Genomic DNA, 49637 nt, shown 5'->3' with positions numbered 1-49637 from the left:
ACCAAGGGCTCGATCACCTCGGTGCAGGCCATCTACGTGCCGGCCGACGACTTGACCGACCCGGCGCCCGCCACCTCCTTCGCCCATCTGGACGCCACGACCGTGCTGTCGCGCTCGATCGCTGAAAAGGGCATCTATCCGGCGGTCGACCCGCTCGACTCCACCTCGCGCATGCTCTCCCCGGCCGTGGTCGGCGAGGAACACTATGCGGTGGCTCGTTCGGTCCAGCAGATCCTGCAGCGCTACAAGTCTCTGCAGGACATCATCGCCATTCTCGGCATGGACGAACTGTCCGAAGAGGACAAGCTCACCGTGGCCCGCGCCCGCAAGGTCGAGCGCTTCCTGTCGCAGCCCTTCGACGTCGCCAAGGTGTTCACCGGCTCGGACGGCGTGCAGGTTCCGATCGAGGACACCGTCAAGGGCTTCAAGGGCATCGTGGAAGGCCAGTACGACTACCTGCCGGAAGCCGCCTTCTACATGGTCGGCACCATCGAGCAGGCCGTCGAAAAGGGCAAGCGCCTCGCCGCCGAGGCTGCGTAACAAGGCTAATGGGGGCGCCGCCAGGCGCCCCTCTTCTGGAAATCAAGGACCGCATCGATGGCCAGCTTCCAATTCGAACTCGTCACGCCTGAGAAGCTGCTGTTCTCCGGCCCTGTCGAATCCGTCGTCGTGCCGGGCAGCGAAGGCGATTTCGAGGTGCTGTCCCAGCACGCTCCGGTGATGTCGACCATCCGGCCCGGCATCATCGTGGTCAAGGAAACCGCCGGCGGCTCGTCTCGTCATCTGTTCGTGCGCGGCGGCTTCGCGGATGTCAATCCGCAGGGCCTCACCATCCTTGCCGAGCAGGCCGTTCCGATCGAGGAACTGACGCCCGATAAGCTGAGCCAGGAAATCGCCGCCGCCGAGGCTGCAGTCCAGGCCGCTGTCGACGATGCCGCCAAGGCCCTGGCCGATCTCAAGCTCGGCCAGATCAAGGAATTGCAGAAGGCGCTGAGCTGAGTTCGCTCATCCTTTCGTTCTGAAAAGCGCGCTTCGGCGCGCTTTTTGTTTTTGCGAGGGCGGAAAGCCACGATCGCAGCAAAGCGAAGATCGCACCATGCCCGGCATGGTGCGACGACATTCGCGCTTCGCTCAGCCGTTCAGCTGGATCGTGGTCAGCAGGGCCTTGGCGACTTCGGTCGTGACGCGGCGCTTGTAGCGCTCGTGGACCACCTGCCCGTTATGGAAGACCTTGTGCTCGACATAGACCATATGGCCATCCCAGCGCAGGACATTATCCGTTTCCGTCGTCTCGATGACATTAAGCCCTGGTACGAGTTGGCCTTCGGTCGACTTGTCGCGCATCCGGTTGTTCCTCCCGTCTGATTCCTGGAGCAAAGCGCGCTCATGACTGAGCGCTTATGTGCTCCAGCTCCTTGTTTTCAGGCCAATCCACCGGATTGGCTAGAGCGCCTTGGCGATTTTTTGTGATTCCGCAAATCGCGAACGCTTGGGCTCGTCGCACGCCAGCATGCCGCCTTCGCAGGAAAATGGAAAGGGGATCGACGCCGGTCTCCAGTTCCGATCGCCGCCAAGAATCGGCGTCGGCATGGCGATCGGCTCTTGACTGATTGAACGTTCAAAATATTGTATTGGCCATGGCCGCTCAACTCACCTCAACCAACCAACGCCCGATCCGTCTGCGTCGCGTCGACGCCGGAGATGTGCGGCGTCGGCAGTTGATCGAAGCGACCATCGAGGCGATCGGCGAACTCGGCTTCAATGCCACGACGATTGCGGAGATTGCCCGCCGCGCGGACGTCTCCACCGGCCTGGTCTCCTTCTATTTCGGGGACAAGGACGGGCTCCTGGAAGCGACCCTGCGTCATCTCGCCCGGCAGTTGTCGCGGGGGGCCGCAGCCCGCCTGCGCGACGCCACTACGCCGCGGGCTCGTGTCCAGGCGGTGATCGAGACGATGCTCGGGGTCAGCCAGTTCGAACGGCGCATCGGCACGGTCTGGCTGGCTTTCTGGGGACAGGTGCCGCATTCGCCGCGCTTTGCCCGGGTACAGCGGGCCTATCATCGCCGCATCGCGGGCAATCTCGCCCATGCGCTGCTGCCGGTGCTGCGGCCGGAGCCGGCGCGGGCGCTGGCCGAGACCATCGCCGCGATGATCGACGGGCTTTGGCTGCGCGCCACCCTTGCCAATGATCCGGATGGCCGCATGGCCAGGAGTGTGGCGACCGGCTTCGTCGACAGTCAGTTCATGCTGCTCGGCCTCAGCCGCTGAGGTCAGGCGCCGGGAGTTGGCGCCGAGGATTGGCCGGAGGCGAGGGCGCCGGCTTGCATTTGGAAGTTGAGTTCATATCGAAAAGCGGAAAACGGCTCCGAACAAGCGGCGGCCCTTCCAGGCGGGGAGTTTGAAAAATGCGCTACGGCGTTGTGAAGAACCATATCGGCGGCGCCTTCGTCGACGCCACCTCGGGCGAGACCTTCCCCTCGGTCGATCCGGCCACCGGCGAGACCATCGCCGAGGTCGAGCAGGCCGGCGATGCCGACATCGAGCGGGCGATCGAGGCGGCCAAGGCCGGCTTCAAGGTGTGGTCGCGCATGACGGGCGCCGAGCGCGGCCGCATCCTCAAGCGCACCGCCGACATCCTGCGCGAGAAGAATGCGGCGCTGGCCGAGATCGAGACGCGCGATACCGGCAAGCCGATCCAGGAAACCATCGCCGTCGACGTGCTGTCGGGCGCCGACTGCCTCGAATATTTCGCCGGCATCGCCGCCACCCTCACCGGTGAGCATGTCGATCTCGGCCCGTCTGCCTTCGGCTATACCCGCCGCGAGCCGCTCGGTGTCGTCGCCGGTATCGGCGCCTGGAACTACCCGATCCAGATCGCCTGCTGGAAATCCGCCCCGGCGCTCGCCTGTGGGAACGCCATGATCTTCAAGCCCTCCGAGGTGACGCCGCTGACCGCGCCCTATCTCGCCGAGGCCTTCAAGGAAGCCGGCCTGCCGGATGGCGTTTTCAACGTGGTGCAGGGCGATGCCCGCGTCGGCAAGGCACTGGTCGCCCATCCTGCCATCAAGAAGATCTCGCTGACGGGCGAGGCCGGCACCGGCCGCATCATCATGGCCAATGCCGCCAAGACGCTGAAGCATGTCACGCTCGAACTCGGCGGCAAGTCGCCCCTGATCGTGTTCGAGGACGCCAAGCTCGACAATGCCGTCTCCGGCGCCCTGCTCGGCAATTTCTATTCGGCCGGTGAGGTCTGCTCGAACGGCACGCGCGTCTTCGTGCACAAATCGGTGAAGGACGCCTTCCTCGCCAAGCTCAAGGCGCGGGTCGAGAAGATGGTGATCGGCGATCCCCTCGATCCCAACACCCATGTCGGTGCGCTCGTCAGCCAGGAGCACCTGGAAAAGGTGATGTCCTATGTCGAGAAGGGCAAGGCAGAAGGGGCGAAGCTGCTCACCGGAGGCCATCGCGTCACCACCGGTGCGCTCGCCAAGGGGGCCTTCGTCGCCCCCACCATCTTCGACGGCTGCCAGGACGACATGGCCATCGTGCGCGAGGAGATCTTCGGCCCGGTGATGACGGTGCTGAGCTTCGACGACGAGGACGAGGTCGTCGCCCGCGCCAACGACACCGAATATGGCCTGGCGGCCGGCGTGTTCACCAACGACCTTTCCCGCGGTCATCGCGTCATCGCCAATCTCGAGGCCGGCACCTGCTGGATCAACCAGTACAACGTCACGCCGATCGAGCTGCCCTTCGGCGGGGTGAAGCTCTCCGGCCTCGGGCGCGAGAATTCGCGCGCGGCGGTGGAGCACTACACCCAGATCAAGAGCGTCTACGTCGCCCTGGGCGACATCGAGGCGCCGTACTGAGCTCTGGGAACGCAGACGTCACAGCGACATGCCGGCATGTCCCGGCGTCCGCACCTGGAAACGCGACGATTGCAGGATGGGACGAGCGGACGAGACGTCCGCGCACCCTGGGATTGAACCATGACCGAAACATTCGACTATGTGATCGTTGGCGCCGGCTCGGCCGGCTGCGTGATGGCCAACCGCCTCACCGAGGATGGCACGCATCGCGTCAAGCTACTCGAGTTCGGCGGCAGTGACGGCTCGGTGTTCATCCAGATGCCGAGCGCGCTCTCCATCCCGATGAACTCGCCGCGCTATGACTGGCGCTACCATGCCGAGCCTGAGCCGGCGCTGGGAGGACGCAGCCTGCACACCCCGCGTGGCAAGGTGCTGGGCGGTTCCTCCTCGATCAACGGCATGGTCTATATCCGCGGCAATGCCCTGGACTACGATGCCTGGCAGGACGCAGGCGCGCGGGGCTGGAACTACGCCGGCGTGCTGCCCTATTTCCGCCGGGCGGAAGGGCGCGAGGAGGGCGGGGACGAATATCGCGGCGCCGACGGCCCGCTCAAGACTTCCTATGGCAAGCTCGCCAACCCGCTCTACCAGGCCTTCATCGATGCGGCCGTCGAAGCCGGCTATCCGGCCACCGATGATGTGAACGGCTATCAGCAGGAAGGCTTCGGCCGCATGGACATGACGGTCCATAAGGGCCGGCGCTGGTCCACGGCCAATGCCTATCTCAAGCCGGCGATGAAACGGGCCAATCTCTCGGTAGAGACGCATGCGCTGGCAAGCCGTATCCTGTTCGAGGGCAGGAAGGCGGTCGGCGTCGAATATTGGCAGGGCTCCGTGCTCAAGCGCGTGGTGGCGCGGCGGGAGGTGATCCTGGCGGCCGGGCCGATCAACGATCCCCAGCTGCTGAAGGCCTCGGGTGTGGGGCCGCAGGCCGAACTCAAGGGCTTCGGCATCGACATCGTGCACGATCTGCCCGGCGTCGGCGAGAATCTGCAGGACCATCTCGAATTCTATTTCCAGATGGCGAGCACGCAGCCGATCACCCTCTATTCCGTCACCAACCCGATCGCCAAGGGCATGGTCGGTGTGCAGTGGCTGCTGCGCAAGGACGGCCTCGGCGCCACCAACCATTTCGAGAGCTGCGGCTTCATCCGCTCGCGCGCCGGCATTCCCTACCCCGACATCCAGTATCACTTCCTGCCGATGGCGGTGAGCTACAACGGCAATTCGCTCGCTTCCGAGCATGGTTTCCAGGCCCATGTCGGGCCGATGCGCTCCAAGAGCCGCGGCCATATCCGCCTGAAATCGCGCGATGTGCGCGAGGCGCCGCTGATCCGCTTCAACTATATGAGCCACCCCGACGACTGGACGGAGATGCGGGCCTGCGTCAGGCTGACCCGCGAGATCTTCCAGCAGAAGGCCTTCGAGCCCTATCGCGGCCGCGAGATCTCGCCCGGCGCCGACGTCACCTCGGACGAGGCGATCGATGCCTTCATCGCCCAGCATGTCGAAAGCGCCTTCCACCCGTCCGGCACCTGCAAGATGGGCGACCCGGCCGATCCGATGACGGTGGTGGATTTCGAGACGAAGGTGGTGGGTCTGGAGAATCTGCGCATCGCCGATTCCTCGATCATCCCGCTGATCACCAACGGCAACCTCAACGCGCCCTCGATCATGATCGGCGAGAAGGCGTCCGACCACATCCTCGGCAAGCCGCTGCTGGCGCCCTCCAACGCGCCGGTCTATCAGGCCAAGGATTGGCAGACGAAGCAGCGATAGGCCAGCCGGGCATCACGGCGGCTGATGCAAAGCGCGGCAAAGGGCGCCGGGTCTTCAGCTCCGCCAAAGCCCGGGCGGGGACATGGCAGTTGGAACCATGGCTACTCGGGCTGGCCTGAAGACCAGCCCGACAGGGACTCCAAGCGTCAGGCTTCCTGGATCGCCGACAGCTTCCAGTCTTCACCCTTGCGCCGCACGAAGGTCCAGATCTCGGTCGTTTCGCTGGGCTCGTCCTTGCCTTCGACGATTGCGCCCGTGGTACGGTCGCGCAGGACGTCGACCGACTGGTAGCGGAAAGCGGCGCTGACATAGTCCTCATCGCCCTCGCGCCAGGCTTCGGCAATGTCGGCCTGGAGCAGGCGTGTGTCGCGCACATCGTTGCGGACGCCGCGCTTGGCGTTGTCGGCCAGTTCTTCGGAGAAGTAGGACACGATTTCAGGTGTCGTCAGGCGACGCAGGGCGGCGTGATCCTCCTTGGCGAAGGCATCCTGGACCTCAGTCAGCCGGTGCTCGAAGGTATCGAGATCGGCCTGCGTGGTCTCCAAGGCCTCGCCACGGGCAGGGCTGGCCGCCGCCGGGGACGACAGGCCGAAGAAACCGGTGCGGCCGCTCGTGGTCGGCTGCGCGTCGCGGTTGAAGCCCTGATTGCCCAGGCCCTGATTGCCCAAGCCCTGGTTGTCAAAGCCGAATCCGCGCGACATTTGCGGCCCACCTGCTGTCGCAGCGGCCGGCGTGCGGCGCGAACGCCACCAGGAGATCGCGAAGAAGGCGATCACGGCGATCAGGGCGGCCTGCAGCAGGAAACCGAGCATGCCGGCGAGGCCGCCGAAGCCATAGCCCAGCAGCGCGCCGATCAGGCCGCCGACCAAAAGGCCGCGCATCAGGCCGCCGGCGCCGCCGAACAGGCCGGGCCGCTGCTGCGCGGCGCCTTGCGCTAGCGGCGAAGCGGGCTGCGTCGCGCTCGGGCCGGGATTGGGGGTCATCGAACGCTGGACCGGGGCAGCCTGGTCCGGCGCCGTGCGGGTGGCCGGCACGGAATCATAGGTGCGCGCGCCACGGCTGCCGATGCTGCCGCCGCGGCGGGCCTCGGACAGATCCACCGCCGCCAGCGTAAACGCCAGGGACAGGGCGGTGACCAGGGAAAAGAGACGAGTCTTGCTGAAGCGCATGATCGGCAACCTATCTTGCTGTTGCCCGCTTCGATGTCTGCGAACGGGCCCTTTTTCAGCGGTCCGACATCACGTGCGCATCAAGCGCGACGTCAGAGGGGCCCGGCCCGCGTCCGGAATGTGGGGGCGTGGCGGGGGCGATGCAAGTGTATTTCCTGTAATCATTGCCGCCGGCACGGCGGCAGACCATCAAAACCGGCGCCACCGGGGGCAGTCGCTCTCGACCGCAGGGCAGAGCGGTCTATATGAAATCCCTCGCTTTTTACCCGCAAAGGCACTATGTCAGCGCCATCAGCTAGATAGCATCGACAGTGTGGGCGTGGGCCGTTCGGCTTGCGCAGCGGGAGAATTGGCCGAGAGACCTCGTTTCGGATCTGGCTTGACCATCTTCCATGAGGACTAGAACCGAGCCATGAAGTTTCTCGATCAAGCCAAGATCTACGTCAAAGCCGGCGATGGCGGTGGGGGCGCTGTGTCCTTCCGGCGCGAAAAATTCATCGAATTCGGCGGCCCCGACGGCGGCGACGGTGGCAAGGGTGGTTCGGTCGTGGCCGAATGCGTCGACCATCTCAACACGCTGATCGACTATCGCTACCAGCAGCATTTCAAGGCGCGCGTCGGTATGCATGGCATGGGCCGCAACCGCACTGGCGCCAATTCGCCCGACGTGGTGCTGAAGGTGCCGGTCGGCACCCAGATCTACGAGGAGGACGGCGAGACCATGATCGCCGACTTCACCGAGGTCGGCCAGCGCGCCCTGATCTGCAAGGGCGGCAATGGCGGCTTCGGCAACGCCTATTTCAAGACCTCGACCAACCAGGCGCCGCGCCGCGCCAATCCCGGCCTGCCGGGCGAGGAGAAGACGATCTGGTTGCGCCTCAAGCTGATCGCCGATGCGGGCCTGGTCGGCCTGCCCAATGCCGGCAAGTCGACCTTCCTGGCCACGGTGACGGCCGCCAAGCCCAAGATCGCCGACTATCCCTTCACCACGCTCTATCCTGGCCTCGGCGTCGTCCGGGTTGACGGGCGCGAATTCGTGCTCGCCGACATTCCCGGCCTGATCGAAGGCGCCCATGAGGGGCACGGCCTCGGCGACCGCTTCCTCGGTCATGTCGAGCGCTGCCGCGTGCTGCTGCATCTGGTCGACGGCACCTGCGAGCACGCCGGCAAGGCCTACAAGATCATCCGCAACGAGCTGGCCGCCTATGGCGGGGATCTGGCCACCAAGCCGGAGATCGTAGCGCTGTCGAAGACGGATTCGCTCTCGCCCGAACTGCTGAAGGAACAGGTGGCGCGGCTGAAGCGGGCGGCGAAGAAGACGCCGATCATCCTGTCATCCATCTCCGGTGCCGGCGTGCAGGAGGCCCTGCGCCAGCTTTTCGAGGTGATCGGTGCGGCCAAGGCCGCCGACGCCATCATCGAAAAACCGGTTTTGGAAAAGAACAATACCTGGCAACCCTGACCAGATCGCTGTGAACTTTTCGGCTCTGATCGGTGTTGAGTTGTCGGATGGGGGCAGGAGTTGAAGCAATGGCCTTGAGCAAGACGACAGTGCTGTCGCGCCTGTTGGCCGGAGCCTTCCTGGCGCTTGCGGCCCTGGTCGTGGCCATGCCCGCGCTTGCCGATACGCTGACGCCGAAGGCTGCGATCCGGGTGATGACGCAGGCCGGCTATTCCGGCATCGGCGGCGTGACCCATGACCTCAATTTCTATTACGCAGCTGCCGTCGACGCCAAGCATCGGCGCGTACGCGTGACCGTCGACGACCAGAGCGGCAAGATCGTCGCCGTGGTGCCGCTGCGGGGCAGTGGTGCGGCATTGCCGGCACGACAGGCCCTGAGGCCGATGCCTCCGCTGCAGCAGACGCAAATCAAGCCGGTGCCCCGCATCGTCCCGCTTACCGTGCCGCCCCCGGCGCTGCGAACGCCCGGAAGCTACGCCTACCCGCTCAATTCGAGGGGGCAGCTGACGCCGGGTTGGTGCCGCTACCGCCAGATCGCGCCGGGGTGCTGAGGAAGCACCCAACGCAAAGGGCGCCCCGGTTTCCCGGAGCGCCCTGACTTTCCATTCTATCCTGTTGGCTTAGGCGGCCTTGGCTTCAACCTGCCGGGGAGCCGATCCATTGATCGGGATCAGCCGGGGCTTCTTGGCCTCCGGGATCTCGCGGACAAGATCGACATGGAGCAGGCCGTTCTCGAGGCTGGCACCCGTCACCTGGACGTAATCGGCGAGCTGGAAGCGGCGCTCGAAAGCGCGGGCGGCGATACCCTGATGCAGGATCTCACCCTTGCTGGCTTCCTTGCTCTCGGACTTCTCGCCGCGAATGGTGAGGGAGTTTTCCTTCACTTCGATGGCGATGTCGCTCTCGGCGAAGCCGGCGACGGCAACCGAGATGCGGTAGGTGTTATCCGAGGTGCGCTCGATATTGTAGGGCGGGTAGGTGGTGGCCGAAGCATCGACGCCGGCGACCTGATCGAGCGCCGAGAACAGGCGGTCGAAACCAACGGTGGAACGGTAAAGGGGCGAAAAATCAAACTGACGCATGGCTATCCTCCTTTGAAGCGACAAGCCGTTGAAATGCTCCGCCATCTGGCCGGAGCTGACATGTGCATCCCGTCCGGGCCTGCACAAACCATGATTTGGTGCGGGTTTCGGCGGTTTCAAGGGGTGGGGGGCGATTCTTGATCGGGCTTGTCTTGAGCGTCCGATCGCGCAAGATGGCCTGGTTCCAGGCCGTTCTCCAGGTGAGTCATGCTGAAACTGCGCCCCAATTGCGAATGCTGCGACAGGGACCTGCCTCCCGATGCGCGTGACGCGATGATCTGCACTTTCGAGTGCACCTTCTGCGCCGATTGTGCGGCGAATGCCTTCGATGGCACCTGCCCCAATTGCGGCGGCGACCTCGTGCGCCGGCCGGTCCGTCCTGCCGCCCTGCTGGCCAAATATCCGCCTTCGACGGAGCGCGTATTGCGGGACGGCGACTGTCTTGCCAGGCGCGATGCGGCTTGAGCCGCCGGCGTCATTCGCCAGCCCGGCGACGATTTCGCCCCTGCACATCGGCGCGAAGCAGTCTATATGAGGCAGTGAGACCCCTGCAGGAAACATCCATGCTTCACGCCCATTCTTTCGTGCCGGCCCGCGAGGTCGAAGCCAAGTCCATTGCCGACAGTGTCGTGCTGACCTTCGAGGATCGCTGCCAGCGCCAGGGCGTGGTGCAGACGGTGGGTGGCCTCGATATCCTGGTTGACCTCGCCGAGGTGCCAGCGCTTGCCCATGGCGATGCCTATCGGCTGGAGGACGGCCGGCTGATCGAGATCGTGGCCGAGGCCGAGCCCCTGCTCGAGATCAAGGGCCGCGACCCCCTGCACCTGATGCGTCTGGCCTGGCATCTCGGCGACCGCCACCGCGAAACCGAGATCGGGGCGAAATGGCTGCGCATCCGCCAGGATGCCGCGATCGCCGAAGTCCTCAAGGGGCTCGGCGCCAAGGTCGTGGCGATCGAAGGGCCGTTCCAGCCGGAGGGCGGGGATCACAGCCACGACGCGCATGGACACGATCATGGCCATCATCACGGCCATGATCACAAGCACGACCATCATCATCACCATGATCACGGGCATGAGCATGGTCACGACCATGACCACCATCACCATGACCATGGTGATGCTTGCGGTTGTGGGCACGACCATGAGCACGGGCATCACGGCAAGCACGGCCACGACTGAGCGGCGAGCGGGCTACGGCCGGGAGTATGGCGCCGGAAAGCGAGCGCCATTTTCGGAAAATGGGATGCGACGGCAGGATTTGCAGCACCGGATCCGCTTCCGGACCCGGTGCTTTGAGCGATCAGCCTGTCGCAGCTCGGTCTACCAGCGATGCCAGGCGTGCCTGTAATAGGGGCGATGCCAGCCGTAACCGCCGCCCCAGCCGTAATAGTAGACGGGGCGGCTCCAGCCATAGCTGTAGACCGGATATTGCGGCACGCAGCGCCCCCAGATGTTGGGACGCCAGCCAGGGCCGCAGCCCCAGGCCACCTGCTGCACCAAGGGCGCGGAGGCCGGGTTGGAGGCAGCCAGCGGCATGGCCGAGGCGCCTGTGGTCGTGGCGGCCAGGCCGGGCAGGCCGAGCGTGGCGATGGCGGCGATTTGAATGATACGCTTCATGATGGAACTCCACCGGATACTGCTTGCGGAAGGCCGGCGTGGCCTCCTGCGAGCTTGAACGCAGTCCGCAGGGAAATCCGTCGCTATTGAGCGGATTTCTTCGGCGGTGGCGGCGGCGCGTGGATATAGCGGCTCAGCCCTTCGGCCAGGATGGCGCGATCGGCCGGCGAACTCGTGGCCGCGAATTCGACGATGCGCTGTTCGAGTCCGGCCCGCATGGCGGAATCGGCGATGCGGGCGCGTTCCAGGGCCGCAAGCAGGGCCGGAGCATCCAGTGTCGGTTGCCGCAATAGGGCGGCGGCATCGCGCCGAGCCTGCTGTCCGTCGAGGATTGTCTGCCGCGCCTGATGGCGCGCCTCGCGCAGGGTCTTGTAGAAGGCATCGCGTTCCGGCGCCGGAAGCTGGTTGCCCAGGGCCTGCAGCGAGGCACGCGGGACGGATCTGCGCGCCTCGAACCAGACGATGCCGCCGGCGATCGCCCCGGCCAGGAAAATGTTGAGGGCGATCGAGACGATGAGGGGGACGCGCGCGCCGGCCATGATCACGATCCTTCCTCGCTGATCTCGGTATCAGGCCCGGCGTCTCCGAAAGCCGTGACCGTCGCGCCCAGACCGAGATGCTCTGTCCTTGTCGGCGCATCGAGCAGGGCGATTGCCAGGGTTCCCGCCAGGGCGCCGGCAAGACCGGCGCCTGCGAGGCCGAGGCCGAGCCACCAGCGGCGGGTCCGGCGGCGGGGAGCGAGGCTGGCGGTTCCGGCCGCCACGACCCGTGCATGAAGATCGGCGGTTGGGGACGGGACCGCATAGCGATCCAGCATGGCGTCGAGTTGGGCGGCAGCCTGCAGGATGGCCTGCCCCTCGGCGCTCGACGCAAAGGCCATGGCTGCAGCCCGTTCGGCTTCCGGCCAGTGCTGCAGGCGGCTGCCATGGCTGTCGGCAAGGGCGGCAAAACGCCTGGCATCCATTGGTGTGGGTCGGTCAGGCATGGGAGCCGCTCCCTGACAGCAGGGCTTCAAGCTTGTCCGAACGGGACCGGCGGACGGGTGCTGCGAGGCGCTGCGGGAGGCCGGCGGCTGTCCGGGCTTGGGGAGTGGGAGCGGCTGCATTGCCCTGTCCTGCAGCCTGGAGGCGGATGCAGCCATGTTCCTCGATGCCGCGCAGCGCCAGGTCGAGGCGGCCGGCCCGTGCGAGAATATGCCGGCCCTGCGGTGTCAGCGCGAAGGCGCGCCCGGCGCTACGCTCGGATGCGGGCCAGGTCTCCATCACCGCGCCATAGGCGGCGGCGAGGGCCGCAAAACGCTCTGCACTCATCGCGAAGGGAGCTTCAGTCATGGTCGGCCTTCCTGATCAGGAGCGATTGCAGAGAACGGCGTCCGCGGGCAAGCAGGCTCTCCAGCGCCTCGACGCTGATTTCCATGGCCGCGGCGGCCTCGATATTGGACATCGCCTGATAGTAGGTCAGGACGATGGCTTCCCGCTGCCGCGGAGCAATGGCCTGCAAGGCTCGCTCGACATGGTCGCCGGCCTCCTCGATCCCGCTGGTCGCCGGATGGTCCACAGGGGCGGCCAATTCGGGTAGATCGAGGCCTGTCCACTCCCTGCGGCGGCGCAGGCGGTCATAGCAGAGATTGAGCACGACACGATGGATCCAGGTGTCGAATCGGGCTGCGCCGGGCCGCCAGCGCGCCGCATTGCGCCAGATCCGCAGGAAGGTCTCCTGCGCGACATCCTCGGCCTCAGCGGCATCGCCCAGCATGCGGCGCGCCAAAGCGAGCAGCCGGGGCAGCTTGCGCGAGACCAGGGCCTGCATGGCGGCATCGTCGCCCGAACCGATCCGGCGCACCAACTCCTCGTCTGGATCGGACACCATGGCCAGGCGCACTCCCGGGACTCATCGAGGGCCATGGTCCAGCATCATTGCGCCGGTTTGGCAGCCGATTTGTGGCCCGGCAGTTCCTCGCGGGCGAGCGCGCCGTCCTTGTTGGCATCGAGCCGGGCAAAACGCTTGGCGAAGAAGGCGTCGAGTTCGGCCTTGTCGAGGAAGCCGTCCTTGTTGGTATCGAGGCGAACGAAGGATTTGGCCGGGTCGGTCTTGGCGTTCCGTTTGGTCTGGAAGGCGCTCCATTCCGCCAGGCTGATCTTACCGTTGCCATCGGTATCCGCCTTCATCAGGGCCTTCTCGCGGCGGGCCTGGAATTCGGCAAGGCTGAGTCCGACCTTGGCCGGTGCGTTGGATTGTGAAGGGGCCTGAGGATCGGGGGCCTGGGGAGTGGGGGCCTGGGCGGCCGGGGTCTCGGACGGCGCCGGTTGCGTCGTCTGTGCCATAGCGGCTGCGGCCGGCAAGGCCAGCATCAAGGCAAGGATCGAACGGCCGATCATGGGCATCTCCTGGGACAGATCGCGCGGATAGCAGCGCGAGGGACGCCATTTGAACGGCGGGGCCAGGAAAATCCGTCGGTCGGGCGGCAAAGAAGTTTGCGGTCCGAAACACCTTGCGATCTGACGGAGACAAGCCGTCTCGCAAGGGCGTGTTGCGACAGGTGGGCGTTCAGTGCCGGCCGTCGAGATCGCGAATGGCTGCCGCCCGCGCTGCCGGATCCCCGGCCAGGAGATGCACGTGGACTTCGCAGGCGCCGGCCCCGGCTGCTGCCGCGAGCATGGCGAGGAGATCGTCGCCGCCTTGGCCGGCCTCACCGATCCACACACAGGCACCGCCTGCATCGACCGCGATCAGGACGGCATCGACATAGTCGGGGCATTGGGCGATCGGATAGACCGAGACCAGATAGGAACGGCCTGAAATGCCGACCCAGCGGCGGAAGCGCGATGCCGCCGCCGGCGCATCGCGGCCCAAGGCGGCCAGCGTCGTGCACAGGCGGTGATCGGGCGACGATGAACGAGAACGAATCGCGATCTGTGTCATGGAACAAATCTAGAACATTGCCTGCCGTGGCGTCAAGCGATTCGGGTTTGTTCCGGCGCCAGGGGATCGCGGGCCTCGGCAAGCAGCCGGTCCGACGCCGTCTCGATGTCGTCGACCAGGCGCTCGAAGAAGACCGTCTTGTCCTGGCCGGCCGGTATGGCCGGCAGGATTTCCATCACCAGCCTGCCAGGCTGGCGGATGAACTGGCGCCGCGGCCAGAAATGCCCGGAATTGAGGGCAACCGGGACGCAGGGAACGTCGAACTCGCTGTAGAGATAGACCACGCCATATTTGTAAGCCGGCTCGGCGGCGGGCGTCCGGCGGGTCCCCTCGGGGAAGATCACGATCTGCCGGCCCCGGGCGAGTTCGCGCTCACCATCCGCCTTCATCTGCTTCATCGCCTTGGAGCGGGCGCCGCGGTTGACGGCGATCATCTGCGCCTTGGCGGCGAGCCAGCCGAAGACGGGCAGCCACATCAGTTCGCGCTTGAGCACGTAGCAGGGATCCTCGCAGACGAGGAACATGGCGAAGATGTCCCAGGTCGACTGGTGCTTGGCGGCGACCAGAACCGGCCCGGGCGGCAGGTTCTCCCGCCCGCGAATCTCGCAGGTGATGCCGGCGATGTGGCGCATCAGGAAGATATTCACCCGCGCCCAGTTCTTCACGATCCAGAGCAGTGCAGCGCGCGGCATCAGCAATGTCGGCAGCGCCAGGATCATCCACAGGACGATGTTGACATAGAAGGCCAGGTTGAACAGGAGCGAGCGCAATACGAGCATGAACTGGATCATTCGAGGGATGCTGGTGCGGCTATAGCAGAATTGACGGCGGATGCCTCCCTCTTCATTGCCGGTCGACCAGGGACTGTCATCTTCGGGGGAGGAGGAGCAAACTTTGTTGCCCGAGGCAAATGTCTCTTGTTTGGCGGAACTCTCGCGCGCGACTTTTGCGACCAGGGGAATGGCAGTTGTCGCGGTACGGCGGGCTATTTCAGTGTTGCTATGATCGTGTCGACGTCCATGCAATCCTGCGTTGATGGGTTTTGTCCGGCGCGCTCGTCGATCGCCATCGCCGCATCGTGTGCCTTCCGGACCCGGGCGACCATCGCCGGCGACTGATCCTTCATCAGCATGTCGGAGGTGAGATCCGTCACCTGCATGGCGCGCCTGTTGAGTTCAAGCTTGGTGCAGCTTCCGGCCGCCGGAGCATCCTTATCATCCTCGTCCGTGGGCAACATGTTCGCCGCCGCAGCGGCTGCCAATTGGACCGTGGAAACGGCGAGATCGCAGGCCGGAGCGAACTCGGCGGCCTTGTCCTCGCGATAGATGCACTCGAAATTGTACGCCTTGGCGTTCGCGATCGTGAACACATAGCGTTTGATTTGCGGGCGCTCCTTGCCAAAAGGCATTCGAGCGTTCTGGAAGACCATGTCGATGGCGGGCTGTCCGAGCATCTTGGTCATGGATGAGGATTTGAGCTTGATCAAAGGCAGATTCGCGATCGCCTTCGTGAAGGCATCCGTAATTTCCTGACGTGTCTTCTCGCTCACTTCCTTGAAATCTCCCAAATCACGCGGGCCGAGAAAGGTGATGATGACGTCACCGTTCGCCGGCGAAGATGCGGTCACGCCCGTCACATCGCCGGTTCCGTCGGCGAACTCGCGATCCAGCGCGAAATTCAAGGGATAGTTAAAGGTATAGGAGCCATCGACGGATTGGAAAGTCCGGGCGTCTTGTGAGGCGGCAGCGGTCGGCAAGGCCGCCGCCAGCGCCAGTAAATAGCCGGCTCGTGCAAGAAATGACATAATCTATCTTCTGTGAGTTTCTACGGGACTGTTTTGCTGCGGAAATCCCGATCAAGGATGCACTTCTACCTCTGAGCTTTGCGATGCGAGGACAGGACGGCTCTATCCTGCTCTCGCAATATCCCTCACTCGGCCCGCGCCTGCACCCTCTCCGCCGTGGCCCGTTCCATCCGGAGCTGGAAGGTGGCGCCTGCATATTTCACATATTCCGACAGCAGCAGGCGGATGCTGGCCGGATCGGACCACCAGGAATCGAGCCTAAGATTCTGCGAGATCACGGGATAGGCGATCAGCGTGGTATCCGGCAGCACCCGGCGCAATTCCAGCAGCGAACGCGGCATATGGTAGTTCGAGGTCACCACGATGATCGACTTGAACTGCTTGTCGCGCACCCAACGTGCCGTTTCCAGGGCGTTGCCGAGGGTATTGAGGGCATTGCGGTCGATATCCACGCAGCAGTCGAGCACCTCGACGCCGCCGGCACTATGTCCGGCCAGCGCCTGCTGGCTGGTGGCCTTGTTGACGCCGGTGATGAGAAGCCGCTTGGCACGGCCTTGGTTGAGCAGGTCGAAGGCCTCGCTGATGCGGTCGGCGCCGCCGGTGAGGGCAATGATGCCGTCGGCCCTCACCGCCGGGCTGGGCGTCTGGTTCTGCAGGCTCGAGACGAAATAGGCGAAATCCGTCACCACGGCCGCGGTGAAGAACAGCAGGCAGGCGCCGGTGATTTCCATGACCCAGCGCAGCCAACGGCGCGGCCGCCTCGGCGGGTGCTCCGCCTGGGAGGGGGAAGCGATGCCATCGATCGTCGAGGCCTGCCGCATCGGACGCGCCCATGTCAGCCGATCGAATCTGGCCAGCCTGCGAAAACTGGCCAATCCGCCATATCCGAAATTCTTACGGATGGTTTGGGCGAAAATGGGGTCGGCGGGGCGGGTGTGTAGCGGAATGGGCGCAGAGCCCTGCCAGACGCTCATGGATGACCCCTATATGTGGCCTCGCAGCACACGGTGAACCGTCATGCGCGATGTGACGCCGGTGATGATGGCAATGAGCACGACTGCCGCGGCAATGGCGGCATAGCCGCGCCAGTCCATGTTGAAGGAGCCGAACAGGGCTTCCATCTGGTCGCCCGCCGCCGTGGCCGTGAAGCGCGAGGCCAGCATATGGGCAAAGAGGAAGGTCAGCGCCGCCGCGCCGCCGCCGATGAGCCCGCCCTTGAGACCGAGCCAGAGGAAATGGCGCTGGAATTCGTTGGCGATGAAGCTGTCATGCGCGCCGACGAAGTGCAGCACCTCCACCACGTCCTTGTTGCCGGCCATGGCGCCGCGGGTGGCGAATACCACCGACAGTGCCGTGGCGACGACCATCAGCACGAGGATGGCCAGGCCCGCCAGCACCATGGCACGCGCCATGGCCGCCAGGCGTGCGATCCAGAAGCGGTGATCGTCGAGGCTGGCGCCGGCCACGGTTTCGGCCAGCGTCTTCTTCAGGGTGGCGAAGTCGGGCAGGCTGCCCGGCGTGATCTTCACCACGATCAGGCGCGGGATCGGCAGGTCGCCCATGTCGAGGCCCTCGCCGAGCCAGGGCACCAGCATGCGCTCGGTCTCCTCGCGCGAATAGACCTGCACGTCGCTGATCCCATCGGTGGCGCGGGCGGCGACGACGGCCTTGGCGATCTCGGCCTCGACGTCGCGCCCCTCCACCGGGCGGACTTGGATGGTGACCTCGCGCGCGATCTGCGAACCCCAATCGGCGGCCGCGCCGGCAATCAGCAGCACGCCGCCGGCCGTAAGGGCGACCAGGAAGGTCATGATGGCCACCACGGCCATCAGCGAGCGCCCTGCGATCGAACCCGACGGCACGATCGGGGCAGCCGGGCGGATCAGCGTCTCGGCGCGCCGGCCGGCAGGCTGGCTTCTGTCGTTCACGACCATGACGCGGGCTCCTGGACCGTGACATGGCCATCCTCGAGGCGCAGGCGCCGGGCGGGGAAGAGTTCCATCAGGCTTTCGTCATGGGTGGCGATCACCACCGAGGTGCCGGAACGATTGAGTTCGATGAACAGGCGCAGCAGGCGCCGCGCCAGGGCCGGATCGACATTGCCGGTCGGCTCGTCCGCCAGCAGCAATTCGGGGCGTACGATCAGGGCGCGGGCGATGGCGGCGCGCTGCTTCTCACCGCCGGACAATACGGGCGGCAGCACATGCATGCGCTCGCCCAGCCCGACCCAATGCAGCAATTCGACCACTTCGGCCCGGTAGCGCGCCTCGTCCTGGCCCTGTACGCGCAGGGGCAGGGCGATGTTCTCATAGGTGGTGAGGTGGTCGAGCAGGCGGAAATCCTGGAAGACGATGCCGATGCGCCGCCGCGTCTCGGCGAGGGCGTGCTTGGAGAGGGTCGACACCTCCTGGTCGAAGGTGTGGATGAGGCCACGGGTCGGCTTGAGGGTGAGAAAGAGCAGGCGCAGCAGCGTGGTCTTGCCTGCGCCGGAGGGACCGGTGAGGAACTGGAAGGAATTGGCGGGCAGGTCGAAACTGACGTCGCGCAGCACTTCCGGGCCCATCCCGTAGCGCAATCCCACATTCTCGAACCGAACCAAGACAGAATCTCCCCAAGACGGCCCCGACCGCCTCGGCTGCACTGTGCCGGGAGGGCGTTAACGAGGTGTTAACGTTAACGAAATGACAACGAATTTAACCTTCGGAAGATCTCCCTTTTCGCAGGCAGGAGGGAAGAGCTCTGCCCGACCGGCGATCCGGCGGCTGTGGGTTGGCGGCGGGCGGCACTGCAACGCCATTGTCGCCGATACCCTCCTGCGGCTATGGTGCCGGCAGAAATGAGGAGTTCGATGGCCACGTCGCGTAATATCAAAGTCCTGTTCGATGCCGAGACGATTGCCAAGCGCAACGCGTCGCTGGTGCAGGAGATCAAGGCCCGCAATCTCGAGAATCTGCTCGTGGTCGCGGTGCTGAAAGGTTCCTTCGTGTTTGCGGCCGACCTCCTGCGCGCCATGCACAAGGCCGGCATGGCGCCGGAAGTGGAGTTCGTGCATCTGTCGAGCTATCGGGAGGCGACCGTATCGACCGGCACGGTGAACATTCTCCATGACGTGGAGAGCGACGTGCGCGGGCGCAACATCCTCCTGGTCGACGACATTCTCGAATCGGGACGCACCCTGGCCTTCGCCAAGGACCTGCTCGCGGCGCGCGGCGCCAAGCAGGTGCTGAGCTGCGTGCTCCTCGACAAGCCGGGCAAGAGCGCCGTCAACATCAAAGCCGATTTCATCGGCTTCGAGTGCCCCGACGTCTTCGTGGTCGGCTATGGCATGGACGTCGCCCATTCCTATCGCCAGCTGCCCTTCGTCGGCGTGGTCGAGTAGAAGTGCCTTGATCCTGCCTTGCCACGCAGGCAGGAGCGTTTTGCGTTGGCAGCATCGCCAGGAGTCGCAAAGACGCGTCGAACCAAAGAGGCAGCGCAAAGCAGCGTTGCCGTCTAAACGCGCTTTGCTCTAGAAGCCGGCGGCATGCAGGCCTCGGAGGAGATATGGCTGGTATCCTGGGCGCGCACAGCGCCCGTTTCCTGTTTCGTGACGATAAGGGCAGCATCGACCGGCAGACCTGGTGGCGCGCCATGGCGGTGCTGGCCGTGGTCCTGGGGGCGCTGGTGGCGGCGGCCTACGGGCTCAATCATGTCCTGCCGCGCAATCCCGCGGCGGCCGAAGCCCTGGTCGACGAAGTTGCCCGCGAGCATACCCGGCTGATGACGGCGCCCTATTACCTGTCGCTTTTTGCGGTCGACGTCATCTATCTGGTGATGGTGCTGGTCTCGGTCTGCATCTATTTCGTCGGCGCCAAGCGCTACAACGACCTGGGACGGCCGGCGCAACTGGCGCTCATCCTGCCCGCTGCCATCTATTTCCAGATCTTCTCGCCGATCCTCAGCGACCAACTGTTGCCGGTCTATGGACGCTGGATCGTAACCCTCGCCATGCTCGCCGTGCTCGTCTGGCAAATCTATGAGCTTGGCTTCAGGAAAGGCCGCCTCTAGGCTACCCCGATGGGCCGGTCTTCCGACCGGCCATCCCTTGTCGGCCTGGCACGACTTCGGGATTGGTTGACGTTACGTCAATCTGATTGCCTAGCCTGACCTGTTCACCTTGCATTCAGATCATACTGCTAGACATTGAGTATTGAAATTGAGGGAGGGAGCTATGAAACTATCCCTGAAGCTGTTTGTTGCAGCTGGCCTGACCGCCGGAAGCATGGTGTTTGCTCCGCAGGTTGCTTCGGCAATGCCGATGGCACCATCCGCGCAATCACAGGCCGACAACGGGCTCGTCCAGCAAATTCGCCGTTTGTGCCCCTATGGGATGCACCGCTCCCCCTATGGCTGCGTCCCCGATCGCGGCTACCGGCGTGGTTGGCGCGATGACGGTGGCTGGCGCTATCGGGAACGTCCCCGCCGGTATTACCGCGATTATCGCGAATATTGAGGTGGGAATGACGCTGTGCCGAACGATCCCGGCACAGTCGGTTGCCCGGACGCGCTTGGTATCGCTCGCGTAGAAACATCGACCCCACGGTTCACCGAACCGTGGGGTTTTTGCATGGCAGATGGGGATGGCGATGCCGATGCGTCATCCGCATGGCTGTCCGGACACCGCGCTCAACGCGGCAGGAAATCCCTGATCGCCGCTGCGATCTCCGTCGCATGCGTCTCCAGCGCGAAGTGCCCCGTGTCGAAGAAACGGATGACGGCGTCTGGGATGTCGCGCTTGAAGGCTTCGGCGCCGGGCGGCAGGAAGAAGGGATCGTGCTTGCCCCATACCGCCAGCAAAGGCGGCCGGTGTGCGCGGAAATAGGCCTGGAAGGTCGGATAGAGTGCGACATTGCTCTTATAGTCGCCGAACAGATCGAGCTGGATCGCCTCTGATTCAGGGCGGGCCAGGTAGAAATTGTCCAGCGAGTAGCCGTCAGGCGAGACCGTGTGCGTATCCGGCACGCCATGGGTATATTGCCAGATCGTCGCCTCCGGCCTGAGAAGAGCCTTCAGCGCCTGCCGGTTGGCCTCCGACGCATCCTCCCAATAGGCGCGGATCGGGTTCCAGCCCTCGCTCAGCCCTTCTTCATAGGCGTTGCCGTTTTGCGTGATGATCGCCGTGATGCGTTCGGGATGCCTCAAGGCGAGGCGAAATCCCGTCGGAGCGCCATAGTCGAACACGTAGATGGCATAGCGGTCGAGGCCGACGATCTCGGTGAACCGGTCGATCACGGCGGCGATCGCTTCGAAACTATGGCCGCTCGCGGGCAGGCCCGACTGGCCGAAGCCTGGCAGATCCGGTGCAACGATATGAAAACGATCGGCCAGAAGCGGTATCAGGTCGCGAAACATATGGCTCGAACTCGGAAAGCCATGCAGCAGCAGGAGTTTGGGTGCCTGCGGTGATCCCGCCTCCCGGTAGAAGATCTTGAGCCCGTCCACGTCCGCGGTGCGGTAGGTAATGATCGTCATGGCTCTCTCCTGTCTGTTATAACCTGATGGATCGGTATTTTTGGGTTACGCCACGGTCGTGGCGGCTGGGAATGCGCGGTCCACTCGGCACCTTCGGCTCGCGCATGGCTTTGTTCGTCGGGGGCGGGTCAGGGCTTGGCTTCACGCCAAGGCCGCTTCGCGGATCGCCTCCTGAATGATGGCGAGGACCACATCCGGTGCCGTTACCATCGGCGTGTGATCGACCGGGTGAGCATGGATGCGTGCCTGCATGCGTCTCGCCATGAAGTGCTGATTGTCGGCGAAGATCATGCGGTCCTGTTCCGCGACCAGGAACCAGGCCGGTACCTGCTTCCAGGCCGGGCGACCGACCGGAGCCGTAATGCAGGCCAGCGAGATCGGCCGTTGCACGGCGGTGAGCAGCGCCAGTTCGCCGGCCGTTGCTCCTGGTGCAAACGCGGTGGAGACGGCTTCTGGCGGCAGATAGATCAAGCCGTGGCCGTCCGGGGCAAGTGTCGGCGCCTCGGGATGCGGCCGGCCGCGATAGAAGACATCTGCAACCGTCTCGCCCTCGTCCGGTGCCAGGGCGGCCACATAGACCAGCGACGCGACCTTCCTGCTTTGCATGGCGGCGATGACGGCGCCGGCATAGGCATGACCGACCAGAACGACCGGGCCAGGCATGCGCTCCAACGTGCGCTCGAGCGCTGCCACGTCGTCGGCGAAGGAGGTCAGCGGCAGCGGCGCCGCAACCGTGCCGTACCCTTCCTCGGCGAGGGGACGGATGATTTTTGCCCAACTCGTGCCATCGGCCCAGGCGCCATGGACGAGAACAACGCTGACAGGCTTGCGGGGCATCGACGTTCTCCTCTATGGCATATTTAGAGTAACTGTCTTGATGGATATAAAATGGTTACTTCAGCTTATCGTAACTTGTCAAGCCTTGTTGAACAGGTTATTTGAGGGATGGACAGATGCTTGGCGCCGGCCAGGATGCCGGCCGCAATGGGAGTATGTGATGGATGTGCGTTCCCCCGCCCTTTTCGTCGCTGACGCCGAGGGGCTGGATTTCCTCAATTCCGTGGCGACGCCGGTCGACACGCCGGTCGACTGGATCGACAACGGGGACGGCCTGCTAGATTGGCTGGAGCAGGCGCGGTTGCTGCCGCCGGACATTGCCGAGTCCGTGCGGGCGCAAGCTCTGCCCGAGGAACTCGACAGGGTGGCCGGCCAGGCCAGGGCCTTGCGTGAATGGTTCAGGGGCTTCGTGCGAAAGCATCGGGGCAGGCCGCTTGCAGCCGACGCCGTAAGCGAACTGGAGCCGCTCAATCGCCTGCTTGAGCGCAATGAAGGCTTTCATCGGATCGCGCCCAGGCGAGATGAGGGTCATGAGGGGCTGGAGTTCCAGGCCTTGCGCAAATGGCGCTCCCCCGAGGCCCTGCTTCAGCCTCTCGCCGAAGCCATGGGGCGCTTCGTCTGCACGGAGGACTTTTCAAACGTGAAGGCTTGCGAGGGCGCGTCCTGTACGCTTGTGTTCGCGGATCATACACGCGGGCATCGGCGGCGATGGTGCAGCATGGCGCTCTGCGGCAACCGGGCCAAGCAGGCCGCCCATCGGCACCGGCTCAAGGCGGAGCAGCCTTGAATCGTCGGCTACGGCGATGTGTTCCTCGCCGAGCGATCGGAAGGGCCGCAGCATAGCGGCCCTGCCCAGTAAAGCGCGTTCAGCTGTACGCACCCGTTGGTCCCGGCTCTCGAGCCGGTGTTGCCATGCCGGTCGCACCGGACCGGCATGGCAGACCCGGGATCAGAACAGACCTTCGATCTGGCCCTTGGTGTCGAGACGGATGAACTCCGCCGAGGGCACGCGGGGCAGGCCCGGCATGGTCATGATCTCGCCGCAGACCACCACCAGGAAGCCTGCGCCGGCCGACAGGCGCACTTCACGGATCGGCACGACGTGGTCGACCGGCGCGCCGCGATGGTTCGGATCGGTCGAGAAGGAATATTGCGTCTTGGCCACGCAGATCGGCAGATGGCCAAAGCCGGCAGCCTCGATGTCCCTGAACTGGTCGCGGACCTTCTGGTCGGCGATGATATCGGCGGCGCGATAGATCTCCTTGGCGATCAGCTTCATCTTGTCCCAGAGCGGCATCTCGTCCGGGTAGAGGGTGCGGAAGCCGCGGCCGTCGAGCGGATGCGGTGCCTCGGCCAGCGCGACCACGCGGCGGGCGAGTTCCTCGGTGCCCTTCGAACCCTCGGCCCAATGGCTGCAGACCACGGCGTCGACGCCGAACTGCTCCTTGCAGACCTGGGCGATGAGCTCATGCTCGGCCGGCGTGTCGGCAATGAAGTGGTTGATGCCGACGATGGCGGAGACACCGAACTTGCGCACGTTCTCGACATGGCGGCCGAGATTGGCCAGGCCCTTGCGCAAGGCTTCCAGATTCTCCTTGCCGAGCTGGTCCTTCGGCACGCCGCCATGCATCTTGAGGGCGCGCACGGTGGCGACGATCACCACGGCTGCCGGGGTGAGGCCCGCCTTGCGGCACTTGATGTCGAAGAACTTCTCGGCACCGAGGTCGGCGCCGAAGCCGGCTTCCGTCACCACGTAGTCGGCGAGCTTGAGGCCGGCGCGGGTCGCGGTCACCGAGTTGCAGCCATGGGCGATGTTGGCGAAGGGGCCGCCATGCACGAAGGCGGGGTTGCCTTCCAGCGTCTGCACCAGATTGGGCTTCAGGGCGTCCTTGAGCAGCACCGTCATGGCGCTGGAAGCCTTGATGTCGGCGGCGGTGATCGCCTTCTTGTCGCGGGTATAGCCGATGATCATCTTGCCGAGGCGTTCCTCGAGATCGGCGAGGTCCTTGGCGAGGCAGAACACGGCCATGACTTCGGAAGCCACGGTGATGTCGAAGCCGTCTTCGCGCGGGAAGCCGTTGGAGACGCCGCCGAGCGAGGAGTTGATGGCGCGCAGCGAGCGGTCGTTCATATCGAGGACGCGGCGCCAGGTGACGCGGCGGGTGTCGATGCCGAGCGCATTGCCCCAATAGATGTGGTTGTCGATCATCGCCGACAACAGGTTATGCGCCGAGGTGATGGCGTGGAAGTCGCCGGTGAAGTGCAGGTTGATCTGCTCCATCGGCACGATCTGGGCATAGCCGCCGCCGGCCGCGCCGCCCTTGACGCCGAAGCAGGGGCCGAGCGAGGGTTCGCGCAGGCAGATCATGGTCTTCTTGCCGATCGCGGCCAGGCCGTCACCGAGGCCGACGGTGGTGGTGGTCTTGCCTTCGCCGGCCGGGGTCGGGTTGATGGCGGTGACCAGGATCAGCTTGCCGTCGGGGCGATCCTGCAGGCCGGGGATCTTGTCGAGATCGATCTTGGCGATATGTTTGCCATAGGGCTCGAAAGCCTCGTCGGGAATGCCGGCTTTCTCGGCAATCGCCTCGATGCGCTGCATCTTGGCTTGACGCGCGATTTCGATGTCGCTCAGTGGCTTTTTCGGGTCTTGGGCCATGCTGGTTCCCTCTGGGGCGGTTGTTCTGCGCAGTTGAGACATATTTTCACGGAAATGAAAATATCTTTCTTGGCAGTAGGGGCTTGTATTGCGGCGATTACGGAAAAAATAAGAGAAAGACTGTTCCGAATACGACGCGGCGTCGCATGAAAGATAGGTAGCTGATTGCAATCGAATCGGCTTGTCCGAAACCGTCACAGGATGTGTCGCCTTCGCGATGATGCGCTCGGGTTGAATGTGGGCTATGCATGGTTTCGGGACCGATTGGCTGGGGAGTTGTTGGTCAAAAGGGTTGCGGGCCTCTATGCCCGACCGGCAGAAGAGTGTAAGAGGCCCAACCCCGAGGGCAGGAAACCCCGGGTTCGACCGGCGTGCCGTCACCTGCCGTCCGGCCCTGATGCGACCGGCGGCGCCTTGAGCCGCATTTTGGAGAGCGAAGATCGCATCTCGCGATCGACCGATCGAAACAATCCCAACAGGTCAGAACGGAGTTGCCCGCATGGGGCTCGCGAACGCCGTCGAGAACGGCGAAGACACCACCGAACACAAGCATAGCGGCGGGTTTGCCGCGTTGACGCTTGGCTCCATCGGCGTCGTCTATGGCGATATCGGTACCAGCCCGCTCTATGCCTTTCGCGAGGCCGCCCATGCCGCCACCGATGGCGGCAAGAACGTCACGCCCACCGCCGTGCTCGGCGTGATTTCCCTGATCCTGTGGGCGCTGATCATCATCGTCACGCTCAAATATGTGCTGCTGCTGCTTCGGGCCGACAACAAGGGCGAGGGTGGCACCCTGACCCTGATGGCGCTGGCCCAGCGGGCCCTCGGGCGCACCGGGGCACCCATCGTACTGCTCGGCATCGTCGGCGCTTCGATGTTCTATGGCGACGCCATGATCACCCCGGCTGTCTCCGTGCTGTCGGCCGTGGAAGGCCTCAAGCTGGTGGCGCCCGGCTTCGACGTCTTCGTGGTGCCGCTGACGCTGGTGATCATCGTCGCCCTCTTTCTGGTACAGAGCCACGGCACGGCGCGGGTCGGTGCCTTTTTCGGCCCGGTCATGGCGATCTGGTTCACGCTTGTCGGCGTGATCGGCTTCGTCAATTTCCTGCAGCATCCCGGCATCATCGCGGCGATCAATCCCTGGTATGCCGCCGAATTCCTGCTCACCCATGGCCATATCGGCTTCGTCACGCTGGGCGCAGTGTTCCTGGCCGTCACCGGCGGCGAGGCGCTCTATGCCGATCTCGGCCATTTCGGCCGCAAGCCGATTCAAACGGCCTGGCTCGGCCTGGTGCTGCCGGCCCTGACCCTCAATTATCTCGGCCAGGGCGCCCTGGTGCTCAATGATTTCAGTGCCCTGGAGAACCCGTTCTACCGCCTGGTGCCGGCCTCGCCCCTGTTCCTGGTACCGATGGTGATCATGGCCACCAGCGCCACCATCATCGCCAGCCAGGCGGTGATCACAGGCACCTTCTCGCTGACGCGGCAGGCCGTGCAGCTCGGCCTGGTGCCGCGCATGCGCATCTCGCACACATCGGAGCACCAGTCCGGCCAGATCTTCATCGCCCAGGTCAACGGCATGCTGCTTGCCGGCGTGGTGCTGCTGGTCTTGGTGTTCGAGAGTTCCTCGCGCCTGGCTTCGGCCTATGGCATCGCCGTGACCACCACCATGGTGGTGGATGCCATCCTCGCCTTCGTGGTGATCTGGCGGGTCTGGCTGTGGAAGCCCTGGGCCGCAGCGGCGATCATCGTGCCCTTCCTCCTCATCGATTCGATCTTCCTCGGCGCCAACCTGCTCAAGCTGTTCGACGGCGCCTGGCTGCCGATCCTGATCGCCCTCGGCCTGATCACGCTGATGGTCACCTGGCGGCGCGGCACGCGCCTGGTACTGGAGAAGTCCCGGCGCACCGAGGTGCCGCTGATGACCATCGTCAAGAGCCTGGAAAAGGGCTCGGTCGCCCGCGTGCCGGGCACGGCGATCTTCCTGACCAGCGATCCCGATTACGCGCCCACGGCCATGCTGCACAGCCTCAAGCACTACAAGGCGCTGCATGAGAAGGTGGCCATCCTGACCATCGAGACCACCGACGATCCGATCGTGCCGGGAGGCGGACGGGTCTCGATCGAGGAGATCTCGGCGTCCTTCACCAAGATGAAGGTGCAGTTCGGCTATATGGAAAGCCCGAACGTGCCGAAGGCGCTGGCGCTGTGCCGCAAGGCCGGCTGGTCCTTCGACATCATGTCGACCTCCTTCTTCCTGTCGCGCCGCCATCTGAGGGGCGGCAAGCAGCCCACCATGTGGCGCTGGCAGCGCCGGCTCTACATGATCCTCGCCCGCAACGCCGACGATGCCAGCGACTATTTCTCCATCCCCTCCAACCGCGTGGTGGAGATCGGCACGCAGGTCCTGATCTGAGACCAGGCTGATCTGAAACAGTCATGCTCCCGGGAAACGGTTCCGGCGGCCGGCTTTTGCGCATCCGCAAGCCGGCCCGGCCTCGTCGGGAGCCCTTTGCCGTGAAATCGGAAAGGTGTAAGAGAGCGGGCTTGCTGCGCTGCACAAACAGGGGACGGGCTTGCCTGGCGATGGCAGCCGCGCTTTTCATCTTCATTCTGCCCGACTTCAACATATCCAACGGAGGCCCGTATGGGGCTTACGCATAGCGCCGACACCGGCGAGGAAACCAGTGGCCATGGTGGTGGCTTCTGGGCGCTGACGCTCGGCTCCATCGGCGTCGTCTACGGCGATATCGGTACCAGCCCGCTCTACGCCTTCCGCGAGGCGCTGCATGCGGCGACCGAGGGTGGCAGGCTGATGAGCCAGGAAGCGGTGCTCGGCGTGATCTCGCTGATCCTGTGGGCGCTCATCGTCATCGTCACGCTGAAATATGTGCTGTTGCTGCTCCGGGCCGACAACAAGGGCGAGGGCGGTACCCTTACCTTGATGGCGCTGGCCCAGCGGGCCCTGGGGCGCTCGGGCACCGTGCTCCTGCTGCTCGGCACCATCGGGGCTGCCATGTTCTATGGCGACGCCATCATCACGCCGGCCGTGTCGGTGCTCTCGGCAGTGGAAGGCATGAAGCTGGTGACGCCGGCTTTCGATCCCTTCGTGGTGCCGATCACCGTGGCGATCATCGTGGCGCTGTTCGCCGTCCAGAGCCACGGCACGGCGCGGGTCGGCGCCTTCTTCGGGCCGATCATGGCACTGTGGTTCGTGGTGATGGGTCTGGCGGGCCTGTGGCACATCAAGGATGCACCGGTGGTGCTCGCGGCCTTCAATCCCTGGCACGCCGTCGCCTTCATGCTCAGCCATGGTCATATCGGCTTCGTGGCGCTCGGCGCAGTGTTCCTGGCGGTCACCGGGGCTGAGGCGCTCTATGCCGATCTCGGCCATTTCGGCCGCAAGCCGATCCAGATGGCCTGGATGACCCTGGTTCTGCCCTCGCTGGCGCTGAACTATCTCGGCCAGGGCGCGCTGGTCTTGAACAACCCGGCACCCGAAATCCTCGACAATCCTTTCTACATGCTGGTGCCCCAGAACCCGCTCTTCCTGGTGCCGATGGTGGTCCTGGCGACGGTCGCCACCATCATCGCCAGCCAGGCCGTGATTACCGGCGCCTATTCCCTGACGCGCCAGGCCATCCAGCTCGGCCTTCTGCCGCGCATGAAGGTGGCCCATACCTCCGAGCACCAGTCGGGCCAGATCTATATCGCCCAGGTCAACGGCATCCTGCTGGTCGGCGTGCTGATCCTGGTGCTGGCCTTCGAGAGTTCCTCTCGCCTGGCTTCGGCCTATGGCATCGCGGTGACCACCACCATGGTGGTGACGGCGATGATGGCCTTCCTGGTGATCTGGAAGGTCTGGCGCTGGTCGGCGCTGACGGCGGCGCTGATCATCGTGCCGTTCCTGCTGATCGACCTCGTCTTCCTCTCGGCCAACCTGCTCAAGGTGCATGATGGTGGCTGGGTGCCCCTGATGATCGCGGCTGCCCTGATGATCCTGATGATCACCTGGCGGCGTGGCACGCGGCTGGTGCTGGAGAAGACGCGGCGCACCGAGGTGCCGCTGATGACCATCGTCAAGAGCCTGGAAAAGGGCTCGGTTGCCCGCGTGCCGGGTACGGCAATCTTCCTGACCAGCGATCCCGACTATACGCCCACGGCGCTGCTGCATAGCCTCAAGCACTACAAGGCGCTGCATGAGAAGGTCGCGATCCTGACCATCGAGACCACCGACGATCCGATCGTGCCGGGAGGCGGCCGCATCACGCTCGAAGAGGTCTCGGTCTCCTTCACCAAGATGCGGGTGCAGTTCGGCTATATGGAAAGCCCGAACGTGCCGAAGGCGCTGGCGCTCAGCCGCAGGGCCGGCTGGTCCTTCGACATCATGGACACCTCCTTCTTCCTGTCGCGCCGCCACCTGCGCGGCGGGGCGCAGCCCCTGATGTGGCGCTGGCAGCGCCGGCTCTACATGATCCTCGCCCGCAATGCCGACGACGCCAGCGACTATTTCTCCATCCCCTCCAACCGGGTGGTGGAGATCGGCACGCAGGTCCTGATCTGAGGCTTTTCCTGGATCGCAGGCATCCAGCCTGCTCTTGGAAGCGCTGCGCTTGCAGACGAGGAAGGGCAGGCTGGATGCCTGCGATCCCGGGATGGATCCTCAGGCCGGCGTCGACAGTTTCATCATGGTCAGGCCGGAGACGATCAGGGCTGCGGCGATGATGCGCATGGCGTTGGCCTGTTCGCCGAGCACCAGCACGCCGACGATGAAGGCGCCCACGGCGCCGATGCCGGTCCAGATCGTATAGGCGGTGCCGAGCGGCAGGCTGCGCATCGAGATCGAGAGCAGGCCGAAGCTGATGGCCATGGTGACGAAGGTGACGATGGTCGGCACCAGCTTCGAAAAGCCTTCCGACTGTTTCATGTAGAAGGCCCACACCACTTCGAAGATGCCGGCGATAACGAGATAGATCCAGGCCATCAGGCCCTCCTCTAAAAAGGGCCCGGGCCGTCCCGGACATCAAACCCATCATGGGGGAGGGCGTGGCCTCCTCGATCGCGACATGGAGGCCGCGAACGAGTGGCATTGTGCCGGACTCTTTCCCGAAATCAAGGGGCGGATCGGCATGTCAGGGCTGCGTTCCAGCAGCCGTTGCGGCGGTCAATCGGTTCGGCTCACCCCAGCATGGCTTCGATGTCGAGCGTTGCCGTCGTGCCGATCGCGTCGAAATGCCGGGTGAGGAAGGTCTTCGCCGCCCGGCGGCCCTGGTCGCGCAGGAAGGTGAGGAAATCCCATTCGGTATTGAGCTTGGAGGTGGCGTCGAGACCCTCCTTCTGGCCCAGCGCGATGCGATGCAGGCGGATGTCGCCGAAGCGGTCGGCGCCCCGGGCGCGACGCTGCATCATGGCGAGGGCGCGCAATTCGCCGAGGAGGGAGGCGTTGAAGGTGATCTCATTGAGGCGGTTGGCGATACCGCCGGCCGTCTGCGGCACCTCCCGCACCAGCACGGGGTTGATCTGCACCAGGATGGTATCATCGGGCGTGCGCTCGTCGAGCAGCGGAAACAGGGCCGGGTTGCCGAGATAGCCGCCGTCCCAATAGGCCTGCCCGCCGATCTCGACGGCCTGGAAGATCTGGGGCAGGCAGGCAGAGGCCATCACCACATCGGCGCTCAGTTCGGCATTCTCGAAAATGCGGATGTGGCCGCTGCGCACATTGGTGGCGGAGACGAACAGCCTGATCGCCTCGCTCGCCTTGAGCTTGTCGAAGCAGATCAGTTCGGCGATGAGATCGCGTAGCGGGTTGAGATTGAGCGGATTGCTGTCATAGGGGCTGAACAGCCGGCTCCAATTCTCGAACAGGGCCATGCCGGGCGAATCTTCCAGCGACCAACCGGCCATGAAGCGTTCCAGCAACGGGCGGCGCATGGGCGACAGCCGCCCCTTGCGGCTGATCTCACGCCAGAATGTCTCGAGCTGGCGGCGGGCGCCTGGCGCCCCGCCTTCGAGGTAACCTTCGGCGAAGACCACGGCATTCATGGCCCCGGCGCTGGTGCCGGTGATCGCCTTGACCTCGAGGCGGCCGTCCTCCAGCAGGCCATCGAGCACGCCCCAGGTGAAGGCGCCATGGGCGCCGCCGCCCTGCAACGCCAGATTTACGGGTTTGGCGGCGGTGCTCATGCGGCAGTCCAGCCGCCATCCATCGACAGATTGGCGCCGGTGATGCTCGCCGCCGCATCCGAGCACAGATACACCGCGAGCGAGGCGACCTGGTCGATGGTGACGAACTCCTTGGTCGGCTGACCTCCCAGCATCACGTCATTCTTGACCTGCTCCGCCGTCATGTTGCGCGCCTTCATGGTGTCGGGGATCTGCGCCTCGACCAGCGGTGTCCAGACATAACCCGGGGAAATGGCGTTGCAGGTGATCTTCTGCTGCGCCACCTCCAGCGCTACCGTCTTGGTCAGGCCGGCAATGCCGTGCTTGGCGGCGACATAGGCGGACTTGAAGGGCGAGGCGACCAGGGAATGGGCCGAGGCGGTGTTGATGATCCGTCCCCAGCCCTTCCTCTTCATGCCGGGCAGGGCCGCCTTGATGGCATAGAAGGAAGCGAGCAGGTTGAGCCTGATGATCGCTTCCCACTTGTCGTCGGGGAATTCGTCGATCGGCGAGACGAATTGGATGCCGGCATTGTTGACCAGGATGTCGACCGCGCCGAAAGCGGTCTCGGCCTCGCCGATCAGGCCCTTCACCGCGGCCGGCTCCATCAGGTTGGCCGGCGAGAACAGGGCCTTGACGCCGAATTCGGCCTCGATGCCGGCCCGGGTCTTCTCGATCTCGGCGGCATCGCCCAGTCCGTTGAGCATGACATTGGCGCCTTCGCGGGCCAGAGCGCGCGCGATGCCGAGGCCGATGCCCGATGTCGAACCGGTGACGACGGCTGCCTTGGTCTTGAGCATGTTGGGTCCTTTGGAAGAGTTGAAGGCCGGTATGAGCTGCCTTGGTTGCTGCAGGATCTCGGATGCCTGCAGAATTTCCGGGTGCTGCCCATTCTTGCAACATCCGGAAATTCTGCTTGAGGCAAATCACTCGAATTCTCGTCGCATCCCGGATTGGGAAAGTGGCGCGACTATGACACAGAGTGTCGCCTGCACGCATCCAAGATCGGCCGGTTCCAGGTTTAATTGATTATATGTTCAATCAATAGAATGCCCATACGACAACGCCAAGAAATCGATGCAAACCGGTTCTGGCGCGGATGGGCGGCTTTGTGCCGTCGGCGTCATCCAGCGCCGGAAAATCGCGGGACAAGCACTGTCTTTCGTGCTGAATTGCCATAGGGGAAAGGGCTCCGTGGCAAGAGTTCGATCCCATCTGGGGTCGAGAGGGGTTAACAAAGACAAGACGGACTGGGTCTATCCCAGATTCGGCCTTCGGTGTTTTCCGGGAGAAATGAAATGACGGGTATTGGTAGAATGATTGCAGGCGTCGCCCTGGCCATCGGCCTCGGCACGGGCGCCGCGCTGGCGGGCGATGCGGAAGCCTGCAAGACGGTCAAGTTCTCCGATGTGGGCTGGACCGACATAACCGCGACCACGGCGATCGCCTCCCGCGTTCTCGAAGGTCTCGGCTACACCCCCAAGACCACGGTTCTGGCCGTCCCCGTCACCTATGCCTCGATGAAGAGCAAGGATATCGACGTCTTCCTCGGCAATTGGCAGCCGAGCATGGAGAATGATCGCAAGGCCTATATCGCCGACAAATCGGTGATCGAAGTGGGTGCCAATCTGCCCGAAGGTGCAAAATACACGCTGGCCGTGCCACAGGCGACCTATGACAAGGGCCTGAAGGACTTCGGCGACATCGCCAAGTTCAAGGATTCGCTCCAGGGCAAAATCTATGGTATCGAGCCCGGCAATGACGGCAACCGCCTGGTGCAGAGCCTGATCGACGGCAACAAGAACGGCCTGAAGGACTTCCAGCTCGTCGAGTCATCCGAGCAGGGCATGCTCGCCCAGGTCCAGGGTGCCGTGGCGCGCGGCGAGGACATCGTCTTCCTCGGCTGGGCGCCGCACCCGATGAACGTCAATTTCAAGATCCAGTATCTGACGGGTGGCGACGATACGTTCGGCCCGAATTTCGGTGCCGCCAAAGTCTATACCAACGAGCGCGCCGGCTGGAGCGAGGAATGCCCCAATGCGGGCAAGTTCATCGCCAACCTCAAATTCACCGTGGACCTCGAGAACAAGGTGATGCAGGCGATCACCGGCGACGGCAAGGATGGCCCGACGGCCGCCACCGAATATCTCAAGGCCAATCCGGGTGTTCTGGATGCCTGGCTTGCCGGCGTCACCACCTTCGACGGGCAGCCCGGCCTCGATGCCGTGAAGAAGAGCCTCGGCCTCTGAGCGCACGCGCCATTCCACTGAACGTATAGGATCGCCCGGCGGGGCAACTCGCTGGGTGGCTCGACGAAGCCGACACAGATCGGCCCTCAATGATGTCATGTCCTCTCTTGGGCCGGCAGTCATGACGTCGACGGGCAATGCGGATCGTCGTGGCTTCACAGCCAGGGCGCCGGACGGCCCGCGACCCGGAGCAAAGCGCGTTCGGTGTGAACACCCTTTTGCTCGTACTCTTTGGTTCGACGCGTCTTTGCGATCCCTGCCGATTCCGTCAAATCGCAAAACGCCATAGCGCGGGGGATATGATGTTCGATTGGGTGACGGATACGAAGCTGCCATTCGGCAAGTTCATGCAGCTCGTCATCGAGTTCCTGCAGAAATACTGCACCACCTGGCTGTTCGATCCGCTGCGCCTGAGCATCGAGTTCATCGTCAACGGCACCTCCGCGCTGCTGGTCTACCCGCCGCCCATCGTCGTCATCGTGCTCGTCGTTGCCCTGGCGTGGTGGCGGCACCGTTCCTGGCAATTGTGCCTGTTCATCGTGCTGGGCTGCCTGTTCATCTGGAACCAGGGCTATTGGGCCGCGACCATGAAGACGGTCTCACTGGTGTTCTGGTCGGCCGCCGTCGCCATGGCCATCGGCATCCCGCTCGGCGTGATGGCGGCGCACCGTCCCAAGCTCTATACCGTGTTGCACCCCGTCCTCGACATGATGCAGACCCTGCCCACCCTGGTCTATCTCATCCCGATGGTGGCGCTGTTCCGCCTCGGCGCCGCCCCAGGCCTGATCGCCACGCTGATCTTCGCCCTGCCTGCGCCGATCCGGTTGACCTATCTGGGCATCACCTCCACGCCGGTCGCACTCAAGGAGGCCGGCGAGTCCTTCGGTTCCACCAAGCGCCAGCTGTTGTGGAAGGTGGAACTGCCGCATGCCATGCCCACCATCATGGCCGGTGTCACCCAGTGCATCATGCTCAGCCTGTCGATGGTGGTCATCGCCGGCCTGGTCGGTGCCGAAGGCCTCGGCGTCGACGTCGTGCGCGCCATGGGCCAGTTCAACATTCCGCGTGGCTTCGAAGCGGGTGCCTGCATCGTTATCCTGGCGATCGTGCTGGATCGTCTGTGCCGAGTGAAGGGAGCGCATTGATGAGCGTCGCCGTCGATTTCAAGAATGTCGATATCATCTTCGGATCCCGTCAGGCCGAAGCCATCAAGCTGCTCGACGCCGGTGCCACCCGCGCCCAGATCCTGGAAAAGACCGGCGCGGTGCTGGGGTGCGCCGATGGCAACCTCACCGTGCAGGAAGGCGAGATCAGCGTGCTGATGGGCCTGTCGGGTTCCGGCAAATCGACCTTGATGCGCGCCGTCAACGGCCTCAACAAGGTGACACGCGGCCAGGTGCTGGTGAAGTCCGACAACAAGATGGTCGACGTGGTCAGCTGCAGCGAGCAGACCCTGCGCCATGTCCGCCAGCATTCCGTCGCCATGGTGTTCCAGCAGTTCGGCCTCCTGCCCTGGCGGACCGTGGCGGAGAATGTCGGCTTCGGTCTGGAACTGGCCGGCGTGCCCGAGGCCGAGCGCAAGGCCAAGGTCGACAAGCAGCTGGAGCTGGTCCACCTCAAGCAATGGGAAAAGAAGTTCGCCCATGAGCTGTCGGGCGGCATGCAGCAGCGCGTCGGCCTTGCCCGTGCCTTCGCCACCGAGGCGCCGATCCTTTTGATGGACGAGCCCTTCTCGGCGCTCGACCCCCTGATCCGCACGAAGCTGCAGGACGAGTTGCTGCAGCTGCAGAAGGAACTGAAGAAGACCATCATCTTCGTCAGCCACGATCTCGAGGAAGCCCTCAAGATCGGCAACACCATCACCATCCTGGAGAGTGGGCGCATCGTGCAGTCGGGCCGGCCCGAGGATATCGTGCTGCGCCCGGCCAACGACTATGTCCAGGAATTCATCGCCAATGTGAACCCGCTCAGCGTGCTCACCGCCTGGCATGTCATGCAGGACGCACGCGATCTCCATCGCGGCGAGGATGGCTGGATCTGGCTCGATACCCGCCAGACCACGCGCTTCCGGCTCGATGACGGCGGCCATGTCGTGGAAGCCGAGCGCGACGGCGTGCATGGCGCCTGGGTGCATTGCTCCGAATGCGAAAAACCGGTGGCTGACGGGGAACACCCCTGCTACTGGGCCAGCCCCGGTACCTCGCTCAAGACGGTGATGCTGGCCATGCATCGATCCAACACGGCCCCTGTCGCCCTGTTCGACGACCAAGAGCGCTTTGTCGGCGCCATCGGCGTCAAGGATGTGTTGCAAGCCGTTCTCCGGCAGCAGGACGCCTGAAGGGACGAGACCAGCCGGGAGCGCGGACCGCCTCCGTCCGTGCTCCCGGGACTATACCCGCCGAACGAGCCATCTTTCCTGCCGAAACGACGCAGCCGACCTGTCTTCCTGCCCGCATTGATCCGTTAAGGCTTTGCCGCGATACTGCGCGTCTGCCAATGCCTGCATGCCAAATCACCCGGCGGTCATTAAAATGCCCCCCTTGAGGTCGATGTGTCGCCGCCGCTGCAGCCGAAAGAGGAACTGATGGGTATTACGAATCGCGCAATCACAACCACGCTCGTGGCCGGTTTGGCCCTCGGACTCGCCGCAAGCGTTGCGCGTTCCAATCCCATGGCAAACCCCACCATCGTCGTCGATGCGGCCAGCGGCCGGGTGCTCCAGCAGCAGGATGCGACCCGGCCCTGGTATCCGGCCTCCCTCACCAAGCTGATGACGGCCTATACGGTGTTCAAGGCCATCAAGGCCGGGCGTGTCGACCTGGGCACGCCGATCGCCATCTCGCCGCTGGCCGCCAAGCAGGCGCCGTCCAAGATGGGCTATCCCGTCGGCACGATGATCACCATCGACGACGCCCTCAAAATGCTGGTGGTGCATTCGGCCAATGACATCGCGGTGGCCCTGGCCGAAGGGGTATCCGGCTCGGTGGATGCCTTCGCCGCCGAAATGAACGCCAATTCGCGGGCGCTGGGCATGGCTCAGAGCCAATGGGTCAATCCCAACGGCCTGCCCGATCCGCGCCAGATCACCTCGGCGCGCGACATGGCGGTGATGGCCGACGCCATCATCACGCAATTTCCGCAATATGCCTCGCTGTTCCAGATCCAGACCATCCAGTCCGGCAGCCGGGTCATGCGCACCCACAATGCGCTGGTCTATCGCTATCCCGGCACCGACGGCATGAAGACGGGCTTCATCTGCGCCGCCGGTTTCAATGTGGTGGCGACGGCCACCCGCAATGGCCGCAAGCTGATCACGGTGATCATGGGTGCGCCGACGCCCAAGGAGCGCACCAACCAGGCTGTGGCTCTGTTCGAGGCCAACTACACCAATTCGGGCGGCGGCTTCTTCACCAAGGCGCCGCTCGCCACCCAACTCCCGGCCTCGGCCTATCCCGGCCCGACCGACATCCGCGACATCGCCTGCTCGCGCAAGAAGGGCGGTTCGGGAGCGGCGGAGAGTGCCGACACCGCCGAAGTGCAGCCCGGCAGTCCGGCAGCGCCTGCACCCGCGCCGGAACCCAGCCCGCTGCTGGCGAGCTGGGTGACGGCACCGCCCATTGCGGTCGGCCCCTATCTCGGCCCCCGGCGCCCGATCTACAGCCTGCCCAATACGCCCATTCTCGCCGATCTGCCGCCCAAGCCTGCGAAAGCACTGCCGGCCAGCAAACTCGCCGGCAAGAAGGGCGTGGCGGCCGCCGGCTATGCCGACCCCGGCAAGTCCCTGGCGGTGCCCGATCAGCTCACCGACTCCAAGCTCAACAAGGGGCGCAAGAACCTGAAGAAGGCCGCCGACAGCAAGCCGAAGACGCTGCCCAAGACTCCTGCCAAGCCACCCAAGCGCAAGGTGCATCACGAAGGGTAGGGGCCGAGGCCTCGTGCAGCTCAATTCCGCGTCTTCGAGTTCACACGACCTTTGCCATTGCCGGGCTTGAGCCGGTAGTTCAGCCCTATACCAACGGTATTGATGATTGACCGATCAGGTACCGTCATCGCGACCGCTGATATTGGAGCAAAGTGTGTTCAAGCGTGAACGCTCATTTGCTCTAACCCCTTGTTCCGATGTGTCTTTGCGATTCTTGGTGGTTCCGCCAAATCGCAAAACGCTTCAGCCCGGTGCGGCCCCTGGATAGCCGGGTCAAGCCCGGCTATGACAAGCTGGAGCGTTTCTCGCCTGGATGAACCGAGTCGGGACGAGAACGCGCCTGTTCAGAGCTTGACCGAAAACCCGCGCTGGGCGGGTACGCGCCGGACCGCCTCTCAATGTCGAACAACACCATCCTGACCGGATTGAGCCTCGGGCTGCTTGCGGCGCTGTGCTATGGCGCCAATGTACCCTACGCCAAACTCGCCGCGGAGGCCGGTGCCAGCGGGCCGACGGTGGTGTTCTACCGGGCCTTTCTGCTGGTGGCGCTGCTTGGCGGCCTGGGCCTCGCCCAAAGCGGCACGCTGGCCGTGGCCCGGCCCTGGCGCCTGCCGGTCTTGGGTCTGGGCATCGCCACCAGTTTCGTCGGCCTTTGCTATATTTCCTCGGTCGCCTTCATCCCGGTCGGGATCGCCACCATCCTCTATTACACCTATCCCCTGCTCATCCTGGTCGCCAGCCCGCTGGTGGACGGCGAAAGGCTGACGCTGGCGCGTCTCGCCATCTTCGCCCTTGCCTTTGTCGGACTCGTCATCGCGCTCGGCGCCGATTTCGGCGTGCTGGACTGGCGGGGCCTGACGCTGGCCCTGACGGGTGCGGCGGCCGCCGCCTTGCAGTTCTTCTGCGCCGCGCGGGCGACGCGCGGCGTCAGCCCCGCCATTGCCGGGTTCTGGACGCAGCTGATCCTGATTCCGGTCGCTCTCGCCGCCTGCCTGGCCAGCGGCAGCCTCGCCTCGCCGTCCGTGCTGGTCGCGGCGGCGGTGCCGGTCGGCCTGCATATAGGCCTGTTCGTTCTAGCTTTTGTGGCCCATTTGACGGCGGCACGGTTGACGCCACCGGCAGCGCTGGGCTTGGTGTTCTGCGCCGAGCCCGTCGCCTCGATCCTGCTGGCGACACAGGTGCTCGACGAGCATCTGACGCCTCAGCAAGTCAGTGGCGGCACGCTGGTGCTCATCGCCGTGGTGGCGTCGGTGCTGATGGAAAGTCGCAGAAAGGTCGTATCGGCATGACGTCGCCCCGCATTCCCGCCTTTGTGCTCACGGGTTTTCTCGGGGCCGGCAAGACGACGCTGCTCAATCGCCTCCTGAAGGATCCGGCCTTGGCTGACACCGCCGTGGTGATCAACGAATATGGCGAGGCCGGGCTCGACCACCTGCTGGTCGAAAAATCGGGCGATGGCGTGGTGCTGCTGTCCTCCGGCTGCCTATGTTGCAGCCTGCGCGGCGATCTTCTCGACACGCTGGCCGATCTCGCTGCGCGGCGGGCATCGGGCGAGCTGCCGCCTTTCGCGCGTGTGGTGATCGAGACGACGGGGCTTGCCCATCCCACACCCGTGCTGCAGACCTTGATGGCACCGCAACTGGCGGCGGCGGGCTATGTCCTCGCCGCTGTCATCGCGGTCGCCGATGCACTGAGAGGGGAGGCGTTGCTCGACCAGCATGCCGAGGCCGTCGCCCAGCTTGCGGTTGCGGACCGGATCCTGGTCAGCAAGACCGACCTCGCCGGCGACGCCACGGCTTTCATGGCGAGGCTGCAGGCGCTCAATCCGCGTGCCGCCATCGACCTCATGCCGGATGCCGGCGCCGCGGAACTGCTCGATGAGCCCGAATTTCCGAGCGCGGGAGCCGCCGTCGGCACACGTCCCGTCTTTTCGGCCCATGATGCCTCGATCGCTTCCTTCACGCTGGAGACGGACAAGGTCCTGGCGCCGGGGCGTTTCATCGCCTTCATCGACGAGTTGCGCGAGCGTTTCGGCGAAGGCCTGTTGCGCTTCAAGGCGCTGGTGAAGCTTGCCGACGATCCCGGGCGGCCGGTGGTCCTGCATGGGGTCCAGCATTGGTTCGCGCCGCCGGAACGCCTCGATGCCTGGCCGAGCCCCGACCGGCGCACCCGCATCGTGGTGATTGGCCGCGACCTCGATCGGCGGGGTATCGAGGACCTCTTCGCGGCTTTCTGCGACGAACCGCGCCTGGATGCTCCCGATCGTGCGGCCCTGACCGACAATCCCCTGGCTTTCTAGGTCATATCGCACGCAGTACAGCACGGAGCGGTGCGCTGCGGGTGCGGGACCGTGATCGGAACGAACCGCCTTCCGGATGCGATCCCCGAACCGAACCTTCGGTTTGGTCCGACTGTGCGGCAGCGCTTCGCGCCGCAGCGCGCACGGGATGACAGTGGTCAGCTGTCCTGTTGTGACAGATCGGGCGCCCGCACGGTGCCGCGCCAGATCAACGGCACGTCGAGGCAGGTTCGCGTACCCTGGCCGATCGTGCCGCCGGAGCGGCCGCCAGCGCCGTCGCGCACCAGTTCGGCGACCTTGTCGGCGATGCGATCGATGGGTTGGGCGAAGGTGGTGAGGTCATAGGCTCGCCAGCCGGCCTGCTCGATGTCGTCGAAGCCGATGACGCATAGATCCTCGGGCACGCGCAGGCCGAATTCCTTGCGGGCGGCATCGACGAAGCCGCATGCCATCAGGTCGTTGATGCAGAAGGTAGCGTCGGGCGTGACCTGCCGCGTGAACAAGGCGCGTGCCGCTTCGGCGCCGGCTTCGTAGCTGGTACGGCCCTGGCGCCAATGGATCGGCTCGAAGCCGGCCTGGCGGGCAGCGTCGAGGAAAGCCTGCTCGCGTTCGGCGAGGCTGGGGGTGCCTGCCTGCGAGGTGACGCAGGCCAGGCGCCGGCAACCGGCGCGCTGGAAGGCCAGCACGGCCTGCCGGGCGGCGTCCTGGTTGCCGACCGTGATGGTATGGGCCTCATCGAAATCCTGGTCGCGGTTGATCAGGATCAGTTCCTGGCCATGGTCGAGGCAGGTGCGGGCGATGGCCCTGTCCGGCGTGCCCGAAAGCACCACCGTGGCGTCGGCCCGGTAGTTCAGGGTCTGGCGCACTGCGCCGGCCACGGCTTCGGGCGAACCGGAGGAATTGATCACCATGGCGACCTTGCCCGCCTGCTGCAGCCGGCCGATCAGGTTCCGGGCCAGGCGCGACTGGAAGGGCGTGTCGACGTCGGAGACGATCAGGCAGACGATGCCGCTTTGCTGGCGCATCAGCCCGCGGGCGAGATGGTTGACGTGGTAGCCCAAATTCTGGGCCGCCTCCATCACGCGCTTGCGTGTTTCGTCCGAGACGCTGGCGCCCGGCGTGAAAGCGCGGGACACGGCCGAACGGGAAACGCCGGCCAGTCTGGCGACTTCCTCGGCACTGACGAAGGAGCGGGCTGGTTTCATGACAGGAGCCGGTCGAATAGGGACGAGGAGGTTGCACGCCCTTGCAGTCACGTGCAAGCGCTGCCGTTGGCTTTTCCCGGTTCATGTGCATATGCCGGCAAATTTCGATGCTGCATTCGGGATTGACAGGGCGATCGCGCTGATGCAGCTTTTGCACACGTGTGCAAAACAAGCAGAACAGCATGCCGTCCGGAGGAAACCCATGAAGAAGACACTCGCTGCCGCCGCGATCCTTGCCGCCATGCTCCCGGCCGCTGCCCAGGCGGAGGGCTCGCTGAACCTGATCTGCGCGGCGGATGTCGCCGTTTGCGAATTGCTCAAGAACAGGTTCGAGAAGGACAGCAGCATCGGCGTCAACATGGTGCGCCTGTCCTCGGGCGAGACCTATGCCAAGATTCGGGCCGAGGCCGCCAATCCCAAGACCGATATCTGGTGGGCCGGTACCGGCGACCCGCATCTGCAGGCTGCCCAGGAAGGCCTCACCCTCGAATACAAGTCCCCGCTGCTCGATCAGCTCCAGGATTGGGCCAAGCGCCAGGCCGAGCAGTCCGGCTACCGCACCGTAGGCGTCTATGCCGGCGCACTCGGCTGGGGTTACAATTCCGACCTCCTTGCCCAGAAGAAGCTGAAGGCGCCGGGGTGCTGGGCCGATCTCGCCGATCCTTCCTTCAAGGGCGAAATCCAGATGGCCAATCCCAACTCCTCGGGCACGGCCTATACGGCGCTGGCCTCGCTGGTGCAGATCATGGGCGAGGACAAGGCCTTCGAGTACCTGACCAAGCTCAATGCCAATGTCTCGCAATACACCAAGTCGGGCTCGGCCCCGGTGAAGGCGGCGGCACGCGGCGAGACCACCGTCGGCATCGTCTTCATGCATGACGCGGTGACCATGACGGCGGAGGGCTTCCCTGTGAAGACCGTGGCGCCCTGCGAGGGCACCGGCTACGAGATCGGCTCGATGAGCATCATCAAGGGCGCGCGTAACCTCGACAATGCCAAGAAATTCTATGACTGGGCCCTCAAGCCGGAGATCCAGTCGCTGATGAAGGATGCCAAGTCCTTCCAGATTCCGTCCAACAAGAAGGCAGAGTTGCCGCCGCAGGCCCCGCGCTTCGAGGACATCAAGCTGATCGACTACGATTTCAAGAAGTTCGGCGAGCCCGCGACCCGCAAGGCGCTCCTGGAACGCTGGGACCGCGAGATCGGCGCCAACGCCAACTAGGCTTTCGTCTAAGGGGCGGCGCGAAATGACTTAAAGCGCTGCCTTTGTCATGCCCGGGCTTGACCCGGGCATCCAATGGTCCCGCTTCCCTAGAGCAAAACGCGTTCATGTGTGAACGCCTATTTACTCTAACTCTTTGTTTGGACGCGTTTTTGCGATTCTTGATGACGCCCTCAAATCGCAAAAACGCCATAGCCGGAGGGGACTGGATTGCCGGGTCAAGCCCGGCAATGACAAAGGTCGCGATGGAGTTATTTGTGCACATCGCCAGCGGTTCCAGGAATTCCCCTTCCCGAAAGGTCTCGCCATGAACAGGCGCAATCGCCGCCTCGACTGGGTGCTCGCCTTGGCCGTTCTCGGCCTGGCGATCCTGCCCTGGTACAGGCTCGAAGCCGGCCTGTTCTCGATCGCAGGCCTGAGTGACTACCCGGCCGGCGCCAAGGCGGCTCCCGGCCTGCTGCAATTGGTGCTGCACGGACGCTGGTGGCTCGCTTTGCCGCTGCTGGCGTTGGCGCCGGCCGTGCTGGCCCGTTTTACCGCCCAGCCGCTAGCGCGGGCCCGGCTGCTCGTCGCCTCTGGCCTTGCCGGTGCCGCCATCATGGTCCTGCAGGGCTTTGCCATCGCCTATTCGGGCTGGCGCTGGCCGGGTTTCGAAACCTGGTTCGGCGCGCTCGGCTCGGGGCAGGAGGCGTTCGGTGCCGGCGCGGCCACGCTGCTGACGGCCTTCCTGCTGCTGTTCAGCTTCGGCCTCGCCGAGCGCGGCGTTCTCAGGGGCGATGCCTTCGTGGTATCGGCGATCACCATCCTGATCGCTCTGGTCGCCACCTTCGTGTTCTATCCGGTCGGCATGGTGCTAGCCGGTGCCTTCCAGGGCATCGATGGCAGTTTCGATCCCGCCGGCTTCCTCAAGACGCTGACCGATCCCTCGATTTGGACCCTGCGCTGCCTGTCCGGCAGCGGGCGCTGCGGCGTCGCCTGGTCCACTTTGACGTTGGCCATCGCCACCGGCGCCGGCTCCACTTTGCTGGGCCTCGCCTTCGCCCTGGTGGCGACGCGGACCCGCTTTCCCTTCAAGCGGGCGCTGCGGCTGCTCACCATCCTGCCGATCATCACGCCGCCCTTCGTGGTGGGCCTCGCTCTGATCCTGCTGTTCGGGCGCTCGGGCGTGGTGACCCAGGGCCTCGCCTACCTCTTCGACATTCCGCCCGGCCGCTGGCTCTACGGCCTCACCGGCATCTGGATCGCGCAGGTGCTCTCCTTCACGCCGATCGCCTTCCTGGTGCTGATCGGCGTGGTTCAGGGCGTCAGCCCCGCCATGGAGGAGGCCGCCCAGACGCTCAAGGCCGACCGCTGGCGCACTTTCGTCACGGTGTCGCTGCCGCTGATGCGGCCGGGCCTCGCCAATGCCTTCCTGGTCGGCTTCATCGAGAGCCTGGCTGATTTCGGCAATCCGATGGTGCTGGGCGGCAGCCATGGCGTGCTCTCCACCGAGATCTTCTTCGCTGTGGTTGGCGCGCAGACCGATCCGGCGCGGGCGGCGGTGCTTGCGCTGATCCTGCTCTCCTTCACCCTCACCGCCTTCGTCGCCCAACGGCTCTGGCTCGGCGGCAGGAATTTCACCACCGTCACCGGCAAGGGCGATTCCGGCCAGCATGCCGGGCTCAGCCGCGGCGTCGCCACGCTTTCCATCGGCGTGGTCTGCGCCTGGGGCGCCTTCACGCTGGTGGTCTATGCCATGATCCTGTTCGGCGGCTTCGTGAAGACCTGGGGGCTCGACCACAGCCTCACGCTGGAGCACTACACCCGCGCCTTTGCGGTGACCTTCGACCAGGGCTCGATACTGTGGAGCGGCGTCGCCTGGGGCTCGTTCTGGACCACGATGGAGATCGCCCTGATCTCGGCGCCGCTGACAGCGGTGGTCGGCCTCATCACCGCCTACCTGATCGTGCGCCAGAACTTCGCCGGGCGCTCCGTGTTCGAATTCGCCCTGATGATGAGCTTCGCCATTCCCGGCACCATCATCGGCGTTTCCTATGTCTTCGCCTTCAATCTGCCGCCGGTGGAGATGACCGGCACGGCGCTGATCCTGATCGTATGCTTCGTCTTCCGCAACATGCCGGTCGGCGTGCGCGGCGGCGTGGCGGCGATGAGCCAGATCGACCGCAGCCTCGACGAGGCCTCGCTGACGCTGGGGGCGAACTCCTTCACCACGGCGCGGCGGGTGATCCTGCCGCTGCTGCGGCCGGCCATCGTCGCGGCCCTGGTCTACAGCTTCGTGCGCTCGATCACCTCGATCAGCGCCGTGATTTTCCTGGTCAGCGCCCAGTACAACATGGCGACCGCCTATATCGTTGGTCTCGTCGAGAATGGCAGCTATGGCGTAGCCATCGCCTATTCCAGCGTGCTGATCGTGGTGATGATCGCCGTGATCGGCGGCTTCCAGGCCCTGGTCGGCGAGCGCAGGCTGCGCCGCGAGGATCGTGTCGCCGGCCTGTCCACCAAATCCGCAGCCAGACCCCGGGAGAAGGCGGCATGACTATCGATATCAGGCCGGGCTCGGTCACCTTTCAGAATGTGCGCAAAAGCTTCGGTGCGGTGACCGCCATCGCCGATCTGTCGCTCACGATCGAACCGGGAACGCTGGTGACCTTGCTCGGCCCTTCGGGCTGCGGCAAGACCACCACCTTGCGTATGATCGCCGGGCTGGAACATCCCAGCGCTGGCCGCATCAGCATTGGCGGCAAGGACGTCACGGCGCTGCCGGCCAATGAGCGCGACGTCTCGATGGTGTTCCAGTCCTATGCGCTGTTCCCGCATATGAGCGTGGCCGATAATGTCGCATACGGCCTGATATCGTCCGGCCTGCGCAAGGCCGAGGCACGCGAGAAGGCGGCCGATGGCCTCGCATTGGTGGGACTGGCCGGCTATGGCGAGCGCCTGCCGAGCGAGTTGTCGGGCGGTCAGCAGCAGCGCGTTGCCGTGGCGCGTGCCCTGGTGGTCGAGCCGCAGGTGCTGCTGCTCGACGAACCGCTCTCCAATCTCGATGCCCGGCTGCGCCGGCGGGTGCGCACCGAGATCCGCGAGTTGCAGCAGCGCCTGGGTTTCACCGCCGTCTACGTTACCCATGACCAGGAAGAGGCCCTGGCCGTCTCCGATACGGTGATCGTCATGCATCAGGGCCGGATCGCCCAGGCCGGAACGCCGCGCGAGCTCTACGAGGCGCCGGCCTCCGCCTTCATCGCCGACTTCATCGGCGAGGCCAATGTGGTACCTTGCGAGGTGACGCGCGTGGCCGAGGGCCGGGCCGAGATCCGGGTCGGCGAGGGAGGGCATGCTCTGGCTGCGCGAGGTCTCACGGTCGGCCCCGCCAAACTCGCCATCCGCCCTAACGCCATGACCCTGCGCGAGGCTGCCGGAGCCATGCTGTCGGGCAAGGTGCTGCATGCGGCCTATCTCGGCGACCACGTCGAATACGAGATCGAGACCAAGGCCGGCCCGATCTTCCTGATCGACTCCGGCACCGACCGCATGCTGGAACCGGGAAGCCCGATCGGCGTCGACCTGCATGATCGGGGCCTCGCCTTGGTGCCGGAATGAGGATGGTCCACGAAGTCTCGTCATTGCGAGCGTAGCGAAACACTCCAGAAAGCCGCAGACACCTGGTCTGGATTGCTTCACCACGCTCGCAACGACGGCTGGCCCAAGCCTTCATCTGTTTCAGGAATTGCCCATGACATTGCCTACCCCCCCATCGCCTGCCCCCCCGTCGCCTGCCGCCGCCGACATCGCCGCCCGCCTCGACCTTGCCAGGGACATCATCCGGGAGGCCGGCCTGCTGGCGCTGTCCTTCTTCAACGACCGCGATACGCTCGCGGTCGAGACCAAGGCCAATGCGCAGGACGTGGTCTCGGCAGCCGACAAGGCCAGCGAAAGGCTATTGCGCGAGCGCATTGCGGCCGTTTTCCCGCATGACAGCCTGCTCGGCGAGGAATATGGCCTCACTGAAGGCATCTCCGGCTATTGCTGGGTGATGGACCCGGTCGACGGCACCAGCCCCTTCGTTTTCGGCCTGCCGTCCTGGTGCGTCTCGGTCGCGGTCACCCACGGTACAGAGACCGTGGTCGGGGTGATCTATGCGCCGGTGCGCGACGAGCTCTATGCCGCCGCTCTCGGCCAGGGCGCCAGCCTCAACGGAACCGCCCTGCGGCTTTCCGACAAGCGCAGCCTAGTCGACGGCGTGCTCGGGGTCGGGGCCAACCATCGCGTGGCGCCGGAGATCATCACCGGCTTCCTCAATGCCCTCCTGCACGAGGGCGGCATGTTCATCCGCAACGGGTCGGGCGCGTTGATGCTGGCCTATGTCGCAGCAGGTCGCCTGGTCGGCTATTACGAGCCGCATATGAATGCCTGGGACTGCCTGGCGGGCCTCTGCCTGATCAGCGAGGCGGGTGGCCGGATCGAGAACTTCCTCGTCAATGGTGATCTCGCCCGTGGCGGCCGGGTGATCGGTGCGGCCCCGGGGGCCTGGGACGGGCTGATGCGGCTGGTGGGCCAAGCCGAAAAGGGTCAAGAGGCGGACGAGACGTCCGCGGTCCCAGCCGCGATGCGTCCCGCGTGATCCCCGCAAGGTTCGCATTGGTAACGCCAGAGCTGGGACCGCGGACGTCACAGCGACATGCTTGCATGTCGCGACGTCCGCCTCCTGGTCGCCTTCACTCCTGACAAAAACTGGCAGGGCGAACCCTTAGTCTTTCCTCACCGCAACCGAGGAACCAGACGATGCCCACTTCCTTCAAGTCCAGCTATGCCCTGCTGATGGTCGACAGCCCGCTGCGCAGCGCCGCCTTCTATCGCGACCTGCTCGGCCTCGAGCCCATCGAGGCACAGACCACCTTCGCCCTGTTCGCCCTCGAAACCGGCCTGATGTTTGGCCTATGGTCAAAGCACACTGCCGAGCCCGCGCCAGGTGCGCCGGCCGGCGGCGTCGAGATCGGCTTCAAGGTCGCGGATGCTGCGGCCGTCGACACCGTCTACGACAAATGGATCGAGACGCGCGATGTGCGCGTTGCCCAAAAGCCGGTCGATCTCGATTTCGGCCGCACCTTCGTCGTGCTCGATCCCGATGGCCACAGGCTGCGCGTCTTCTCGACGCCGGAATAGGCAGCGCGCTTGACCCTCCCCCGCGGGGGGAGGGGATTGCCTCTATTGCGCCGCCACGATCTCCTCATGCGGGATCGGGCTTGGCTCCATGTCGCGGCGCCAGGGCGTGCGGCCGGCCAGAACGCCGGATTCGTGCACGATCTCCGCGACATATTCTTCCTGGCGATAGGCCATCACATGCACGCCGGCGACGCCCTTGATCTCGCGGACCTGCTGGATGATGTCGATGCAGAGCCGCTTGCCTTCCTCCTTCTGATCCTGCGCGCCTTCCAGGCGCTTGATCACGTCGTCGGGCACATGCACGCCGGGCACGTTGGAGCGCATCCACTTGGCGGTACGGGCAGAGGCGAGCGGACCGACGCCGACCAGGATGAAGCATTTCTCGTGCAGGCCCATGTCGCGGATCCGGGCCATGAAGCGCTCGAGCAGGGGAACATCGAAGCAATATTGCGTCTGGATGAACTGCGCCCCGGCCTGGATCTTCTTGGCCAGGTTGATCGGGCGGAAATCATAGGGCGGCACGAAGGGATTGGCCGCAGCGCCCATGAAGACGGCAGGCGGCGTGGTGATCTTGCGGCCCGACAGGAAGCGCTGCTCGTCGCGCATGGTGCGGATGGTGGAGAGCAAGGCGGTCGAATCGAGGTCGAAGACCGGCTTGGCCTCGGGATGGTCACCGCTCTGCACGCCGTCGCCCGACAGGCACAGCACGTTGCATACGCCCAGCGCTGCGGCGCCGAGGACATTGCCCTGGATGGCGATGCGGTTGTAGTCGCGGCAGGAGATCTGGAACACCGGCGAGTAACCGACCCGGGTCAGGAGGGCGCAGATCGCCACCGAGGACATGTGGCAATTGGCGCCGGAGCCGTCGGTGGCGTTGATGGCGTCGACCCAGCCCTCGAACGGCTTCACGCGCTCGAGCACATCGTCGGGATTGGCCGAATCAGGCGGGTTGAGTTCGGCCGTGACGGCGAATTCACCGCGGCGCAGCACGCGCTCGAGACGCCCGCGTGAACTATGGCCCGGGAGTTCGGGCAGGGGGGCGGCCGGATGCGGGCCGAAATCGTCGGGATGGGGCCGCCTGGTATCGATGCTCATGGCTTGCCTCCGCCCGTTGCCGCCGCAGTGGATTTGGCTGCAGCAGCCTTGGCTTTGGCGGCGGCCGCCGCTGCCGCCTTCTCGGCGGCGATCCGGGCATTGTAGCCCGATTTCTCGCGAGCGACGGAAAGCCAGGAAGACTGCCCCTTCAGGCGGTGATCCACCGGTCCCTGCGGCATCTCGATCGCGTTGCCGGCAGCCATGTTGCGCGAGCCCTCATAGGCCTTGACCCAGACGCAGGGCATGTCGGCATAGACTTCGCAGTTACCATTGGCCCTGACCCCACCGCAGGGGCCGTTGCGCAGGCCCTTGGGGCAGTTCATCGGGCAGGACATGCCGGTGGAGGACAGGGCGCACTGGCCGCACATCTTGCAGTCGAACAGGCTGGACTTGACCAGCTTCTCGACCTTAGCCACCGGTTTTTCCAGCCGTTCCCAGCCGATTGCCGTGAACAGGGGCGAGAGCTTGACCAGCGTCCACTCGACGCCGTCATAGATCCGCTCCATCGCGGCGGAATGGCGGATGGCCCAGAAGCGCAGGGCGAATTTCTTCGCATCGCGCGGTGGCTTTCCGGTGGCTTCGAAGGCGGCAGGCGTGCGCATGGCTCGTGAGCTCGCGTTGAACGGATCAGGCAGTTTCCTTGCCGCCATTCTTGGCAAGAGCCGCCAACCGTTCCTTGTCGTATTCCGCCTCGATCTTGGCCGCCGCCGCCGAAACTTCCGCTTCGAGGTCCTCGCCGCACTCGATCGGGGGGCTGCGATGGAATTCGGCGAGATAATCATCCGTACCGGCAGCACCGCCGCGCATCGCCGCCATGTCGACGGCCTCGCCGAAGCGCGAGCTCAGTTCGCGCTTGGCACTGGTGCGGCCCTGCTTGGCCACCACCATGGTGGGAATGTCGCGCCAATAGGTGACGATGAGCTGGGGCATGGGGGATTCCTTTCGATTTCGCTCGTCAATGACGATTCGGACGCCCGAATATTTTCGTCAAAACGGCGTCCGGCTGCGGATCGCGGCAGCCAGGGTGCCCTCGTCGAGATAGTCAAGCTCGCCTCCGACCGGCACGCCATGCGCCAGTTTCGTCACCTTGACGCCTGTTGGGGCCAGAAGGTCGGTGACGTAGTGCGCGGTGGTCTGTCCGTCGACCGTGGCGTTGAGGGCGAGAATCACCTCGGTCACGCCGCCCTCGGCAACGCGCGCGACCAGCCTGTCGATGGTGAGATCCTCGGGGCCGACACCATCCAGCGGCGAAAGCGTGCCGCCGAGCACGTGGTAGCGGGCATTGACCACACCGGCCCGCTCCAGGGCCCAGAGATCGGCGACATCTTCGACCACCACCAACAGCGTGTCTTCCCGTCGGGGGTCACCACACAAGGTGCAAGGATCCGAGGTGTCGATATTGCCGCAGTTCGAGCAGACCAACACGCGCTCGCAGGCGATCTGCAGGGCCGAGGACAGCGGCACCATCAATTGCTCGCGCTTCTTGATCAGCGTCAGCGCCGCTCGGCGGGCCGAACGCGGCCCGAGCCCGGGCAAGCGGGCGAGCAACTGGATCAGGCGTTCGATTTCAGGGCCGGTAACGGATGCCATGCAGCTCAGATAGGTGATTTG

52 protein-coding genes and 1 pseudogene are annotated in these 49637 nt (G+C 64.7%); 26 read left to right on the top strand and 27 right to left on the bottom strand.

All coding sequences use genetic code 11. The features are described 5' to 3' along the window. Both QM672_RS20635 and QM672_RS20630 read left to right on the top strand, forming a co-directional pair. Positions 1 to 540: pseudogene (locus QM672_RS20635) on the top strand (F0F1 ATP synthase subunit beta); the annotation flags it as partial. A gap of 57 nt (positions 541 to 597) precedes the next feature. Continuing rightward, the gene (locus QM672_RS20630) at positions 598 to 999 is read left to right on the top strand and encodes a F0F1 ATP synthase subunit epsilon (RefSeq protein ID WP_394311059.1); all 402 of its coding nucleotides are present in this window, start codon (positions 598 to 600) and stop codon (positions 997 to 999) included. Positions 1000 to 1131: 132 nt separating this feature from the next. Here the strand turns inward: QM672_RS20630 and QM672_RS20625 are convergent, their stop codons facing one another. Then, the gene (locus tag QM672_RS20625) at positions 1132 to 1344 is read right to left on the bottom strand and encodes a hypothetical protein (protein ID WP_322433605.1); all 213 of its coding nucleotides are present in this window, start codon (positions 1342 to 1344) and stop codon (positions 1132 to 1134) included. Positions 1345 to 1443: 99 nt separating this feature from the next. Further along, complete coding sequence (locus QM672_RS20620) at positions 1444 to 1590, bottom strand: hypothetical protein (protein ID WP_415084783.1); 147 nt, start codon at positions 1588 to 1590, stop codon at positions 1444 to 1446. A 47-nt stretch (positions 1591 to 1637) separates the two neighbouring features. Between QM672_RS20620 and betI the strand changes: the two genes are divergently transcribed. From betI to betA, 3 genes are all read left to right on the top strand, one after another. Further along, on the top strand, positions 1638 to 2270 hold the full coding sequence (betI, locus tag QM672_RS20615) for a transcriptional regulator BetI (RefSeq protein WP_311934625.1): 633 nt from the start codon (positions 1638 to 1640) through the stop codon (positions 2268 to 2270). 137 nt (positions 2271 to 2407) lie between these two features. Continuing rightward, positions 2408 to 3871, top strand: a complete 1464-nt coding sequence (gene betB, locus QM672_RS20610) for a betaine-aldehyde dehydrogenase (RefSeq protein WP_367626658.1) — start codon at positions 2408 to 2410, stop codon at positions 3869 to 3871. A 120-nt stretch (positions 3872 to 3991) separates the two neighbouring features. Beyond that, positions 3992 to 5650 carry a choline dehydrogenase gene (betA, locus tag QM672_RS20605; RefSeq protein ID WP_367626657.1) on the top strand — a complete coding sequence of 553 codons (1659 nt, stop codon included), beginning with the start codon at positions 3992 to 3994 and terminating at the stop codon, positions 5648 to 5650. A 146-nt stretch (positions 5651 to 5796) separates the two neighbouring features. Here betA and QM672_RS20600 read toward each other — a convergent pair whose 3' ends face one another. Continuing rightward, complete coding sequence (locus QM672_RS20600) at positions 5797 to 6819, bottom strand: TIM44-like domain-containing protein (RefSeq protein WP_415084780.1); 1023 nt, start codon at positions 6817 to 6819, stop codon at positions 5797 to 5799. A 412-nt stretch (positions 6820 to 7231) separates the two neighbouring features. Here QM672_RS20600 and obgE point away from each other — a divergent pair, with 412 nt between their 5' ends. Together obgE and QM672_RS20590 are read left to right on the top strand one after the other, a co-directional pair. After that, entirely contained in the window at positions 7232 to 8281 is a 1050-nt protein-coding gene (obgE, locus tag QM672_RS20595; protein ID WP_311934629.1) for a GTPase ObgE, read from the top strand. Between the two features lie 68 nt (positions 8282 to 8349). Continuing rightward, positions 8350 to 8832, top strand: coding sequence for a hypothetical protein (locus tag QM672_RS20590; protein WP_311934630.1), 483 nt, complete (start codon positions 8350 to 8352; stop codon positions 8830 to 8832). A 69-nt stretch (positions 8833 to 8901) separates the two neighbouring features. On the opposite strand, the gene QM672_RS20585 is transcribed toward QM672_RS20590, so the two are convergent. Continuing rightward, a complete protein-coding gene (locus QM672_RS20585; RefSeq protein ID WP_311934631.1) occupies positions 8902 to 9363 on the bottom strand; it encodes an Hsp20 family protein in 462 nt (153 codons plus the stop codon). Between the two features lie 207 nt (positions 9364 to 9570). Here QM672_RS20585 and QM672_RS20580 point away from each other — a divergent pair, with 207 nt between their 5' ends. After that, a complete protein-coding gene (locus QM672_RS20580) occupies positions 9571 to 9828 on the top strand; it encodes a DUF1272 domain-containing protein (protein WP_311934632.1) in 258 nt (85 codons plus the stop codon). A gap of 98 nt (positions 9829 to 9926) precedes the next feature. Continuing rightward, positions 9927 to 10544, top strand: coding sequence for an urease accessory protein UreE (locus tag QM672_RS20575; RefSeq protein ID WP_415084777.1), 618 nt, complete (start codon positions 9927 to 9929; stop codon positions 10542 to 10544). A 141-nt stretch (positions 10545 to 10685) separates the two neighbouring features. Here QM672_RS20575 and QM672_RS20570 read toward each other — a convergent pair whose 3' ends face one another. The 12 genes from QM672_RS20570 to ftsE all read right to left on the bottom strand — a co-directional run bounded on the left by QM672_RS20570 (position 10686) and on the right by ftsE (position 18307). After that, positions 10686 to 10982 carry a GCG_CRPN prefix-to-repeats domain-containing protein gene (locus tag QM672_RS20570; protein ID WP_311934634.1) on the bottom strand — a complete coding sequence of 99 codons (297 nt, stop codon included), beginning with the start codon at positions 10980 to 10982 and terminating at the stop codon, positions 10686 to 10688. A gap of 83 nt (positions 10983 to 11065) precedes the next feature. Next, positions 11066 to 11521, bottom strand: a complete 456-nt coding sequence (locus QM672_RS20565) for a periplasmic heavy metal sensor (RefSeq protein ID WP_311934635.1) — start codon at positions 11519 to 11521, stop codon at positions 11066 to 11068. 2 nt (positions 11522 to 11523) lie between these two features. Next, positions 11524 to 11967 (bottom strand): hypothetical protein, encoded by a 444-nt coding sequence (locus tag QM672_RS20560; protein ID WP_311934636.1) that lies wholly within the window; start codon positions 11965 to 11967, stop codon positions 11524 to 11526. Then, positions 11960 to 12313, bottom strand: coding sequence for a hypothetical protein (locus QM672_RS20555; protein ID WP_311934637.1), 354 nt, complete (start codon positions 12311 to 12313; stop codon positions 11960 to 11962). The genes QM672_RS20560 and QM672_RS20555 overlap by 8 nt, the downstream gene beginning before the upstream one ends. Then, positions 12306 to 12851 (bottom strand): RNA polymerase sigma factor, encoded by a 546-nt coding sequence (locus QM672_RS20550; RefSeq protein ID WP_415084774.1) that lies wholly within the window; start codon positions 12849 to 12851, stop codon positions 12306 to 12308. The genes QM672_RS20555 and QM672_RS20550 overlap by 8 nt, the downstream gene beginning before the upstream one ends. 44 nt (positions 12852 to 12895) lie before the next feature. Continuing rightward, positions 12896 to 13360 carry an EF-hand domain-containing protein gene (locus QM672_RS20545; RefSeq protein ID WP_415084772.1) on the bottom strand — a complete coding sequence of 155 codons (465 nt, stop codon included), beginning with the start codon at positions 13358 to 13360 and terminating at the stop codon, positions 12896 to 12898. 169 nt (positions 13361 to 13529) lie between these two features. Further along, positions 13530 to 13904 carry a hypothetical protein gene (locus QM672_RS20540; protein WP_415084770.1) on the bottom strand — a complete coding sequence of 125 codons (375 nt, stop codon included), beginning with the start codon at positions 13902 to 13904 and terminating at the stop codon, positions 13530 to 13532. A 32-nt stretch (positions 13905 to 13936) separates the two neighbouring features. Further along, positions 13937 to 14683 carry a lysophospholipid acyltransferase family protein gene (locus QM672_RS20535; RefSeq protein WP_415084768.1) on the bottom strand — a complete coding sequence of 249 codons (747 nt, stop codon included), beginning with the start codon at positions 14681 to 14683 and terminating at the stop codon, positions 13937 to 13939. 206 nt (positions 14684 to 14889) lie between these two features. Then, a complete protein-coding gene (locus tag QM672_RS20530; protein ID WP_415084766.1) occupies positions 14890 to 15708 on the bottom strand; it encodes a hypothetical protein in 819 nt (272 codons plus the stop codon). 125 nt (positions 15709 to 15833) lie between these two features. After that, on the bottom strand, positions 15834 to 16682 hold the full coding sequence (locus tag QM672_RS20525; RefSeq protein ID WP_311934643.1) for a YdcF family protein: 849 nt from the start codon (positions 16680 to 16682) through the stop codon (positions 15834 to 15836). 9 nt (positions 16683 to 16691) lie between these two features. Continuing rightward, entirely contained in the window at positions 16692 to 17642 is a 951-nt protein-coding gene (locus QM672_RS20520; RefSeq protein ID WP_415084764.1) for a cell division protein FtsX, read from the bottom strand. Continuing rightward, positions 17633 to 18307 carry a cell division ATP-binding protein FtsE gene (ftsE, locus tag QM672_RS20515; protein ID WP_068299045.1) on the bottom strand — a complete coding sequence of 225 codons (675 nt, stop codon included), beginning with the start codon at positions 18305 to 18307 and terminating at the stop codon, positions 17633 to 17635. The genes QM672_RS20520 and ftsE overlap by 10 nt, the downstream gene beginning before the upstream one ends. Positions 18308 to 18556: 249 nt before the next feature. On the opposite strand from ftsE, the gene hpt reads away from it, so the two are divergent. From hpt to QM672_RS20500, 3 genes are all read left to right on the top strand, one after another. After that, complete coding sequence (gene hpt, locus QM672_RS20510; protein WP_149252644.1) at positions 18557 to 19087, top strand: hypoxanthine phosphoribosyltransferase; 531 nt, start codon at positions 18557 to 18559, stop codon at positions 19085 to 19087. Between the two features lie 164 nt (positions 19088 to 19251). Continuing rightward, positions 19252 to 19755 carry a hypothetical protein gene (locus QM672_RS20505; RefSeq protein ID WP_311934645.1) on the top strand — a complete coding sequence of 168 codons (504 nt, stop codon included), beginning with the start codon at positions 19252 to 19254 and terminating at the stop codon, positions 19753 to 19755. A 163-nt stretch (positions 19756 to 19918) separates the two neighbouring features. Further along, positions 19919 to 20200: a hypothetical protein gene (locus QM672_RS20500; protein ID WP_415084761.1), complete on the top strand. Its 282-nt coding sequence runs from the start codon at positions 19919 to 19921 to the stop codon at positions 20198 to 20200. Positions 20201 to 20373: 173 nt separating this feature from the next. Here the strand turns inward: QM672_RS20500 and QM672_RS20495 are convergent, their stop codons facing one another. Together QM672_RS20495 and QM672_RS20490 are read right to left on the bottom strand one after the other, a co-directional pair. Continuing rightward, positions 20374 to 21219, bottom strand: coding sequence for an alpha/beta fold hydrolase (locus tag QM672_RS20495; protein ID WP_415084759.1), 846 nt, complete (start codon positions 21217 to 21219; stop codon positions 20374 to 20376). A 141-nt stretch (positions 21220 to 21360) separates the two neighbouring features. Next, positions 21361 to 22056 carry an alpha/beta fold hydrolase gene (locus QM672_RS20490; protein WP_415084757.1) on the bottom strand — a complete coding sequence of 232 codons (696 nt, stop codon included), beginning with the start codon at positions 22054 to 22056 and terminating at the stop codon, positions 21361 to 21363. Positions 22057 to 22216: 160 nt separating this feature from the next. Here QM672_RS20490 and QM672_RS20485 point away from each other — a divergent pair, with 160 nt between their 5' ends. Beyond that, the gene (locus QM672_RS20485) at positions 22217 to 22843 is read left to right on the top strand and encodes a CGNR zinc finger domain-containing protein (RefSeq protein ID WP_415084755.1); all 627 of its coding nucleotides are present in this window, start codon (positions 22217 to 22219) and stop codon (positions 22841 to 22843) included. 162 nt (positions 22844 to 23005) lie between these two features. Here QM672_RS20485 and QM672_RS20480 read toward each other — a convergent pair whose 3' ends face one another. Beyond that, complete coding sequence (locus tag QM672_RS20480; protein WP_149252641.1) at positions 23006 to 24712, bottom strand: formate--tetrahydrofolate ligase; 1707 nt, start codon at positions 24710 to 24712, stop codon at positions 23006 to 23008. A gap of 499 nt (positions 24713 to 25211) precedes the next feature. On the opposite strand from QM672_RS20480, the gene QM672_RS20475 reads away from it, so the two are divergent. Both QM672_RS20475 and QM672_RS20470 read left to right on the top strand, forming a co-directional pair. Further along, complete coding sequence (locus QM672_RS20475; RefSeq protein ID WP_367626639.1) at positions 25212 to 27128, top strand: potassium transporter Kup; 1917 nt, start codon at positions 25212 to 25214, stop codon at positions 27126 to 27128. Between the two features lie 231 nt (positions 27129 to 27359). After that, entirely contained in the window at positions 27360 to 29276 is a 1917-nt protein-coding gene (locus tag QM672_RS20470; RefSeq protein ID WP_415084752.1) for a potassium transporter Kup, read from the top strand. A 99-nt stretch (positions 29277 to 29375) separates the two neighbouring features. On the opposite strand, the gene sugE is transcribed toward QM672_RS20470, so the two are convergent. From sugE to QM672_RS20455, 3 genes are all read right to left on the bottom strand, one after another. Then, positions 29376 to 29696, bottom strand: a complete 321-nt coding sequence (gene sugE / locus QM672_RS20465) for a quaternary ammonium compound efflux SMR transporter SugE (RefSeq protein ID WP_311934651.1) — start codon at positions 29694 to 29696, stop codon at positions 29376 to 29378. Between the two features lie 194 nt (positions 29697 to 29890). Continuing rightward, positions 29891 to 30895, bottom strand: coding sequence for a patatin-like phospholipase family protein (locus QM672_RS20460; RefSeq protein ID WP_311934652.1), 1005 nt, complete (start codon positions 30893 to 30895; stop codon positions 29891 to 29893). After that, complete coding sequence (locus QM672_RS20455; protein WP_311934653.1) at positions 30892 to 31674, bottom strand: 3-hydroxybutyrate dehydrogenase; 783 nt, start codon at positions 31672 to 31674, stop codon at positions 30892 to 30894. The genes QM672_RS20460 and QM672_RS20455 overlap by 4 nt, the downstream gene beginning before the upstream one ends. A gap of 498 nt (positions 31675 to 32172) precedes the next feature. On the opposite strand from QM672_RS20455, the gene QM672_RS20450 reads away from it, so the two are divergent. The 6 genes from QM672_RS20450 to QM672_RS20425 all read left to right on the top strand — a co-directional run bounded on the left by QM672_RS20450 (position 32173) and on the right by QM672_RS20425 (position 39344). Then, positions 32173 to 33123, top strand: a complete 951-nt coding sequence (locus QM672_RS20450) for a choline ABC transporter substrate-binding protein (RefSeq protein WP_311934654.1) — start codon at positions 32173 to 32175, stop codon at positions 33121 to 33123. A 314-nt stretch (positions 33124 to 33437) separates the two neighbouring features. Beyond that, positions 33438 to 34268 carry a choline ABC transporter permease subunit gene (gene choW / locus QM672_RS20445; protein WP_311934655.1) on the top strand — a complete coding sequence of 277 codons (831 nt, stop codon included), beginning with the start codon at positions 33438 to 33440 and terminating at the stop codon, positions 34266 to 34268. After that, entirely contained in the window at positions 34268 to 35461 is a 1194-nt protein-coding gene (gene choV / locus QM672_RS20440; protein ID WP_311934656.1) for a choline ABC transporter ATP-binding protein, read from the top strand. The genes choW and choV overlap by 1 nt, the downstream gene beginning before the upstream one ends. Positions 35462 to 35707: 246 nt before the next feature. Continuing rightward, positions 35708 to 37045, top strand: coding sequence for a serine hydrolase (locus QM672_RS20435; protein WP_415084748.1), 1338 nt, complete (start codon positions 35708 to 35710; stop codon positions 37043 to 37045). 398 nt (positions 37046 to 37443) lie between these two features. Beyond that, on the top strand, positions 37444 to 38334 hold the full coding sequence (locus QM672_RS20430) for a DMT family transporter (RefSeq protein WP_415084746.1): 891 nt from the start codon (positions 37444 to 37446) through the stop codon (positions 38332 to 38334). Beyond that, positions 38331 to 39344: a CobW family GTP-binding protein gene (locus QM672_RS20425; RefSeq protein WP_415084744.1), complete on the top strand. Its 1014-nt coding sequence runs from the start codon at positions 38331 to 38333 to the stop codon at positions 39342 to 39344. Before QM672_RS20430 ends, QM672_RS20425 begins: the two co-directional genes overlap by 4 nt. A gap of 158 nt (positions 39345 to 39502) precedes the next feature. Here the strand turns inward: QM672_RS20425 and QM672_RS20420 are convergent, their stop codons facing one another. Next, a complete protein-coding gene (locus QM672_RS20420) occupies positions 39503 to 40549 on the bottom strand; it encodes a LacI family DNA-binding transcriptional regulator (RefSeq protein WP_311934660.1) in 1047 nt (348 codons plus the stop codon). Positions 40550 to 40751: 202 nt separating this feature from the next. On the opposite strand from QM672_RS20420, the gene QM672_RS20415 reads away from it, so the two are divergent. The 5 genes from QM672_RS20415 to QM672_RS20395 all read left to right on the top strand — a co-directional run bounded on the left by QM672_RS20415 (position 40752) and on the right by QM672_RS20395 (position 46931). Further along, positions 40752 to 41771, top strand: a complete 1020-nt coding sequence (locus tag QM672_RS20415) for an ABC transporter substrate-binding protein (protein ID WP_415084742.1) — start codon at positions 40752 to 40754, stop codon at positions 41769 to 41771. Between the two features lie 307 nt (positions 41772 to 42078). After that, complete coding sequence (locus tag QM672_RS20410) at positions 42079 to 44307, top strand: iron ABC transporter permease (RefSeq protein WP_311934662.1); 2229 nt, start codon at positions 42079 to 42081, stop codon at positions 44305 to 44307. After that, positions 44304 to 45368, top strand: coding sequence for an ABC transporter ATP-binding protein (locus QM672_RS20405; protein ID WP_311934663.1), 1065 nt, complete (start codon positions 44304 to 44306; stop codon positions 45366 to 45368). Before QM672_RS20410 ends, QM672_RS20405 begins: the two co-directional genes overlap by 4 nt. A 133-nt stretch (positions 45369 to 45501) precedes the next feature. Further along, a complete protein-coding gene (locus QM672_RS20400; protein WP_415084739.1) occupies positions 45502 to 46389 on the top strand; it encodes an inositol monophosphatase family protein in 888 nt (295 codons plus the stop codon). Positions 46390 to 46550: 161 nt separating this feature from the next. Continuing rightward, the gene (locus tag QM672_RS20395) at positions 46551 to 46931 is read left to right on the top strand and encodes a VOC family protein (protein ID WP_415084737.1); all 381 of its coding nucleotides are present in this window, start codon (positions 46551 to 46553) and stop codon (positions 46929 to 46931) included. Positions 46932 to 46973: 42 nt separating this feature from the next. Here QM672_RS20395 and QM672_RS20390 read toward each other — a convergent pair whose 3' ends face one another. The 4 genes from QM672_RS20390 to recR are packed head-to-tail and all read right to left on the bottom strand — an operon-like array spanning position 46974 to position 49616. Next, entirely contained in the window at positions 46974 to 48026 is a 1053-nt protein-coding gene (locus QM672_RS20390; protein WP_367626107.1) for a methylenetetrahydrofolate reductase, read from the bottom strand. Continuing rightward, a complete protein-coding gene (locus QM672_RS20385) occupies positions 48023 to 48661 on the bottom strand; it encodes a methylenetetrahydrofolate reductase C-terminal domain-containing protein (protein ID WP_376717653.1) in 639 nt (212 codons plus the stop codon). Before QM672_RS20385 ends, QM672_RS20390 begins: the two co-directional genes overlap by 4 nt. Then, a complete protein-coding gene (locus QM672_RS20380) occupies positions 48654 to 48956 on the bottom strand; it encodes a virulence factor (protein ID WP_311934668.1) in 303 nt (100 codons plus the stop codon). Before QM672_RS20380 ends, QM672_RS20385 begins: the two co-directional genes overlap by 8 nt. Before the next feature lie 57 nt (positions 48957 to 49013). Then, entirely contained in the window at positions 49014 to 49616 is a 603-nt protein-coding gene (gene recR, locus QM672_RS20375; RefSeq protein WP_415084734.1) for a recombination mediator RecR, read from the bottom strand. Positions 49617 to 49637: the final 21 nt, after the last annotated feature.

It is taken from the genome of Labrys sp. (in: a-proteobacteria) (assembly GCF_047605565.1).
Lineage (GTDB): Bacteria > Pseudomonadota > Alphaproteobacteria > Rhizobiales > Labraceae > Labrys > Labrys neptuniae.
Note: the sequence above shows the minus strand (reverse complement) of the source record. Positions and strands in the feature narration are given on the sequence as shown.

Bases quoted from the DNA above. Each gene is read 5' to 3' on its own strand.
- QM672_RS20540 (WP_415084770.1), bottom strand. From the start codon at position 13,904: ATGACACAGATCGCGATTCGTTCTCGTTCATCGTCGCCCGATCACCGC.
- QM672_RS20485 (WP_415084755.1), top strand. From the start codon at position 22,217: ATGGATGTGCGTTCCCCCGCCCTTTTCGTCGCTGACGCCGAGGGGCTG.
- QM672_RS20380 (WP_311934668.1), bottom strand. From the start codon at position 48,956: ATGCCCCAGCTCATCGTCACCTATTGGCGCGACATTCCCACCATGGTG.
- QM672_RS20500 (WP_415084761.1), top strand. From the start codon at position 19,919: ATGAAACTATCCCTGAAGCTGTTTGTTGCAGCTGGCCTGACCGCCGGA.
- QM672_RS20390 (WP_367626107.1), bottom strand. From the start codon at position 48,026: ATGAGCATCGATACCAGGCGGCCCCATCCCGACGATTTCGGCCCGCAT.
- QM672_RS20600 (WP_415084780.1), bottom strand. From the start codon at position 6,819: ATGCGCTTCAGCAAGACTCGTCTCTTTTCCCTGGTCACCGCCCTGTCC.
- betB (WP_367626658.1), top strand. From the start codon at position 2,408: ATGCGCTACGGCGTTGTGAAGAACCATATCGGCGGCGCCTTCGTCGAC.
- QM672_RS20455 (WP_311934653.1), bottom strand. From the start codon at position 31,674: ATGCTCAAGACCAAGGCAGCCGTCGTCACCGGTTCGACATCGGGCATC.
- QM672_RS20450 (WP_311934654.1), top strand. From the start codon at position 32,173: ATGACGGGTATTGGTAGAATGATTGCAGGCGTCGCCCTGGCCATCGGC.
- QM672_RS20550 (WP_415084774.1), bottom strand. From the start codon at position 12,851: ATGGTGTCCGATCCAGACGAGGAGTTGGTGCGCCGGATCGGTTCGGGC.
- betI (WP_311934625.1), top strand. From the start codon at position 1,638: ATGGCCGCTCAACTCACCTCAACCAACCAACGCCCGATCCGTCTGCGT.
- choV (WP_311934656.1), top strand. From the start codon at position 34,268: ATGAGCGTCGCCGTCGATTTCAAGAATGTCGATATCATCTTCGGATCC.
- QM672_RS20575 (WP_415084777.1), top strand. From the start codon at position 9,927: ATGCTTCACGCCCATTCTTTCGTGCCGGCCCGCGAGGTCGAAGCCAAG.
- QM672_RS20630 (WP_394311059.1), top strand. From the start codon at position 598: ATGGCCAGCTTCCAATTCGAACTCGTCACGCCTGAGAAGCTGCTGTTC.
- QM672_RS20590 (WP_311934630.1), top strand. From the start codon at position 8,350: ATGGCCTTGAGCAAGACGACAGTGCTGTCGCGCCTGTTGGCCGGAGCC.
- QM672_RS20430 (WP_415084746.1), top strand. From the start codon at position 37,444: ATGTCGAACAACACCATCCTGACCGGATTGAGCCTCGGGCTGCTTGCG.
- QM672_RS20580 (WP_311934632.1), top strand. From the start codon at position 9,571: ATGCTGAAACTGCGCCCCAATTGCGAATGCTGCGACAGGGACCTGCCT.
- QM672_RS20495 (WP_415084759.1), bottom strand. From the start codon at position 21,219: ATGACGATCATTACCTACCGCACCGCGGACGTGGACGGGCTCAAGATC.
- QM672_RS20400 (WP_415084739.1), top strand. From the start codon at position 45,502: ATGACATTGCCTACCCCCCCATCGCCTGCCCCCCCGTCGCCTGCCGCC.
- QM672_RS20530 (WP_415084766.1), bottom strand. From the start codon at position 15,708: ATGTCATTTCTTGCACGAGCCGGCTATTTACTGGCGCTGGCGGCGGCC.
- QM672_RS20425 (WP_415084744.1), top strand. From the start codon at position 38,331: ATGACGTCGCCCCGCATTCCCGCCTTTGTGCTCACGGGTTTTCTCGGG.
- QM672_RS20405 (WP_311934663.1), top strand. From the start codon at position 44,304: ATGACTATCGATATCAGGCCGGGCTCGGTCACCTTTCAGAATGTGCGC.
- QM672_RS20435 (WP_415084748.1), top strand. From the start codon at position 35,708: ATGGGTATTACGAATCGCGCAATCACAACCACGCTCGTGGCCGGTTTG.
- QM672_RS20410 (WP_311934662.1), top strand. From the start codon at position 42,079: ATGAACAGGCGCAATCGCCGCCTCGACTGGGTGCTCGCCTTGGCCGTT.
- obgE (WP_311934629.1), top strand. From the start codon at position 7,232: ATGAAGTTTCTCGATCAAGCCAAGATCTACGTCAAAGCCGGCGATGGC.
- betA (WP_367626657.1), top strand. From the start codon at position 3,992: ATGACCGAAACATTCGACTATGTGATCGTTGGCGCCGGCTCGGCCGGC.
- QM672_RS20470 (WP_415084752.1), top strand. From the start codon at position 27,360: ATGGGGCTTACGCATAGCGCCGACACCGGCGAGGAAACCAGTGGCCAT.
- QM672_RS20395 (WP_415084737.1), top strand. From the start codon at position 46,551: ATGCCCACTTCCTTCAAGTCCAGCTATGCCCTGCTGATGGTCGACAGC.
- QM672_RS20490 (WP_415084757.1), bottom strand. From the start codon at position 22,056: ATGCCCCGCAAGCCTGTCAGCGTTGTTCTCGTCCATGGCGCCTGGGCC.
- QM672_RS20585 (WP_311934631.1), bottom strand. From the start codon at position 9,363: ATGCGTCAGTTTGATTTTTCGCCCCTTTACCGTTCCACCGTTGGTTTC.
- QM672_RS20555 (WP_311934637.1), bottom strand. From the start codon at position 12,313: ATGACTGAAGCTCCCTTCGCGATGAGTGCAGAGCGTTTTGCGGCCCTC.
- QM672_RS20620 (WP_415084783.1), bottom strand. From the start codon at position 1,590: ATGCCGACGCCGATTCTTGGCGGCGATCGGAACTGGAGACCGGCGTCG.
- QM672_RS20625 (WP_322433605.1), bottom strand. From the start codon at position 1,344: ATGCGCGACAAGTCGACCGAAGGCCAACTCGTACCAGGGCTTAATGTC.
- QM672_RS20480 (WP_149252641.1), bottom strand. From the start codon at position 24,712: ATGGCCCAAGACCCGAAAAAGCCACTGAGCGACATCGAAATCGCGCGT.
- QM672_RS20415 (WP_415084742.1), top strand. From the start codon at position 40,752: ATGAAGAAGACACTCGCTGCCGCCGCGATCCTTGCCGCCATGCTCCCG.
- QM672_RS20420 (WP_311934660.1), bottom strand. From the start codon at position 40,549: ATGAAACCAGCCCGCTCCTTCGTCAGTGCCGAGGAAGTCGCCAGACTG.
- recR (WP_415084734.1), bottom strand. From the start codon at position 49,616: ATGGCATCCGTTACCGGCCCTGAAATCGAACGCCTGATCCAGTTGCTC.
- QM672_RS20475 (WP_367626639.1), top strand. From the start codon at position 25,212: ATGGGGCTCGCGAACGCCGTCGAGAACGGCGAAGACACCACCGAACAC.
- QM672_RS20560 (WP_311934636.1), bottom strand. From the start codon at position 11,967: ATGCCTGACCGACCCACACCAATGGATGCCAGGCGTTTTGCCGCCCTT.
- QM672_RS20545 (WP_415084772.1), bottom strand. From the start codon at position 13,360: ATGATCGGCCGTTCGATCCTTGCCTTGATGCTGGCCTTGCCGGCCGCA.
- QM672_RS20520 (WP_415084764.1), bottom strand. From the start codon at position 17,642: ATGGTCGTGAACGACAGAAGCCAGCCTGCCGGCCGGCGCGCCGAGACG.
- QM672_RS20505 (WP_311934645.1), top strand. From the start codon at position 19,252: ATGGCTGGTATCCTGGGCGCGCACAGCGCCCGTTTCCTGTTTCGTGAC.
- QM672_RS20525 (WP_311934643.1), bottom strand. From the start codon at position 16,682: ATGAGCGTCTGGCAGGGCTCTGCGCCCATTCCGCTACACACCCGCCCC.
- QM672_RS20535 (WP_415084768.1), bottom strand. From the start codon at position 14,683: ATGCTCGTATTGCGCTCGCTCCTGTTCAACCTGGCCTTCTATGTCAAC.
- hpt (WP_149252644.1), top strand. From the start codon at position 18,557: ATGGCCACGTCGCGTAATATCAAAGTCCTGTTCGATGCCGAGACGATT.
- sugE (WP_311934651.1), bottom strand. From the start codon at position 29,696: ATGGCCTGGATCTATCTCGTTATCGCCGGCATCTTCGAAGTGGTGTGG.
- QM672_RS20570 (WP_311934634.1), bottom strand. From the start codon at position 10,982: ATGAAGCGTATCATTCAAATCGCCGCCATCGCCACGCTCGGCCTGCCC.
- QM672_RS20460 (WP_311934652.1), bottom strand. From the start codon at position 30,895: ATGAGCACCGCCGCCAAACCCGTAAATCTGGCGTTGCAGGGCGGCGGC.
- QM672_RS20565 (WP_311934635.1), bottom strand. From the start codon at position 11,521: ATGGCCGGCGCGCGCGTCCCCCTCATCGTCTCGATCGCCCTCAACATT.